Consider the following 57671-nt stretch of genomic DNA (forward strand, 5'->3'; position numbering starts at 1 on the left):
CACTCTAGGGGGTGTGGGAGAGTAAGACGCTGCCGCAATTCTTGTTGGGGGGTCTGCCTGTGTGGGTGGGCCCCCCTTTTTTTTGGTTTGTGTGTGGGTGTGTGGTGGGGGTTTCTGTCATTGGCCATCGTGGTGCTGGATGAGGGGGTAGGTCTGCCCCTTCGCCGCCTGCGACCTCGCGGGTGTTGTCCACAGCACGGATCAGCGGCAGCGGTAGTTCGCTATGATGGAGCCTCGTCCTGCCAGCCGACCGCGGCAGTGACAGCTTGAGAATCCAAACTTTATAGGGAGTGCCGTGACCGAGCCCGAATCCGACCGCCCGCGCGACCGCCGGGAGGACCGCGCCCCCGGAGCGCGTCGCCCGGGTGGCTCAGGCGGTTCTCCCGGACCGGTCGCGGTAACGCTGAGCAACGATACGGCCGTGATGCACCGCGTGACCGCGGCGACAGCTCGGCGCGCGGTGGTAACCGCCAAGCTCCGCGCGATCGCTGGGACGGCTCAACCCCTGACTCTCGTGCAGGCAACCGGGATGAATCGCGCGACCGGAGGGATGGAGCACCGCGAGACCGCGGTGGCAGTTCTTCCCGCGGTCCCCGCGACAGCCAGGGCCGACCGCAGCGTCGCAACGATGGCAATTCCTGGCAAGGGAAGCCCGCAGGCAAGGCCTGGGACCGCGACGGCGATCGTCCGCAGCGTGGGAACAGGGAGAACACCGGCCGTACCGGTGCCGGCTACGATCGGCGCGACGGTTCGTCTCGTGGTATTCGAGACGGCTACTCCGGCTACGATCGTGACGACCGCCGGGGCGATGGCCCCCGAGGCCGCTCGGATCGGGGAACCGGACAACAGCGTGAGTACCGCACCGGCGGGCCGGCCCGGGGGAGCGGCGGCGAAGCCGCGCCCCGTAGGGGCGAAGACCGTCGCGAGACGCGGGGGCGCTGGGACAGCGGTACGGGACGTCGCGACGACCAGAACCGGCGCGGCGGTAGCGACAACAACGGCCGGCAGGAAGGGCGACAGCCCTCGTCTCGCGGCGACCAGCGTTTCCGGGAGTCCGGTCCGGCGCGCGGTGGACGCCCGGCGTCCCGCGGCGACCAGTCGTTCCGGGGATCCGGCCAGGCACCCGACGGACGCTCCGGCGCGAGCCGCGGTGATCGACGCCCCGGCCAGGACCGCAGGGACTCCAGCCGGCAGAGCGGGCAAAGGCCAGTCGGCGGCTCCGGCGCGCCGCGGACGCCTCAGCCTGGCCGGCGACGGTACGAGCCGCCGGTGCCGGAAGACATCACCGGACGCGAGCTCAGCGGCGCTGTGAAAGCGGAACTCAGGGCGCTGTCCAAGGACAATGCGGAGCACGTCTCGCGCCACCTGGCCGCCGCGGGCCTGTTCATGGAATCCGATCCGGAACTGGCATTCGCCCACGCGGAGACCGCGGTGCGCTCGGCCGGCCGGGTAGGGGCCGTCCGCGAGGCGCTTGGCCTGACCGCCTACGCCCTGGAGCGCTACGAACTGGCCGGACGCGAGCTGCGCACGCATCGGCGGATCACCGGCAGAGACGACCACCTTCCGGTGATCGCCGACTGCGAGCGGGGACGCGGCCGCCCGGAAAAGGCCCTCGAACTCTACGAGGAAAGCCGCGAACTCCAGCTCACCCCCGCAGTGCGCACCGAGCTGACGATCGTCGCCGCCGGCGCGCACATGGACAGCGGCGACACCGCCTCCGCGCGGCGCCTGCTGGAGCGCGAGGATTTCCGTCAGCCCGCATCCCCGGCGCTCGTGCGGTTGCTCTCCGCCTACGCCGACGTACTGGAGGCTGAGGGAGACCCGGACGCCGGACGCTGGGAGGAACTGGCCCGTCGCACCGCCGGCGCCATCGGTACGCAGTACGGAGACGACGTCGACCCCAATGAGGACATCGAGTTCCTCGAGGTCGAGGAAGAGCTCCAGGAGAACGCGGAGGACGACGACGAAGCGGCAGGCGAGGCGGGGAGCGGCGATGCTCGCTGAGCGGTACGACGCGCTGCTTTTCGACCTCGACGGCGTCGTGTACACCGGACCGGATCCGGTACCCGGTGCGGTGAAATCGATCACTGCGCTGCGGGAGCTGCGGCCGGTGCGGTACGTCACCAACAACGCCTCCCGCACACCGGAGCAGGTCAGCGATCAGATCTCCGCCCTCGGCGTCCCCTGCACCTCTGCCGAGGTGACGAGCTCCGCGCACGCCGTCGCCGAGCTGCTGCGTACCCGCTACCCGGCCGGCACCCCTGTCCTCACGGTCGGCGGCAAAGGACTGCTCACTGCCCTGCGCGAGCGGGAGCTCGAACCGGTCGGCACCCTTGACGAGGGCCCTGCGGCGGCGGTACAGGGCTTCGACCCGGAGGTGAGCTGGCGCCGCCTGGCCGAGCTCGCCGCCGCGGTCCACTCCGGGATCCCCTGGTACGCCTCGAACCTGGACCTGACCATCCCCACCGACCGCGGCATCATGCCGGGCAACGGCTCCCTCGCCGCCGCGGTCACCAACGCCACCGGCCGGCAGCCGGAGTCCGCGGGAAAGCCGGAGCCGGCGATCTTCCGCACCGCCCTCCAGGACACCGGCGGCAGCACCGCACTCGTCATCGGAGACCGTCTCGACACGGACATCCTGGGCGGGAACCGCGCCGGAATGGACACCGCGCTCGTGCTCACCGGCGTGCACGGCCTGGCGGACGCGCTCTACGCGCCGGAGGCCCAGCGGCCCCGGTACATCCTGCGCTCGCTGCGGGATCTGCAGGAGGACCTGGACCAGCGCATCGACCAGGCGTACGCCGGAATGACGGTCGCAGACGGCGCACTGCGGATGCAGGACGCGGCCTCCGGTGCCGGTGCCGGTGCCGACGCAGCTCCGGCACCCGGCGGAACCCCCGGGGCAGTGGTGCCGGGCCATGCCCGCGAGGTTACCGCCGCCGTGGGGAACTCGGCCGGGACCACCGGCCGCGCAGCCGTCGCCGGCAGTTCCTCCGGGACGCTTGCCGGGAACGTCACCCCCGAGAGCGCCACCGGCGCTCCCGCCCTCGCGGACAGCCCCGGGCTCGCGGACCGTCCCGACGCCGCAGTCCTGACCGCCGCGCTGCGCCGGTGCTGGGAGGCACTGGACGCCGGTGTCGCGATCGACGAGAGCCCCCTGCCCGGGAGCTGGCCGCGATGAGCACCTCAGCCCCGAAGCCCGGACCCCGGCCAGGCGCGGCGGATCTCGACGAGGAGGCCTACGCCGCCCGGATCGCGCAGCTGCGCGCGATCCTGGACGAAGGCGAAGCCGATCCGGAGGCACTGGCTGCCGCCGCGGAGCAGCTGGCCGCGCTGCTGAGCGGACTCGACGCCGAACTGGGGGAGCAACCGGGATCGTGATGCGTCTGGACCGTGCCCTCGTCGACCGCAGACTCGCGGAATCCCGGACACGCGCGGCCCGGCTCATCGCGGACGGCCAGGTCAAGGTGGACGGCGTCACCGTCACCAAGACCGCTCATCCGGTCGGCACGGGCTCCCGCATCGAGCTCAGCGCCACCGACCGCTACGTCGCCCGCTCCGCCCACAAGCTCGCCGGCGCGCTACGGGATATGGGCCTGTTCTCGCGGATCGCCGGCCGTCGCTGCCTGGACGCCGGCGCCTCCACCGGAGGCTTCACCCAGGTGCTGCTGGAGCACGGCGCCGCCCGCGTCGAAGCCGTCGACGTCGGGCACGGCCAGCTCCACCCGCGCATCGCCGCCAGGCCCGAAGTGAGCAACCGCGAGGGCACCACCGTGCGCGGTCTCGCACCAGAAGACATCGGCGGCCCGGTCGACCTCACGGTCGCGGACCTGTCCTTCATCTCCCTGGAACTCGTGCTGCCCTCGCTGGCGGCCTGCACCCGGCCCGGCGGCTGGCTCCTGCTGATGGTCAAACCGCAGTTCGAACTCCAGCGCGCCGACCTCGACTCCCACGGCGTGGTGACCGACCCGGGCGCCCGTGCCCGCGCTCTCACCCGGGTGCTCCATGCCGCCGCCGGGAGCGGGCTCCAGGTCTCGGGCGCGGCGGCGTCGCGGCTGCCGGGACCGAGCGGGAACCTGGAGTACTTCCTGTTCTGTGACAGAGTGGAGGAGGACCGGGACCCCGATCCCCGGGTACGGTCCTTCATCGGGCAGATCGCCGCCGGGCACGGCGCCCCCGCGGTGGTGGAACCCGTGCGGCCCGCGGCCGCACCGCGCAGTGAGGAGGGTACATGAGCAGGCAGGTCATGGTCGTGCTGCACACCGGACGCGACGATGCCCTTGAGGCTGCGCTGTCGGTATGCCGTGCCCTCGCCCAGGACGGCATCGTGCCCGTCCTGCTGGAGCCCGATGCCGCCCGGTTGCGCGCGCACGCCTCCACCCGGCCGCTGCCGCCGCTGCGGGTGGTCGCCGATGCCGAACTCGCGCAGGTGCGGGACGGCATCGAGATCGCCATCGTGCTCGGCGGCGACGGGACGATCCTGCGCTCCGCCGAACTGTTCTACGGCACCGGCGTGCCCATCCTCGGTGTCAACCTCGGTCACGTCGGCTTCCTGGCCGAAAGCGAACGCGAGGACCTGGACCTCGCGGTGCACCGCGTCGCCGACCGCGACTACGACGTCGAGGAGCGCATGGCCATCGAGGTCACCGCCCACGCCGACGGCGAGGAGATCGGCCGCACCTGGGCGCTCAACGAGGCCACCGTGGAGAAGAGCGAGCGCGAGCGCATGATCGAGGTCGTGCTGGGCATCGACGACCGGCCGATCTCCGGCTTCGGCGGCGACGGCGTCATCCTGGCCACGCCGACCGGTTCGACCGCCTACGCCTTCTCGGCCGGGGGGCCCGTCGTCTGGCCGGAAGTGGAGGCCCTGCTCGTGGTGCCGCTGAGCGCGCACGCGCTCTTCGCCAGGCCCCTCGTGGTCTCGCCCGACTCGGTGCTCACCGTGGACGTGATCCACGCGCCCTCCGGCACCGGCGGAGTGCTGTGGTGCGATGGCCGCCGCGCCTTCGAAGTTCCCATCGGCACCCGCATCACCGCTCGCCGCTCCGCCACCCCGGTGCGGCTGGCCAGGCTGGCCCGAGGTCCGTTCGCGGACCGTCTCGTCGCGAAGTTCAAGCTGCCCGTGGCCGGGTGGCGCAGTCAGGCGGAGCAGGCATGATCGAACGACTCAAGATCGACGACCTGGGCGTCATCTCCTCCGCGGAGGTGGAGTTCGGGCCCGGGCTGAGCGTCGTCACCGGAGAGACCGGCGCCGGCAAGACGATGGTGGTGACCGCGCTGGGCCTCCTGCTGGGGGCCCGGGCCGACTCCGGGCGGGTACGCGCCGGAGCCGACCGCGCCGTGGTGGAGGGGGACTTCGCACTCCCGGAGCCGCTGGCCGCAAGACTCGGGGACCGCGTCCGCGAAGCAGGCGGGGACCTCGACGGCGAGGTGCTGACCCTGGCGCGGATCCTCTCGGAGAAGGGCCGTTCCCGTGCCGTCGCCGGCGGCCGCACCGTGCCCAACGGCGTCCTGGGGGAACTCGGGGAGCACCTGGTCAGCGTGCACGGCCAGACGGAACAGCTGACGCTTCGCCAGCCGGCCGCCCAGCGGGCGCTGCTGGACCGCTTCGGCGGGCAGCCGCTGGCGCGGGCGCTGGACCGCTACCAGGATGCCTACGCCGCATGGAAGGACAGCGCCGCGACCCTCGCCGAGCTGACCGCCTCGGAATCGGAGCGCCACGAGCGCATCGCGCAGCTGCGCCGTGCGCTGGAGGAGATCGCGGAGGTGCGCCCGGAACCTGGTGAGGACGTCGCGCTGGCGAACCTCTCCCAGCGGCTCGGCGCGCACGAGGAACTCCGGCAGGCCGCCCAGCTGGCCCATGACGCGCTGGCCGGCGGCGATGCCGAAGAGACCCCGTGCGCCGTCGACCTGGTCGAGCAGGCCCGCCGTGCCGTCGACGCGGCTGCCTCTTCCGACAGCACCCTGACCGCGCATCAGGAGACGCTGGCGGACCTGTCCTACCGGCTCGCCGACGCCGCCCAGGAACTCTCCGGGTACCTCAGCGACCTCGGTGAGGCGGGCGAGGCCGATATCGAGCAGATCGAGGGCCGGCGCGCGCGGCTGGCATCCCTGCGGGTCTACGGAGAGACCGCCGATGAGGTGCTCGCCTATGAGGAGCGTGCCGCCGCGGAACTGCTGCGGTTGGAGAACGACGACGCTTCCCTGGAAGGCCTGGCCGCCCGCACCGAGGAACTCGCCGCCGCGCTCGCCGAGGCCGGCGCGGTGCTGCGCGCGGAGCGGGAACGCGCCGCCGCCGCCCTGGAAGAGGACGTCGCGGTGGAGCTGGCCGCCCTGGCAATGCCCGGCGCTCGCCTGTCGGTGCAGCTCGACGAGCCCGGCGAACCGGGACCGCACGGCACCGAAGGCGTGCGCATCCGGCTGCAGCAGCACGCCGGCGCCCAGCCGCAGGACATCGCCAAGACCGCCTCCGGCGGCGAGCTGTCCCGCGTCATGCTCGCCCTCGAGGTCGTCATCGGCGAAGTGGACCCCGTCCCCACCTTCGTGTTCGACGAGGTCGACGCCGGTGTGGGGGGCCGCGCCGCGGTGGAGATCGGCCGCCGCCTGGCCCGGCTGGCCCGCCACTCCCAGGTACTCGTCGTCACGCATCTGCCTCAGGTCGCGGCCTGGGCGGACGCGCACATCAACGTGGTCAAAGCGACAGGGGAGGAAACCGGCCACAACGCGCCGATCTCCGGGGTCGAACGCCTCGACGACGCCCAGCGCGCAGCCGAGCTGGCCCGGATGCTCGCCGGACAGGACGAATCCGAGGTGGCCCTGGCACATGCTCGCGAGCTCATCGCCTCGGCCCGGGAGGAGATGTCGTCCTGGTGAAGGCCGTGCGAAGATAGGGCATTATGAAGCTGCGCAAGGCCCGTAAACCGGGGGACAGGAACTCCGCGATCCCGGAGACCTCCGACTCCCTCGCCCGCCTGGACCGGCGCACGAAGGACCTCACCAAGCGGCTGCAGCCCGGCGAGATCGCCATCATCGACCACGAGGACATCGACCGCGTCTCCGCCGAGGCCCTCGTCGAGTGCCGGCCGGCGGCCGTCGTCAACGCCGCCAAGTCCATCTCCGGCCGCTACCCGAACCTGGGCCCGGGGATCCTCCTGGACGGCGGCATCCCGCTGATCGACGATGCCGGGGGCCAGCTGTTCGAGCGGATCACCGAGGGCGACCGGATCCGCGTCGAAGGCGGCCGGGTGCTCCGCGGCGACGAGGAGATCGCCGCCGGGGTCCTGCAGACGAGGGAAAGCATCGACGCCGATATGGCCACCGCCGAGGCCGGCATGGACGATGCTCTGGTCTCCTTCGTGGAGAACACCATCGAGTACGTCCGCAAGGACTCCGACCTCCTGCTGGGCAAGGTGGGCGTGCCGCACGTCCGCACGGACTTCACCGGGCGCCAGGCGCTCATCGTGGTGCGCGGCTACCACTACAAAGAGGACCTGGCGATGCTCCGGCCGTATATCCGCGAGTACCGGCCCATCCTGATCGGCGTGGACGGCGGGGCCGATGCGATCCTGGAGGCCGGCTACCAGCCCGACATGATCGTCGGCGATATGGACTCCGTCTCCGACACCGCCCTGACCTCCGGCGCCGAGCTCGTCGTGCACGCCTACCGCGACGGCCGCGCCCCCGGCGTCGAGCGCCTGCACGATCTGGGGCTCGAATGCGTGCTCTTCCCGGCCTCAGGCACCAGCGAGGACATCGCGATGCTGCTCGCCGACGACAAGGGCGCCAGCCTGATCGTCGCGGTGGGCACCCACGACACCCTCATCGAGTTCCTCGACAAGGGCCGCAAGGGCATGGCGTCCACCTTCCTGACCCGGCTGCGCGTCGGCTCGAAGCTCGTGGACGCCAAGGGCGTGTCCCGGCTCTACCGCCAGCGGATCTCCAGCCTTCAGCTGGCCCTGCTGGTGGTAGCCGGATTCGTCGCGCTCTCCGCGGCCGTCACCGCGACCCCCGGCGGGCAGACCCTGCTGGGCCTCATCGGCGCGAACTTCGACGGCTTCTTCCAATGGCTCCGCGGCCTGTTCGACTCGACCCCGCCGACCGCCGCGGACCTCGGCATCGTCTCCCCGCTACTGAAGGACTCCCTCACGCCGTGATCGACTTCCGTTACCACCTGGTCTCCCTCATCTCCGTGTTCCTGGCGCTGGCGATCGGGATCATCCTGGGCGCCGGCCCCTTAAGGGAACCCATCGGGGAGTCGCTGACTCAGCAGGTCGAGTCGCTGCGCGAGGACCGGGACCAGCTCCGCCAGCAGGCGCAGGCCGCCGAAGCGCTCAGCGAAGCCCAGGGCGCCTTCGTCGAGCAGAGCGCGCCCCGGCTGCTGCGCGACTCCCTGAACGATGTGCCCGTCGTAGTGATCGGTCTGCCCAGCGCCGATGACGAGGTGCTCGCCGGTCTTCAGACCCGGCTGGGCGAGGCCGGCGCCGGACCAGTCACCACCGTGACGCTCGCCGAGGACTTCCTGGACGCCCAGGCGGACGACGCCCGCGCCGCGCTCGACGAGATCGACCCCGGTCTGCCACAGGACACCGCCGGCCTGCTGGAGGCACTCGCCCGCGGGGTCTCGCCGGCCGCGCAGAGCGGCTCCGGCAGCGACGGCGAGAACGCGGCAGAGGACGGCGACGGCGCGCCCGAATCCGGCGAGCCCGGTGCGCCGGAGGACTACCTGCAGGCGCTCGTCGACGCCGGGCTGATCGGGACCAGCGAGAACGCCGCACCCGACGCGCGGCTGGCCATCGTGGTCGGCCGGGACCACAGCGCGGTCCAGCCCGCGCCAGCGGAAGAGACGCAGACGGCCGGCCCCACAGAGGAGAGCGACCCCCTGCAGACCGTGGACAGCGGCGCGACCGAGGCGTTCACCGGTTTCGCCCACTCACTGGAGAACAGGATGGACGGCGTCGTCGTCGCCGGTGACGGGCTCTCCGCCACCGAGGGGCTGGTGGCCGCGCTGCGCGCCGAGGAACCGGCGCTGTCCACCGTTGACGGCATCGTCAGCCCCGCCGGCCAGGTCATCGCCGTGCTCGCCGGTGCCGAACAGCTCGACGGAGGCCGCGGCGACTACGGCTTCACCGCCGATGAGCTCCTCCCGCCCGAGCCCCGCACCGCGGGCGGGAACGACCAGCAGGACGACCAGGAAGGCTGATCATGCTCCGCTCCCTCGCCTCCATCGCCCTCGCGGCAGGTGCCGGATACGGCGTGGCGCGCACCGTCATGGTGCTGCGCGGCGCCCTGCCGGGAAGCGCCCGGCTCGAACGGCCCAACCACCGCGGTGACACCGTGACCCTCCTGGAGGGTCCCGCCTACGCCGCGGGTGCGCTGGCCGGGATTGCCGCCGGCACGGACGGCCGGGTGGCCGCGGCCGCCGCCACCGCCACGTCCTGCGCCGCGGTGCTCGGGGCGGTCGACGATCTGGCCGACCGCGGCGACTCCAAGGGCTTCCGCGGTCACCTGCGGGCCCTGTCCGAGGGCCGGGTGACCACGGGCCTGCTGAAGGTCGCCGGCATCGGCGCGGCCGGCCTGGGTGCCAGCGCCATCCTCCTGACCGGCGGCAGGCCTCCGGCGGCGCGCGCCTCCGGTGCGGTGGCCGGCGCGGCCGATGTGCTCGTCTCCGGTGCCCTGATCGCCGGCAGCGCGAACCTCGTGAACCTGCTCGATCTGCGGCCCGGACGGGCGCTGAAGGCCGGCTACCTGGCGATCCTCGCCTCCGGCGGAGGGCTGCGGCCCGCGCCACTGGTGGCCGCGGCAGCCGGCGCCGGGGCCGCCGTCCTGCCCGACGACCTCGCCGGCCGGTCCATGCTGGGCGACTGCGGCGCCAATGCGCTCGGCGCGCTGCTGGGCGTGCACGCCGTGCTGAGCCGCACACCGCGCAGCCGCGCCGTGCTCCTGGCGGGCATCGTCGCGGCGACCGCGGCCAGCGAGCGGATCAGCTTCACCCGCGTGATCGAATCCACTCCCGTCCTCCGCGAGCTCGACGCGCTCGGCCGGTGAACGCCCCCGCGGGCATCGGCGCGGCCCGGCTGGCCCGGCTGCTCGCCTCCACCGCCCTCCTGGTCTCGGCCATCACCCTGGCCAGCCGGATCTTCGGCTTCGGGCGCTGGCTGGTGTTCTCCCCGGCGGTCGGCGCCGGCGGCGTGGGCACCGCCTACCAGTCGGCGAATCAGCTGCCCAATGTCCTTTTCGAGGTGATCGCCGGCGGCGCGCTCAGCGGCGCCATAGTCCCGCTGCTCGCCGCGCCGCTGGCCGCCGCCGACCGCGCCACCGTCAGCCGGATCGCCTCGGCGCTGCTGACCTGGGCGCTCACCGTCACAGTGCCGCTGGCGCTGCTGGTGGCCGTGTTCCACCGGCCGCTGGCGGCCGTACTGCTGTCCACCTCCTCGGGAGCGCACGAGCCGGGCACCGTGGACCTGGCCGGGCGGCTGTTGCTGATGTTCGCCCCGCAACTGGTCTTCTACGCCCTGGGCGCCGTGCTGGTGGGGGTGCTGCAGGCGCACCGGAAGTTCCTGTGGCCGGCGTTCATGCCGCTGCTGTCCTCCGTCGTGGTGATGGGCAGCTACATCGCCTTCGCCGCGACCAAGGACGGCATCGGCCCGCGTGAGGCCGGGCTCACCGCCGAGCTGTGGCTGGGCCTGGGCACCACCGCCGGGGTGCTGGCCCTCTCCGTGCCGCTGCTGCTGCCCACCCGGAACGCCGGGGTGCGGCTGCGCCTGAGCTGGCGGTTCCCGCCGGGCGTGGCCCGCCGGGCGTTCCGGCTCGCTACCGCCGGTATGACCGCGCTCCTGGCGCAGCAGGCCTCGGTCGTGACCATCATGCTACTGGCCAACCGCGTCGGCGGCACGGGCGCGTATGTGGTGTTCACCTACGCCCAGGCGGTCTACCTGCTGCCCTATGCCGTGCTGGCGGTGCCGCTGGCGACGGTCGCGTTCCCGCGGCTGAGCGAACGGGCGCAGACCGGCAGCCGGGAGGAGTTCGCCGAGGCCGCCGCCAGGGGCCTGCGCACCATCCTGCTGGCCTCTGCCGCCGGCGTGGCGCTCCTGATCGCCGCGGCCGCACCGCTGCAGGAGTTCTTCCTGACCATCGACGCGGCGGGTGACCAGGACGGCGTCCCGCTGACGGGACTGGGCACCGCGGTGCTGCTGATGAGCCTGGGCCTGCCCGGGTGGGCGCTCGTGGCCTATGTCTCACGTGCCTGTTATGCGCAGGAGCGCTCGCGGTACGCCGCCGGCAGCACCGCGGCCGGCTGGGCCGCCGCCGTCGTGGCGTCCCTCGTGCTGGTCCCGGTGCTCATCCGCCTCTCACCGTCCTGGGGCACGGACGGACCCGCCACCACGGGGGAGGCGACGCTGTGGGCGCTGGCCCTGGGGAACTCCGCCGGCATGGTCGTCGCCGGTGTGCTGCTGCTGATCGCCCTGCGGCGGATCTCCGGAGCCGGGGCGCTGGCCGGAGTTCCCTCGACGCTCCTGGTCCTGGTGCCGGGCGCGGTGCTGGGCGCCTGGGCCGGCCGGACCGCGGGGGAGTGGCTGATGACGGTGCTGGAGTTCGGCCCGGCCGCCTCGGCGGTGCTGGCAGGCCTGGCCGCCGGCACGCTCGCCCTGGCCGTGGTCGGCGTGCTCGTGGCGGGGCTGCGACGCGGACTGGTGCACGATATCCGCGCCCTGTGACCTTTCGCTGTGCCCGGCGCGGGCACAGACGCGGCCGGGCACGCTGGGCGGGGCCCGAGCATCACGGGCAGGCAACGACTCTGCGACGACCGGCCCTGGAGGCGCCGGAGGGTGCGGCGCACGGCTAGTATGGCGGTAGAGGTTGTTCGCAGAGAGGAGTCCGGGTGTCCACCACGCGCATCGTCCTGGTGCTCGGTTCCTCCGCCGGGGGTGTGGGCGTGCACATCGCCGGGCTGGCCAGGGAATTCGCCGAGCGCGGACACCGCGTGGGCGTGATCGGCCCAGCCGAGACCGATGCCCTGTTCCGGTTCTCCTCAATCCCCGGTGTGAAGTTCGCCGCCGTGCCCATCCCCGCTCATCTGTCGCTCAAGGAGACCGCCGCCGTGAGCGCCGTGCGTGCCCTCGTCGCGGGATTCCACGCCGATGTCGTCCACGCCCACGGTTTCCGCGCCGGGCTGCTCAGCGCCCTGGCCATCCGCCGCATGCGGCGCTCGCGGCGGCCCCGGCTCGTCTCCACCTGGCACAACGCCATCCTGTCCACCGGGGCCCGGCGCCGGCTCGAACGCGGCGTGGCCCGGCTGATCGCGCGCAGCGCCGACGTCGTCCTGGGCGCCAGCACCGATCTGGTGGATCTGGCCCGCGAGCTGGGCGCCGAACATGCCGCTTTCGCTCCCGCCGCCGCGCCCACGCCGACGTTCGGCGAGGACGTCAACTACTCCCTGGCGCGCCGCCGGCTGCTCTCCGAGCTGGGCCTCTCGCCGGACGCCATCCTGGTGCTCACCGTCGGCCGCGTCGCCCGGCAGAAGGACCTGGGCACCCTTCTGGACGCCGCCGCACTCTGGCGGCAGACGCATCCGCGGATCCACTCCATCGTCGCCGGCGGCGCCGACGCCAAGGTGCTCGAGCCGCTCGAGGCGCGGGTGCGCGCCGAGCGGCTACCCGTGCGATTCCTCGGCCAGCGGCAGGACGTCGCGGCGCTCAACATCGCCGCCGACATGGTCGTCCTGACCAGCACCTGGGAGGCCCGCGCCCTGGTGATCCAGGAGGCCATGCTCACCGGCAAAGCCGTCATCGCCACGGCGGTGGGCGGTCTTCCCGAGCTCATCGGCGATGCCGGCATCCTGGTGCCCGCCGGAGACGCCGAGGCCGTCGCCGACGCGGTCCGTGCCCTCGCGGACGATCCGGTGCGCCGCAGCGAGCTCGGCCGCCAGGCCGCCATCCGCGCCCTCGATTTCCCCGATGAGGCGCACGTCGCCGACGTCATCGAGGAGTTCTACGCCAGCCGCCCCGCGAGCCCTGGCAACCCCGGCAATCCGAAGGAGAGCACGACGCCATGACGCATCCCGGCCCGCAGACCGCCCAGCTGGACGCGCCGCCCGCGGGGGCCCGCATCCTGCACGTGGTACAGGACACCGGGGATGCTCAAGGCTCCCTGAGCCCCGTCGCCGAGCTGGCCGGGATCGCGATCGGCGCCCAGCGCGAGGCGCGCCTGGCCGCCGGCGTCGCGGGCACCAGCCGCATCGTGGAAGCCGTACTCGCGCAGGCCGGCACCCCCGAGGAGGAGGTGCTCCGCCTGGAGGCGCCCATCGGCGGCCAGCCCTCCCCGGCCGATCCCCGTAGCGCCTTCACCCTGCACCGCGCCTACCCCTTCACGGACATCGTCCATGCCCACGGCCTGGGCGCCGGCGTGATCGCCGCCCTGGGCATGACGGGGCTGCCCAGGCGGCTCCGCCCGGCGCTGGTCGTCACCCTGGGCCGGGACTCCGGTGAGAGCGGCAGCTCCGTGCTGGACCGCTCCGGGCAGGCGCTGATCGCCAAGCACGCCGATGTGCTGCTTGGCTCCACCGCCGGGATCACCGAGGCTTTCGCGGACCAGGTGCCGATCACCCGCCGGGCGCCGCTGCTGCGGCCGGAGGACCCGCCGGCCCCGCTGGTACCCCGCAAGGACCGGTCCACCGTCCGGCGGGAACTCGGGCTGGGCGAGGACACCTGGCTGATCGCCGCGCCGATCGCGCTGCAGGACTCCACCGCGCTGACCACGATCGTCGACGCCAGCCGCCTGGTGGGCAAGGGGCGCGTGGGGCGCAGCGCCGTGCTCGCCCTGACGGGCACCGGATCCGAGCGCAGCACGATCGCCCGGGAGTTCGCCACCCGCCGCGACTTCTCCCTGGTGCTGCCCGAGCCAGCGGACCAGCCCAGCGTGCTGGCCGCCGCGGACGTGGTCATCGCCTCCGAGCGGATGTCCGGCGTGGATGGGGACGCGCTGCTCCAGCTCGGCCGCCCCGCCATCGGGATCGGCACCCGCAAGCTCGGCGCGCTGCTGGGCGACGAACTCGTCCTGGTCCCGGAGGACGACACCGATGCGCTCGTCAAGGCGGTCCACCTGCTGCTGGACGACCCCATCGCCCGCGGCCGCATGGGGCACGCGGCGAAACGCCGCGTCAGCGCCTCGAACCCCGCCGAAACCGCTGCCACGGAGCTGCTGGACGCCTATGCGGCGGCCCTGAGGAACCGCCGCGCCGGCCGCTGAGGACGCCGGTTCCGGACTGGTCCGCGATGGTATAGTGAAGGTCCGTGGATCAGCGAATCGCCCCGGGCGTCGGGGACAAAAAGACCCAGCACATCTTCGTCACCGGGGGCGTCGCGTCCTCGCTCGGCAAGGGCCTGACCGCGTCCAGCCTCGGCCACCTGCTCGCCCAGCGCGGCCTGAAGGTCGCCATGCAGAAGCTCGATCCCTACCTCAACGTGGATCCGGGCACCATGAACCCGTTCCAGCACGGTGAGGTCTTCGTCACCGACGACGGCGCGGAAACAGATCTGGACATCGGGCACTACGAGCGCTTCCTGGGCACCAACCTGGACGCCAGCGCGAACGTCACCACGGGCCAGATCTACTCCACCGTCATCGCCAAGGAGCGACGCGGCGCCTACCTCGGCGACACCGTCCAGGTGATCCCGCACATCACCGACGAGATCAAGAACCGGATGCGCGCCCAGGCCACGGGCGCCCGCGCCACCAGCGAGGACGGCGGCGCCCCGGACGTCATCATCACCGAGATCGGCGGCACCGTCGGCGATATCGAATCCCAGCCTTTCCTGGAGGCGGCCCGTCAGATCCGCCACGACATCGGCCGTGAGAACGTCTTCTTCGTGCACGTCTCCCTGGTGCCCTACCTGGGCCCCTCGGGCGAGCTGAAGACCAAGCCCACCCAGCACTCCGTGGCGACGCTGCGCTCGATCGGCATCCAGCCGGACGCCATCGTGCTGCGCTCCGACCGGCCGCTGCCGGACTCCATCCGCGCCAAGATCGGCTCCGCCTGTGACGTCGACTTCGAGGCGGTCGTGGCGTGCATCGACGCTCCCAGCATCTACGACATCCCCAAGGTCCTGCATAACGGCGGCCTGGACGTGTACGTCATCCGCCGCCTGAACCTGCCGTTCCGCGATGTCGACTGGACCCGCTGGGATCAGCTGCTCGACGTGGTCCACAACCCCGCGCACGAGGTCACGATCGGCCTGGTGGGCAAGTACATCGACCTCCCGGACGCCTATCTGTCCGTGACGGAGGCGCTGCGGGCCGGCGGTTTCGCCAACGACGCGAAGGTGAACATCCGCTGGATCCGCTCCGACGACTGCGAAACCGAGGCGGGCGCCCAGGAGGCACTCGGCGATGTGGACGCCATCTGCGTGCCCGGCGGCTTCGGCATCCGGGGGATCGAGGGCAAGGTCGGCGCGCTGCGGTACGCCCGCGAGCACGGCATCCCCACCCTGGGCCTGTGCCTGGGCCTGCAGTGCATGGTGATCGAGTACGCCCGGCACAAGGCCGGCATCGAGGGCGCCTCCTCCAGCGAGTTCGATCCTGACACCGCCCAGCCCGTCGTGGCGACGATGGCCGAGCAGGCCGAGTTCGTCGCCGGCGACGGCGACCTGGGCGGGACGATGCGGCTGGGTCTGTACGAGGCGCAGTTGCTCCCCGGCTCCGTGGTGGCATCGGTCTACGGTCAGGAGCGCGTGACGGAGCGGCACCGGCACCGCTACGAGGTGAACAATGCCTACCGCGATCAGCTGACCGAGGCCGGCCTGGTCGTCTCCGGCACCTCCCCTGAGGGCACGCTCGTGGAGTTCGTCGAACTCCCCCGCGAAGAGCACCCCTACTACGTCGCCACCCAGGCGCACCCGGAGCTGCGCAGCCGGCCCACCGAGCCGCATCCGCTGTTCTCCGGTCTCGTCGAGGCGGCGCTGGCCCGCCGCGGCGTCCATGCCTGAGCCCGCGGAGGGGACGCCTGCGCCCGAGCCCGGCCTGCCGACGGGCGCGCCGGGATCTGCGGGACGGGCCGGAGCGTCAGCAGTGGCCCGGACGGCGGCAGGGGCCGAGGCGGCAGGTGCCGGTGACCGGGAGACTCCCGAGTTCGTTCCCGCGCTCGCCGATGAGCTGGTCCCGCTGCCGGTGCTGCGCCGCGAGGTCGTCCATCGCAGCTACGTCTGGGACATCGTCGACGAGGAGATCCGCCTGCCCGGGCAGGACGAGTCCTTCCAGCGCGAATACGTGGACCACCCGGGGGCCGTCGCGGTCGTCGCCGTGAACGACCGGGACGAGGTACTGCTGATCCAGCAGTACCGGGTCCCGGCCCGGGCCCGGCTCTGGGAGCTCCCGGCGGGGCTGCTGGACATCGACGGCGAGGACCCGGCGGTCGCCGCGCGGCGCGAGCTGGAGGAGGAGACCGATGTCACCTGTGGCCGGCTCGACCACCTCGTCGACCTGTTCAACACGCCCGGCGGATCGAGCGAGACGCTCCGGATCTATCTGGCCCGCGATCTCTCGCCCGTCCCGGAAGACCGCCGTACCGAGCGGCAGCACGAGGAACGGGAGATCGTTCCCCGCTGGGTGCCGCTGGATGAGGCCCTGAACGCGATCATGGCGGGCACGCTGCACAATGCGCCGCTGCTCATCGGCCTGCTCACCGCGGAGCGCTACCGCGCGCAGGGCTGGCAGGGACTGCGCGGCGCCGATGTGCCCTGGCCGTCCCGGAGGCTGCGAGGCCAGTGACCGGCCCGACGCCCTCCGCTGGCTCCGCAGACGCCGCGACGGGCACTGCCCGGGACCTCGCCGTGCGCAGCCGGGACGAGGCCGCCGCAGACGGCACCGGCGAGGCCCGGGCGGGGAGCTCCGGCGGGAGCCGCGCCGGAACTCCCGGTCAGCAGGACCTGCCGGCGTCCATGGCGGAGCAGCTGCAAGGGTACCTGCAGCATCTGCGATTCGAACGGGGCCTCTCCGTCAACACCCTGAGCGCCTACCGCGCCGATCTGCGCCGCTACGGTGCCTGGCTGCATGCCCGCGGGGTGGACGATCTGGCCGAGGTGCACCCCAGCGACGTGGCCGCCTACGCTGCCGCGCTGGCACAGGGGCACGACGGCCTGCCGCGGCTGGCGACCCGATCGGTGAGCCGCAGCGTGACCTCCGTGCGGCGGCTGCACCGCTTCCTCGCCGAGGAAGGAATCACCGCCCAGGACCCCGCCGCCGACACCGCCCCGCCGCGTGAGGGCCTGCGCCTGCCGAAGGCGCTCGGCATCGACGAGACGATCCGGCTGGTGGAGGCCATCGGCGGTGAGGAACCCGCTCGGTTGCGGGGGCGAGCCCTGCTGGAGCTGCTCTATGCCTCCGGCGCGCGCATCTCCGAGGCGGTGGGCGCCGACGTCGATGATCTCGACCTGACCGAGGGCCTGGTGCGGCTTTACGGCAAGGGCGGCAAGGAACGGCTCGTGCCGGTCGGCGGGCAGGCGGTGGCGGCGCTCGACGCCTGGCTGGTCCGGGGAAGGCCGGCCTTCGCGGCCCGGCAGCGCGGAACCCAGCGCGCCGGGGCGCTGTTCCTCAACGCCCGCGGGGGGCGGCTGAGCCGGCAGAGCGCCTGGAAGCTGATCAAGGAGGCCGCCGGGCTGGCCGGCATCACCGCCGAGGTCTCCCCGCACACGTTGCGGCACTCCTTCGCCACGCATCTGCTCCAGGGCGGTGCGGACGTCCGCGTCGTGCAGGAACTCCTGGGCCACGCCTCGGTGACGACGACGCAGATCTACACCAAGGTCAGTCAGGATGCCTTGCTGGAGGTCTACGCCACGGCTCACCCGCGGGCGCGCTGACCGGCCACCACTCGCTGTCCAGACGCCCTCTCCGCTGAGCGGACCCGGGGGCGCGCACAGGCTTCCGCCGCCTCTGCCACTGCCGAAAGCCCGCGCACGGCGTACCCGCGCGGGCGGAGGCCTCGACTTCTCCGGTGGTGGGGTGCGTCAGCCGGGCGCGGTGTAGGAGGGGCGTGCGTCAACCGGGCGTGGTGCCGGAGAGTCACGTGACAGGACCACATCGTAGTGACGGGACACCACCGTCTACGGTGTCGTTTTGTCACTAGCGTGTGGTTCTGTCACTTGGGTGTGGTTTCGTCGCGCGCCGGCGTAGCCAGTGTTTCCCGGCCGCCTCCGGTGCCTTCGCCGGTATACGCTAGAGCGTGGAACGTCTACTGTGAGGAACGATCATTGACTCAGGAAGTGCGCCAGGGAAAGCAGGAGGAACTGGGTCTCGGTGAGGTCGAGCGCACCGGTCCCACCGGGCGCCCGCTGCGGGACTTCCCGGAGCCGCCGCCCCTCGACGGGCACGGCCCGGCGCGCATCATCGCGATGGTCAATCAGAAGGGCGGGGTCGGCAAGACCACCTCCACCATCAACCTGGGCGCCGCGCTGGCCGGGTACGGCCGCCGCGTCCTGCTGGTCGATTTCGACCCCCAGGGCGCACTCTCCGTGGGCCTGGGCATCAACCCGCATGAGATCGAGCTGAGCGTGTACAACGTGCTCATGAGCTCCCGCGTGGCCGCCAGCGACGTGATCGTGCCCAGCGGCATCGAGGACATCGACATCCTCCCGGCGAACATCGACCTCTCCGCGGCGGAGGTGCAGCTGGTCGGCGAGGTGGCCCGCGAGCAGGTGCTGCTGCGGGCGCTGCAGCCGGTCAGCGACGACTACGACGTGATCCTGATCGACTGCCAGCCCTCACTGGGACTGCTCACCGTGAACGCCCTGACCGCCGCCCACGGCGTGATCATCCCCCTGGAGACCGAGTTCTTCGCGCTGCGCGGCGTGGCGCTGCTGGTGGAGACCATCGAGAAGGTCCAGGACCGGCTCAACCCGGCCCTGGAGATCGACGGCATCCTGGCCACCATGTTCGACTCCCGCACGCTGCATTCCCGCGAGGTCATCGACCGGGTGATCGAAGCCTTCGGCGAACGTGTCTTCGACACGGTCATCTCCCGCACCGTCAAGTTCCCGGACGCCTCCGTCGCCGCCGAGCCGATCACCTCCTTCGCCCCGCGGCACGCCGGTGCCGAGGCCTATCGCCAGCTGGCGCGCGAGCTCATCGCGCGCGGCGGGGCGCCCTGAGCCCGGAGACCTCTGTGGCCGCCATGGAGTCAGGCACTCCCGCGCCCGCATCGGCGCCTGCTCCTGTGCCCGAGCCGGGCGCCACGGTACCCGAGCGCGGGAACACCGGCGTGGGGAGCGGGCAGGCGGCGCCGGATGGGACGGCGGACACCCCGGAGGGCAAGACAGACACCCCGGAGGAGAGCGGCTTCCACGTCGCCCTGGAGAACTTCAACGGCCCGTTCGACCTGCTGCTCACCCTGATCGGCCGGCGGAAGCTCGACATCACCGAGGTGGCGCTGGCCGAGGTCACCGACGAGTTCATCGGCTATGTGCGGTGGCTGCACGAACGGTACGGCGAGGATCCCAAGGCGGGCGTGCGCGCCCTCGACGAGATCAGTGAATTCCTGCTGGTCGCCGCCACGTTGCTGGACCTGAAGGCGGCCCGGCTGCTGCCCTCCGGGGAGGTCGAGGACGAGGAGGACATCGCGCTGCTGGAGGCGCGGGACCTGCTCTTCGCCCGGCTGCTGCAGTACCGCGCCTACAAGAGCGTCTCGGCGGTGCTGTTCGAACGCTGGGAGCAGGCGCAGCTGGCAGTGCCGCGGCGTGTACCGCCGGATCCGGCGGTGGCACGCGCGCTGCCGGAACTGGTATTCACCGCGACCCCGGCCCTGCTCGCCGCCCTGGCCGCGGGACTGTTCTCCCGCCCTCCGGCGCCGGAGCCGGAGGTGGGGGTGAGCCATCTGCACGGCTCGCCGGTCTCGGTGCGGGAGGAGTCCCTGGAGATCTCGCGCCGGCTGGCCTTCGCCCCCTCCGAGGGACTGGACTTCCGCGAGCTGATCGCCGATGCGGGTGATCGCCTGACGGTGGTGGTGAGGTTCCTGGCGCTGCTGGAGCTGTACCGTGCCTCGGTGATCGCCTTCGAGCAGGACTCGCCGCTGGGCTCGCTGCGGGTGCGGCGCGTGGGCGAGCTGACGCAGGAGCAGGCGGACCGGATGGAGGAGTTCGAGGCCGATGAGTGAGCAGGCGCTGGAGAATCCCCGTGCCGCGCTCGAGGCGATCCTGATGATCGCCGAGGAGCCAGTGCAGATGGAGCAGCTGGAACTGGCTCTCGTCCAGCCGCGCGAGCGCCTGGAGCAGTTGCTGCAGGAACTGGCGGAGGACTACGACGGCACGGCGCCGGGCGCCCGCCGGCGCGGATTCATGCTGCAGCGCGCCGCCGGGGGCTGGCGGATCGCCGCCCGGCCGGAACACCACGAGCTGCTGGGCCGCTTCCTCAACGCCGGGCAGACCTCCACCCTGTCCCAGGCAGCGATGGAAACCCTCGCGATCGTCGCCTACCGGCAGCCGGTCTCCCGTGCGCGGATCGCCGCCGTACGCGGGGTGAGCGTCGACGCGGTGGTCCGTACGCTGCTGCTGCGCGGGCTCATCGCCGAGGTCGACACCGACCCCGCGACCGGCGCGCGGCTGCTGGGCACCACCCGGCTGTTCCTGGAACAGCTCGGCCTGGAGAGCATCGACGAGCTGCCTGACCTGGCGCCGTTCCTGCCCGATGACGAGGACCAGCCCGAAGGCCTGTAGGTACCGGCGGCGTTCATGGGCGATAATGGAGGCCATGCCCCGAAGCCAGCCCTCCCGCCAGAACCGCACGCCCGACGCGCCGCGGCCCAGCCGCCGCGATCGCGCCCGCAAGACCCCTCCGCCGCCGGCGGACCTGCACAAGCCCGAAGGGGTCCGGCTGCAGAAGGTGCTCGCCGGTGCCGGGTTCGGATCCCGGCGCTCCTGTGAGCAGCTGATCCTCGACGGCCGGGTCGCGGTGGACGGCCACACGGTACGCGAACTCGGGATCCGCATCGACCCGGCCCGCCAGACCGTCCACGTCGACGGGCTGCGCGCGACGCTGGACGAGGCGCTCGTGTACCTCGCTTTCAACAAGCCGGCCGGCGTCGTGACGGCTCTGGAGGACCCGGATGGCCGTCCCACGCTCGCGGAGTACCTCACCGACCGCGACGAGCGGCTGTTCCACGTCGGCCGCCTGGACATCGAGACCGAGGGACTGCTGCTGGTCACCAACGACGGCGATCTGACCCATCGCCTCACCCATCCCTCGTGGGAGGTGCCCAAGGTCTACCTGGCGGAGGTCCGCGGCCCCGTGCCCCGGGACGTGGGCCGGCGCCTGAAAGACGGCATCGAGCTGGACGACGGCCTTGCGCGGGTGGACGATTTCAAGCTGGTCGATTCCACGCCCGGCTACGCGCTCGTGCAGATCACCCTGCACTCGGGGCGCAACCGGATCGTCCGCCGCCTGATGGAGGCGGTCGGGCACCCGGTGCTGCGCCTGGTGCGCACGGAGTTCGGGCCGATCCGGCTGGGCGAGCAGCGGCAGGGCACGCTCCGCACCCTCGGGCAGACCGAGGTGGGTGCGCTGATGAAAGCCGTGGGCCTGTAGTGGGCTCTCTGCCGAACGCCGGAGCGAGCAGGGGAGAGAACACCGGAGAGGTCGCGGCGGCGAGTCCGGTGAACACCGTCAAGATTGTCGGCACCGGCCTGCTGGGCACCTCGATCGGGCTGCGGCTGCGCACCCGCGGTGTGCGGGTCCTGCTGGCCGATGCCTCACCCACGATGGCCGCCCTGGCGCGGGACATGGGCGCCGGGGAACCCGATGACGGCAGCGCCTGCGACCTCATCGTCGTCGCGGTGCCGCCCGATGTGGCCGGTCAGGTGATCGCTGCCGAGCTGCGCCGCGACCCGGGCGCCACAGTCACTGACGTCGCCAGCATCAAAGGCCTGCTCCTTCAGCAGGTGCGCGGCCTCGCCACCAAAGCCGAGCTGGACCGCTATATCGGTTCGCATCCCATGGCCGGCCGGGAGAAGTCCGGGGCCGTGGCCGCGCGGCACGACCTGTTCATCGGCCGCCCCTGGGTGGTGTGCTCCGATGAGGACACCCCGCCGGGGCGTCTGCGGCAGGTGCTGGCGCTCATCGAGACGATGGGGGCCACTCCGGTCCACCTGGAGCCGGACTTCCACGATGCCGCCGTCGCCCGGGTCTCCCACGCCCCGCAGGTGATCGCCTCGCTGATGGCCGCCCAGCTCGTGGACGCGCCGCCGGAGGGCGTGGGCCTGGCCGGGCAGGGGCTGCGCGACGTCACCCGCATCGCCGCCTCCGAGCCCGGTCTGTGGGCCAGGATCCTCAGCGGGAACGCGGCTGAGGTGCGACGCGTGCTGCTGGGCGTCCGGGACGGGCTGGACCGGGTCATCGACGCCCTCGACACTGGCGAGGGTGCTGGTGCTGACGCCGGTGCTGGTGTTGACGCTGGTGCCGGCAGCCGGACGCTCAAACCGGGCGCGGTCGCGGAACTGGCCGGCGTCATCGCCGCCGGCAACGAGGGCTACGACCGGATTCCCGGCAAGCACGGGCAGGCGCAGCGGCGCTTCGAGCCGGTCACCGTGCTGGTGGACGACTCGCCGGGCAGCCTGGGGCGCCTGTTCGCGGCCATCGGCGAGATCGGCGTCAACATCGAGGACGTACGGATCGAGCACGCCGCCGGGCAGCCGCTCGGCATCGTAGAGGTGTTCGTGGAGCCGCGGGTGGCACACGAGCTTGCGGAAGCGCTCCGCCGGCGCGGCTGGCGGGTGCCCGTGGAACGACTGACGGAGGAGAACACATGACGATCATCGCCATCGACGGCCCCTCGGGCGTCGGCAAGTCCAGCGTCTCGCGTGAGGTGGCGCGCCGGCTGGGCTACGCCTACCTGGACACGGGCGCGATGTACCGGGCGATGGCATGGCTGGCGCTGGAACGCGGCGTGAGCGATCCGCACGATGTGGTCGAGCTGGTCCGCGGGGCGTACCTGGAGATCAGCACGGATCCGGACGTCAGCAGCGTGGAGATCGATGGGCACGACGTCACCGAGGCGATCCGCGAGGAGCGGGTCAGCACCTCCGTCGTCCTGGTCTCCGGCAATCAGGAGGCCCGGGCCGAGCTGATCGAACAGCAGCAGGACCTGATCGGCGCGTACGCCGAGCCGGGCATCGTGGCAGAGGGCCGGGACATCACGACGGTGGTCGCCCCGCAGGCCGAGGTCAGGGTCCTGATGACCGCCCGCGAGGAGGTGCGTCTGGCCCGCCGCGCCAAGGAACTGCACGGCGAGGCGGACGAGGCGGCGCTCGCGGCCACGCGCGCTCAGGTGATCGACCGGGACAAGCGCGACTCCGAGACGACGAGCTTCCTCACCGCCGCGGACGGCGTCCACACGCTGGACACGAGCGACATCGACTTCGCCACGGCGGTCGCCGCCGTGCTGGAGCTGGCCGAACGGGCCGGGGGAACGAGCGCGGCCGAGTGAACGTGATCGCCGGTTCGAGCGGTACGCCCGTGATGGCCGGTACGGGGAACGGGTCTCGGACGCGTGCCTGCGCGCCGGAGCCGGCTGGCGCGTACGGCGTGCCCGGTACCCGGTTGCGCGCGCATCGTGGACCGCGCGTGCGGGCCAGAGGGCGTGAGCAGCGGCCTGTGCGGCACGAGGAGCAGATGTGAACGCCGTCGCGCGCCCCGGCACCCCCGCCGCCCGGCGATGGATGGGCACCGTGTTCTCCAGTCCGTGGCGAGTCCGGGCGCACGGGCTGGAGCGCCTTCCCGCCGAGGGCGGGGCGCTGCTGGTGGCCAACCACATGACGCTGGTGGACGGTCCGCTGGTGTACACGGTGGTCCGCCGCGGTCTGCACATGCTGGTCAAGAAAGAGATGTTCAGCGGCGTGGTGGGTCGTCTGCTGCTGGACGCCGGTCAGATCCCGATCGACCGCACCGGCAACGACCGTACCGCCTTGAGCACCGCGACCGAGGTGCTGCGCCGCGGTGACCTGGTGGGAATGTTCCCGGAGGGGACCCGAGGGGGAGGGATGCCGGCTGCAGTACGCGGCGGTGCGGCCTTCCTGGCGGTGGGCGCCGACGTTCCCGTGGTGCCGGTGGCGGTCCTGGGCACGAGGCGCCCGGGTGACCGTTCGCGCTTCGCCCCGCCTCCGGGCCGTAGAATCGATGTGGTCTTCGGCGCGCCCGTGCGCCTGGCCGATCAGGAGGGGCTCAGCGGACGCGAGCGCAGGCAGTTGGCCAGCGATGAGCTTCAAGCACTTCTGGCCGGGCACATCGAGGCCGCCTGCCGGCTCACCGGCCAGCGGCTGCCGTGACCTGAAGAACCGACGAGGAGCATGATGACCGAGCAGGGCGAGGAATACCAGCCGGATCCGGAGTTCGCCGCGCGCGTGGCCGGGATCGACGAGGCCGAGGCCGAACAGCGGGCCCAGTCCCTGCGTGCAGGGCTGGAGAGCTACGAGCTCGACGCGGAGGACCTCGCGCTGCTGGACGGCGGGGAGAGCGCCGGGGACACGGACGAGGTCAAAGGACCCGCGCCGGTGCTGGCGATCGTCGGCCGGCCGAACGTGGGCAAGTCCACGATGGTCAACCGCATCCTGGGCCGCCGGGAGGCGGTCGTGGAGGACACGCCCGGCGTGACGCGCGACCGGGTCAGCTACCGGGCTGAATGGAACGGCCGGCCGTTCACGCTGGTGGACACCGGCGGCTGGGACAGCCAGCTCAAGGGCATGGGCAACCGGATCACGGAGCAGGCGGAGATCGCCGTGGAGCTGGCCGATGCGGTGGTCTTCGTGGTGGACGCCACCACCGGCCCGACCGCCACCGACGAGGGCATGGTGGCGATGCTCAGGAAGACGAGGAAGCCCGTCCTGCTGGCCGCCAACAAGGTGGATGACGAGCGCGGTGAGCTGCAGGCAGCGGAGCTGTGGTCCTTGGGTCTTGGGGAGCCGTACCCGGTGTCAGCCATGCACGGCCGGGGAATCGCCGATCTGCTGGATCTGGTGATGGAGAAGCTGCCGGAGGTCTCCGGCGTTCCTGGTGAGGTCGAGACCGGCGGGCCCCGGCGGGTGGCCCTCGTCGGCCGCCCGAATGTGGGCAAGTCCAGCCTGCTCAACAAGCTGCACGGTTCCGAGCGCGTGATCGTGGACAATGTGGCGGGCACGACGCGGGACCCGGTGGACGAGCTGATCGAACTGGGCGGCAAGCAGTGGCGCTTCGTCGACACCGCCGGTATCCGCCGCCGGGCGCATCAGGCCTCGGGCGCAGACTTCTACGCGGCGCTGCGCACCCAGACGGCCTTGGAGAAGGCTGAGGTCGCGATCGTCCTGATGGAGGCCAACGAGCCGCTGAGCGAGCAGGACATCCGGATCGTCAAGAACGTCCTGGACACGGGGAAAGCGCTCGTGCTGGCCTTCAACAAGTGGGACATGCTGGACGAGGAGCGCCGGTACTACCTGGAACGGGAGATCGAACTCGATTTGGCGCATGTGAGCTGGGCGCCGAGGGTGAACATCTCCGCGCGTACCGGACGTCATGCGGAGAAACTGGTCCCGGCGATGGAGACCGCGCTGGAGTCCTGGGAGACGCGCATCCCGACCGGCCGGCTGAACGCCTTCCTGGGCGAGCTGGTGGCGGCCCACCCGCATCCGGTGCGCGGCGGGAAGCAGCCGAGGATCCTCTTCGGCACGCAGGCCTCCACCCGGCCGCCGAAGTTCGTGCTGTTCACCACCGGGTTCCTGGATCCGGGCTACCGCCGGTTCATCCAGCGGCGCCTGAGGGAGACGTTCGGTTTCGAGGGGACCCCGATCGAGATCGCCATGCGGATCCGGGAGAAGCGCAAGAAGCGCTGAGGCGCTGGTCCGCCGGGCTGGCGAGGCGCTGTTCCGCCCGGCTCAGCCGTGCAAGCGCTGTCCCTCACGCCTGGCTCAGCCTATCGCCGGGTTCCACCGCGCAAGCGCTGGACGTCATGCCGGCCTTAGCCTCACCCTGGGCTGCGCCGCGCAGGCCCACCCGCGCAAGCGCCGGACTGGTGTCGTGTTAGCCGCGCAGGCCCAGCGCGAACGGAAGTATCAGCTCGGCTCCGGCACGGCGCAGCTCCCGCGCGATTACCGTCAGGGTCCAGCGGGAGACGATCTCGTCGTCCACCAGGAGCACCGCGCCGCCCAGCAGATGGGCCGCCATCTCCTGCGGCACGGCGAAACGGTCCAGGAGGCCCGCCAGCCGGAATGCGCTGTTCGACTCCGGAGAGCTGCGAGGGCCTCCGTTCGCCCAGGCCAGCTCTCCGCCGTAGGGCAGCCGCCCGGCTTCGGCGAGACCGCGGGCCAGGCTGCGCACGAGTTCCGGGTGCCGCCGCGAGGGCACTGACACGATCACATCGGGGCGGCGCGGCCAGGGCCACTCGGCCAGTACCCTGACGGCGGCGCGCACCAGGTGCTCGGGCACGGGGCCGTCCGGCCCATGGAGAGCCTCCCGTACCGGTGCGCCCCAGCCCAGGTCGCTCAGTCGTGCCAGCGCGCGTCCCTCTGCGGCCAGTTCTGCCGAGGCGATCTTGCCCTTCAGCTCGATGCCCAGGGCGGGAAGCCCGGTAGGCCATTGCCGGCGGGCAGGGATCTCCACGCCGACCCGGTCCAGGCTCGCCCTCGCCTCGTCGAGCGCGGTGTCGTCGATGCGCGTCGGATACCAGGGCCCGGCGCAGGTGTCGCAGCGACCGCACGGACGGGCGCCGGCATCGTCGAGGGCCGAGGCGAGGAACGCCATACGGCACTGCCCCTGCCCGAGCCGTTCATAATCCAGCATCGCCTGCTGTTCCTCGCGGCGTAACCGGAGAATGTGCTCATAGCGGTCCGCGTCGTAGTGCCACGGCTGCCCGGTCCCGCGCCAGCCGCCGCGCACGCGCTCGACCGCGCCGTCCACTTCCAGGACCTTCAGGAGGAGTTCCAGCGGGCCGCGGCGGACTTCGACGAGCGCTTCGAGGCGTGCCACGGACAGGGGTTCCTCTGCGGCTGCAAGGGCGGTCAGCACCGCATCGGCGCGTTCCTGCGTCGGCATGGAGGCCTGCGCGAAGTACTCCCAGATCCGGACGTCCTCGGGCCCTGGCAGCAGAAGGACATCGGCGTGCTCGACCGCGCGTCCGGCACGGCCGATCTGCTGGTAGTACGACACCGGCGAGGACGGCGCCCCCAGATGCACCACAAACCCCAGATCCGGCTTGTCGAAGCCCATGCCCAGGGCGCTCGTGGCGATGAGCGCCTTCACCTCGTTGTCCTTGAGCTCCTGTTCCAGCCGCTCGCGGTCATCGGCGTCCGTGCGGCCCGTGTACGCCGCGACCCGGTACCCCCGGCCGGCCAGATGATGCGCCAGATCCTCCGCCTGGGAGATGGTCAGCGCATAGACGATGCCGCTCCCGGGGAGATCGGCTAGGTGCTCGGCCAGCCACGCCATTCTCTGCTGCGGCTCTTCCAGCATGAGCACTCCGAGGCGGAGCGAGTCCCGGCTGAGCGAGCCCCGCAACACGAGAACTTCCTGTGCCGCAGAACGCTGCGCGCCGGCAGCGTCCGCGGTGCCGGTGACTGCCGCATGCTGCGCGCCGGCAGCGTGGTCGGACTCGGCGGGTTCCGCATCGCGCTCTGCCGCGGCCCCGGCAGCAGGGCGGAACGGATCCGGGGCCGTTGTGTCCGAATCCGGGTTTGCCCCGTTGGGTGTGCCCCTTGTCCTGGTCGAAGTCGGCGTTGCGCTGCCCAGATCCGGTCTTGTCGTTCCCGGTGTTGTCCCGCCGGGGTTGCGGGTCGTGCTGTCCCAGTCCGGCGCTGCGCCATCCGGACGCGGGGTGGCGCGGTCGGGATATGGGGTTGCCCTGGCCCGATCCGGGGGTGTCCTGCCTGAATCCGATGTTGCGCTGTGCTGGTCGCTGCGCGGAGCCTCCCGTGCACCTCGTCCCGCCTGGATCGCGGAAAAGCCGCCGCCCGGGACCAGCTGGGCGGCGACGTCATCGACGACGCGGGAGTTTGCGGTGGCCGTCGTCGCCAGCACGGGCACTTCTGCCGGCAATCCCGCCACGATCTCGCCGATGCGCCGGTAATCGGGACGGAAATCATGCCCCCAGTCGGAGATGCAGTGCGCTTCATCCACGACCAGCATGCCGAGCCGTGCGAGCACGCCGGGCAGAACTTCGTCCCGGAACCGCGGGTTGGCCAGCCGCTCGGGGGAGACGAGGAGCACATCGAGTTCATCGGCGGCCAGCAGGCGCAGTACCTCGTCCCATTCATGTGCGTTCGCGGAGTTGAGGGCTTGCGCCCGTACGCCCGCCCGTGAGGCCGCAGCGATCTGGTCCCGCATGAGTGCCAGCAGCGGAGAGACGATCAGGCTGACGCCGCGCCCGCGCCGGCGGAGCAGATGAGCCGCCAGGAAGTACACGGCGGACTTTCCCCAGCCGGTCTTCTGCACCACGAGGACGCGTCTCCGGTCTTCCACGAGCGCCGAGATCGCCTCGAACTGGCCCGGGCGGAACTCCGCCCGGCCGCCAGTCAGCGCAGCGAGGCGCTCGGACGCCTCAGCGTGGAAGGAGGAGTCTCGCGGGGGAGCTGTGGTGGTCATGGTGCCACCCTAGCGGCGGCCACGGACAGCACCGCCGGGCCGCGAGCCCCGTCGCCCGGTCTTGGTAGGCGTCGAGCGGCCCCATTCCGCATCGAACCCGAGACTGGCCAGGTCGCCCGGTCCCGGTACGCGTTGACCGGCCAGGGGCAGCGCTGCCGGGTCGTGGGACCGCCGCGGGGTCTCCTCCGGTATGCGTGGGCGGCCATGTCGTCCGGGGCGAACAGGGATACCCTCCCACGGGGACTCCTGTACGCGCCGGCCGACCGCGGCTTTGCAGGCGATGCCGGCCCGTGGAAGCGGCCCGGAATCCACTTCTTCCTCAGGGGTCTTCCATTCCGGATTAATAGAACATATGATCGATTACATGACGGATGGCCGAGTTGTTGAGCAGGTGGGGGGGCAGCAGCGTGGTGCTGCCGTCCGTCGCGCGCGCCGCGGATGCTCTTCGCTTGGACCAGGAGCGCGTGTTCGGCGCCGGCGCGATGGAGGGGCTCGCCGACGAGGAACTGCTGACGCTCGTGTCATCCGTGGCTGAACTCGGCCGCCGGATCGACGCCATGCTCATCGCCGCTGCGGATCAGGTGGACATGCGGACCCGGATGCGTCCGGGCGGTGAGACGATCACCGCGCGCACGGGCACACGCAGCGCACACGAGCTTCTCCGCCGGGTGACGCGGCTTTCCGGCGCTACCGTGGGCCGGCTGCTGAAGGCAGCTCGCATGGTCCGGCGTTCGCCATCCAGCACGGGACTGGAACCCGCTCGCTATCCCGCGGTGCGCGAGGCGCTCGCGGACGGCGCCATCGGCGTGGACGGCGTTCTGGCCGTCGCGGGTCCCCTGGAAGCCGCTCGGGTGAGAGCGAATCCGGAGGCCGTCCGTCACGCGGAGGCGGCCATCGCGGAGACGGCACGCGGGACGGGTGCGGGAGCAGAACCGCCAGCAGGAGCGGATGCCTTGCGTACCATGGCGGACACCTGGGCGGAGTTCCTCGATCCCGATGGTGCGGAGCCCAGCGAGGAGGTCGCCATGCGTGGCCGCGGCCTGACGCTGGGGAAGCTGCGGCACGGGCTCGTCCCCGTCCAGGGGCGCATCCTGCCGGAAGTCGCCAGCGGTCTGAGCCGGATGATGGACTCGATCCTCAATCCCCGGCTGCAAGCGGCTGCAGAACGTTCACAGACAGACGCGATAGGAGCGGCGGCTTCCGCCACCGCTCGTCCGGGTGGAGCTGCTGCATGTCATCTGGGCGAGGACGCGGCTCCGGAACCGGGAGCGCCTGCCGCCAGCGGGCGGCAGGCCGCTGACGACGGCTGGGACACGCCGGTCTCGGACGATTTCCGTTCGCAGGAACAGCGTCTCCATGATGCCTTCGCCACCATCGTCAAAGCGGCCGCCGGCTCCGGCGCGCTGCCGCTGCTCGGCGGTGCGCCGCCCACACTGGTGGTGACCGTGCGCGAGGAGGACCTGCGGGCCCGGCGAGGCTGGGCGCACACTGGTGATGCGGAGTCCGGACGCATAAGCGTACGGGCAGCCGAGCACACCGCCTGCGACGGGGCGGTAGAGCGCGTGATCCACGATGACGCTGGGCGGGTGGTGTCGGTCGAGACGATGGGCCGTGTGTTCACGGCCGTGCAGCGCCGGGCGATCGCTGCCCGGGATGGCGGCTGCGTGATTCCTGGCTGCGGTGTCAGGCCCGAATGGTGCGAGGTGCACCATGTGCGCGCCTGGGCCGATGGCGGCCAGACCCACACAGACAATGGTGTGCTGCTGTGCTGGCGGCATCACAGGACTCTGGGAACCAGCGGCTGGGAGATCAGGATGCGCGGGGGAGTGCCGCACGTGCGTGCTCCCGGCTGGTGGGACAGGGAACGTCGATGGCGCCCGGTCACCTCCTCGCCTGTGCGGCTGATCAACCGACTGGAAGGGAAGATCGCGGCGCGGTCTGGGCCTGATCCCGCGAAGGCGGGCGTCGACGCGGCCAATGGGAAGGCCGGGACATGGTCTGATCCCGCTGCGGTGAGCGCAGACGGAGCCGGCGAAAGGACCGGGGCGCGGTCCGGTCCTGTTACGGCGAGTGCCGGTGGAACCAAGGCGGGGGCGGTGGCATGGTCTCATGCCGCGATAGCGACCGCCGGAGGAAGCGGGACGATGACCCGCCCGCCCTCTGATCCCGCAACGATGAGCGCCGTTGGAACCATGGTGGGAGCCAGAAAGCGGTCCGGCCCTGCAAAGGTGAATGCTGGAGGATCCGCGAAAGCCCGGGCGGGGTCCGCTCCAGAACCAGGGGGTTGCGCGGCGGCGCCGACGAACGTCAGAGCGCGTGAGTGCCCCGGTGCCGGCGCTGATCGTTCACGGGTGGTGAGTTCGCGCTCCGGTCCGATCAGCGCGGAAGGGCCGTGAGCGTCCGCCCCCGTAAGGCTGCGTGCCGGCGCCGATGGCCCCGTCCGGGGACACGCGTAGCATGGGCGCATGGCCACGTACCTCGAGATCCATCCCGAGAACCCGCAAGTCAGGCTGCTCCGACGGGCCGCCGGCATCCTTCGCGAGGGCGGCCTGATCGCCTATCCCACGGATTCCTGCCATGCCATCGGATGCTCTCTGGACAACAAGGAGGGCATTGAGCGGATCATCCGGCTCAGGCAGCTGGACTCCAAACACCACTTCACCCTCATGTGCCGTGACTTCGCGCAGCTCGGTCAGTTCGTCGAAGTCGACAACGCCGCGTTCCGCACCATCAAATCCCTCACCCCCGGCCCGTACACATTCATCCTGCGGGCCACCAAAGAGGTGCCGCGGCGCATGATGCACCCGAAGAAGCTCTCCGTCGGCGCGCGCATCCCCGACCACCGGGTCGCGCAAGGCCTCGTGGAGGAGATGGGCGAGCCGATCCTCTCCTCCACCCTGCTGCTCCCCGGCGAGGAGGAGCCGCTCACGGAGGGCTGGCGGATCCAGGAGGAAATCGGCTCGCAGCTGGACGGGATCATCGACGCCGATGTCCCCGGCACTGAGCCGACCACCGTCATCGACTACCTGGACGGGCGCGCCCCCGTGGTCGTCCGCCGAGGAGCAGGAGACACCAGCAGATTTGAGTAGACGTTCCCTCGACCGGGACATCGCCAGGCTCGCGATCCCGGCGCTCGGCGCGCTCGTCGCCGAACCCATCTTCCTCCTGACCGACACCGCCATGGTCGGGCACCTGGGAGCCGAACCCCAAGCCGGGCTCGCCATCGCCTCCACCGTGCTGCAGACGGTCCTGGGTCTCATGATCTTCCTCGCCTACGCCACCACGCCGCGCGTAGCGCGCATGATGGGCTCGGGCGATATGCGAGGCGCCGTGTCCGCCGGAATCGACGGACTCTGGCTGGCCGCCCTGACGGGAGTCGTCCTGGCCGGAGCCGGCGTGCTCGCCGCCGCGCCCGTGGTGGCCGCGTTCGGGCCGCCCACCGACGGCGTCGCCGAGGCAGGCACCACTTACCTATTGATCTCCCTCGCGGGGCTGCCGGCGATGCTGATGGTCATCGCCGGCACCGGCCTTTTGCGCGGCCTGCAGGACACCAAGACGCCCCTGTGGGTGGCCAGCGCCGGGTGCCTCGTCAACGTCGGCCTGAACGCGGTGCTCATCTACGGCGCGGGACTGGGCATCGCCGGTTCGGCTCTGGGCACGGTGCTCACGCAGTGGGCGATGCTGGCCGTGTACCTGATCATCGCTGCCCGGGCCGCCGCCCGGTACGGTTCCCCGCTGCGGCCGGACTTCAGAGGCGTCGGCAGGGCCGCCGCCACGAGTGGATGGCTGCTGGTCCGCAATGCCGCACTGCGTGTGGCGATGCTGGCCACCGTGGCCGCCGGCACGGCCATGGGGGTCGCCGAACTGGCTGCGCTGCAGATCACTCTCACGATCTTCGCGACGATCGCGCTGGCCCTGGACTCGCTGGCCATCGCGGGGCAGGCACTCATCGGCCACGGGCTGGGCGCCGGGAACCGGGCTCAGGTCCACGCTGTGACCAGGCGGTTGCTGGCGTGGGGACTGTGGTGCGGCGTCGGTGCGGGAATCCTGCTGGCGGCATTGGCGCCGTTCCTCGGCCCCGTATTCTCCCCGGACGCCGGAGTGCGGGAAATCCTTCCCGCCGCATTGTGGGCGATGGCCATCGGGCTGCCGGTCGCCGGGTACGTCTTCGTGCTGGACGGGGTCCTGCTGGGCGCCGGCGACGCCCGGTTCCTCGCGTTCGCGGGACTGGGCAGCACCGCCGCATATCTGCCGATGCTCTGGGCTGCCACCCTCCTGGAGGCATCCCCCGCGTGGAGCATGGCCGCGCTCTGGGTGGCCTTCGGCGTCGGGTACATGGTGGCCAGGGCCTTGCCGCTGGGGTTGCGTGCCCGTGGCGAGCGCTGGATGATCACCGGCGCCACCAGGTGAGTCTCGCCGGTGCCTGCGGGATGGAGCTGACCGATGCGCCGTGTCGCCGGTGAACTGGGCTCGCCCGGAGCCCTCACGGAACCGGTGAGATCGGGCGGGGCTGGTGTGCCGGGAAGTTCACCGGCGGGCCCGCCGGAATCCCAGCAGCCCGTCCGGCCGGGCCGTGCTGGCTGCGCCAGCGGGCGGCCTGAGCCCGAAGCCAGTCCGCCCCGCGGATTAAACCGCATCGGCGGGAGAATTAGGATGTTACGCGTGATGGACGATTTCGCTCCCGTGACCCTGCGTCCCCTTCCCGCGGACACCGGAACCGAGGCGTTCCTGCGCCCCTTCCTCGGCCTCGTGGTCAACTGGCTCGACCTCCGGCCGGCCCTCAGCGAAGAGGCCATCGCCACCGACGACATCCTGAACGGCTATGTCGCCGGATGGGGGCGCGAGGGCGATCTGGCGCTCGGTGCCTGGGCTGCGGGCGACGAGGAGCTCATCGGCGCGGCCTGGCTCAGGCTGCCCACCGAAGACTGGCACGGTCACGGCTACGTGGCCAGGGACATCCCGGAACTGGCGATGGCGGTCATGCCCGAATACCGGGGCGGGGGGACCGGGCGCCGCCTTCTCACCGCGCTCATCTCGATGGCCCGCATGGCCGGGCACCCCAGCCTCAGTGTCTCGGTCGAGGACGGCAACGACGCCGCCACCCTCTACGCCTCGCTCGGGTTCACCGTGGTCGGCCGTTCCGGTACGGCGGACACGCTGCTGCTGAGCCTGTAGCCCCCGGCGACGCGGCAGGCGCCCCGCAGCATGTCCCCGCCGGGCTGCCGTGTCGGATTCCCGCCAGACAATCGCCGTCTGCGGTGCCAGACTGGAACGCATGAACTTCGACGAGTGCTACGCAGTGATCGCCGCACGCGATCCGCGCTTCGACGGGCGCTTCGTCACGGCCGTGCGCACCACCGGGATCTACTGCCGTCCCAGCTGCCCGGCCCGGACACCGCGCCGGGAGAACGTCGAGTTCTACCCCGTCGCCGCTGCCGCGCACCAGGCCGGCTACCGCGCCTGCCGCCGATGCCTGCCCGAGGCCGTTCCCGGTTCCAGCGAATGGAACACCCGGGAAGACACCGCGGCCCGCGCGATGCGGATGATCGCCGACGGCGCAGTCGACCGCATCGGCGTCGCCGGTCTCGCGGCCGCACTCGGATACTCGTCCCGGCAGCTCGAACGCGTCATGCGGGCCGAGCTCGGCGCGGGACCGCTCGCGCTCGCCCGCGCGCACCGGGCACAGTGCGCTCGCCAGCTGCTGGTCGGCACCGGCCTGTCGATGCCCGATGTCGCGCATGCCGCGGGGTTCGGGAGCCTCAGGCAGTTCAATGACACCATCCGGGACGTCTTCGGTCTCACCCCGAAGCAGATACGCGCCCGCGCCCGCACCGCCGAACGTGGTGCGCGCTGCCACGACGCATCGGCCGATGACGACCAGGCCCGTGACCATCAGATCGCGGCGACCATCGACGTGGCACTGAGCCATCGGGCGCCGGCCGACCACGCCGGCACCTTCCGCTGGCTGGCCGAACGCGCCCTCGACGGGATGGAGGACGCCGGCCCGGCGCATTACGGGCGAACCCTGCGTGCCCCCGGCGGACCGGCGGCGCTGCGGGTGGAACTCCAGCCGGACGGCACCCTGCGGGCACGCGTCACCGTCCGCCGGATCGCCGATCTGGGCTATGTCCTGGCCCGGGCCCGCCGGCTGTTCGACCTCGACGCCGATCCGCAGGGAATCGACGCGGCATTGCGCCGCGAGCCGCGCCTTACGGCTCTGGTCGATTCGGTTCCGGGCATCCGCCTCCCCGGTGCCGTCGACGGTGCCGAGATGCTGGTCCGCGCCATCGTGGGACAGCAGATCTCCGTCGCCGCCATGCGCACCACCCTCAGCAGACTCACCGAGCGGGCTGGGAGCGCAACCGGGCTGGGCCACGGTCCCGCTCTGCTCTTCCCGGAGCCGGAAGCCATCATCGACGCCGGCGGCGTGCCGGGGCCGGAAAGCAAGCGCCGCACGCTGCTGCGTGCCTGCCAGGCACTGCTGAGCGGTGACATCGCCATTCACCCCGGCGTGTCCCGCGAGGAACTGACCACGCAGCTGACGGCGCTCAAGGGCATCGGGCCGTGGACCGCGGACTACGTGTGCCTGCGCGCTCTGGGCAGCAGCGATGTCCTCGTCCGCGGAGACCTGGTCCTGCGCTCGGCCGCGGCGGCAGCTGGTTTCCCCGCCGATGAACGGGAGCTGGATCGTCAGACCGCGGCCCTGGCGCCGTGGCGCAGTTACGCGAGCATCCACCTGTGGCGGAGCGCGGCTGCCGCGGGAACACGTCCCCGGGCGGACAGCGAAGTCGGTAGGGCAGGTACGACACAGGGACGCCGCGCTGCCGGGACGCCAAGTGCGGCAGGCATCGCCGTCGCGGGGAGACCAGATAGCGCCGCCGTTGACAGACCCAGCGCACCGAGGCGACGCACTGCGGGGACACGCAGCGCATCGCGCAGTGGCACCGCGGGGACGTCTGCCGCAGCGGAGCGGCCCGACGCCTCATACATCGACACGGACGAGAGAAGGACTGCCAGATGAACCGCTACCCTTACGCGACCGTCGAAACCCCCGACGGCCCGTTCACCGTGATCGCCGACGCCGACGGCGCCGTGCTGGGTTCCGGCTGGAGTGCCGACGCGGTTCTGCTCGGCGCCCGCGCCAAGCTCGGCGCGGGCCAGCTCGCCGAACACCCCGAACCCGGCGTCGAAGAACTGCGCGCGGCCCTTCACGCGGTTGAGCGCTATTACGCCGGCGAGGTGCAGTCCGTCGTGACGGTGCCACGGGCAGCCAGCGTCGGCACGGCGTTCCAGCAGCAGGTCTGGAACGCCCTGACCGTTATCCCGCCCGGCGCGCCGCTCAGCTACGGCGTACTGGCCCAGACCCTGGGAGCCCCGCGCGCCGTCCGCGCCGTGGCGGCGGCGTGCGGGCGCAATCCCGCCGCGCTGTTCGCGCCGTGCCACCGCGTCGTCGGCAAGGACGGCAGCCTCACCGGCTTCGCCTTCGGCATCGACATCAAGCGCAGCCTCCTGCGCCGCGAGTCCGAGGCGGCGTTGCACCCCTCCGGGCAGCGCGTGGCAGGCGTGTTGAACTCGTCACACGGCACCCCGTAGGGTCGGCGGCATGAACCTCTACCTGCGGATGCTCCTGCTCATGCTGCGTGCCCGCCGGGCGCCGGAACTGGGCCTCTGGGACACCGCCATGACACCGTTCCGGGTAGTGCCGAGCGACCTCGACCCGCTGCTGCACATGAACAACGGCAAGTATCTGTCGCTGATGGACCTGGGCCGGCTGGATCTCATGCTGCGCTCCGGTTTCTGGGACAAGCTCACAGCCCGCGGCTGGTATCCGGTGGTGGCCGCCCAGACCATCACCTACAAGCGGTCGCTCGGCCCGGGCCGGAGGTTCGTGCTCTGGACCCGCATCCTCGGGATCGACGAGCGCTCCGTCTACCTGGAGCAGACCTTCCGCATCGGCGACACGGTGTATGCCTCCGCGGTGGTGCGCGCCCGACTGCTCAAACGGTCCGGCGGCGCGGTCTCCTACGCGGAGCTCGAGGAACTCTCCGGCGGATTCCCCGATCACCTGGAGGTCCCCGCCTGGGTGCGGCGCTGGGCCGAGGACACCCGGATCTCCGGCAGCGGCTTCGTCGGTTCGCCCAGCGACTCGGGCAGCAGCGATTCGGACGGCGACCCATCACCTGTGACACATGCCGTGAATCCGGACAGCAGTGACCCAGGCAGCAGCGCCCCGGACGGCAGTGACTCACCAGCGGCGCATCACGTGTGACACATGCCCTGAAACCTGACAGCCGCGCGTCAGGTACCTCGGTGAATTCGCTGCATCGGCGAATCTGCGTAGCCCGTTCAGGTCCTCCCGGATGAGGGTCCCGCCGCTCAGGGCACTGTTCCTCAGGACCCTGGTGATGAGTACCCCATCGTCGGCCGGGCGGGGGCGGACCGGCTGCCGCTCCCGCGGCCAGGCGCTCTGCCGCCCAGGGGGCGCTCGACCTTCTCTGAACGCTGGTTGTTCTCGTCCGGCGACCGGCTGTCCCCGGCCGGGGGAGTCCCCGTCGCCAGCACCCACAGCAGGCCGCCGATGATCGCCAGCGCCGGTGCTGCCACCAGGATGTGATTGAGCGCCTCCGCCGTGCGTACGGGTGCGCCGTCGACGATCCGCAGAACCGCCACCACGCAGGCGCTGGCGGCCAGCGCAAGGGCGCCCAGCGCGAACAGCGCCAGGCCAAGACCGGAGAGCGTCCTGCGCAGCGCTCCCTCGGCCGCGAGCCCGGCGACCCGGGGTACCGCGCAGACCAGCGCGGCCACGGCGCCGACCAGCAGGATGCCGCCGACCACGTCACTGGGACGGTGCCAGCCATTGGCGACGATCAGTGCCCCCGCGTAGGAAAGCACGCCGGTCATCGGCAGCGCGGTGACCAGCCTGGCCCACGGCGGCAGTACGATCAGCAGCGCCACGAACGTCGAGGCGAAGGCGATGGTGTGCCCGCTGGGGAAGGTGTTAGGCCCCTCGGCGATGAGCGCCGGCCGCTCCAGCAGCTGATACTTCAGCACCTGCCCGAGGGCGTTGCTGAGCGCCATCACCGTCAGCGCACCCAGCCCCGCCATCCACTGCCGCCGCAACGCCGCGATGAGCGCCATCACGGCGCAGGCGACGACGAGATTCGGCACCGACACCAGATGCAGCAACGGCTCGCTCGTGTCATAGCCCGCCACGGCGTTCATGTACCGGGTCTCCCACCGCTGCCCGCGCGCGGTGAGGGTGCTCGCCGCGTAGACGCCGATGAATCCGGCCGCGCCGAGCAGCCCCGTCCACAGGGCACGCCACTGCAGAGTCGTCATTCTCATCACGGCGCCTCACTCTACAAAGCGGGCCTCGGCGGACGCTGGACCCACGCCGCATCCTCCCTCAACCGCGCCGCATGACGGCTGCGCGGTAGAGCGCTGGTGACACGGCACGCGGTCACAGGCCCAGGACCAGGATAGCGACGGAGAAGTACACCAGCAGGCCGCTGGCGTCGCAGAACGTGGCGATGAACGGCGTCGAGAAGACCGCCGGGTCCACCTTGCAGGCCCGGGCCACGAGCGGGACCACGCCGCCGACGGTCGCGGCGATGGGACAGTTGAAGATGAGCGTCAGGGCGATCACCGCGCCGATGTCGGTGCCGTAGAAGAGCGAGGCGATCAGGAACGCCAGGCACGCCAGCAGCCCGCCGAGCAGCAGCCCGGTCCGGATCTCCTTGAACGCCACCTTCCAGCCGTCCCTGATCTCGATCTCCCCGAGTGCCAGGGCGCGGGTGACGGTCGTCGCCGCCTGGGATCCCGTGTTCCCGCCGATGCCGATCAGCAGGGGGATGAACAGCGCCAGCGCCACCTGCTGCGCCAGGGTCGCCTCGAACAGATCCAGCACCTGCACCGTGAGCACCGCCGAGATCGCCAGCACCAGCAGCCAGACGATCCGCGCCCGGGCCACCTGGCGGATCGGGGTGAGCAGGTACGAGCGCCGCAGCGGCTCGGTGCCGCCGGCGCGAGCCTGGTCCTCGGCGACGGCGTCGCGGTCGATGCGTGCGGCATCGGCGATCGGCAGGATCCCCACCAGCCTGTCCTCGCGATCCACCACCGGCAGCAGCAGGATGCCCTCGTCCAGCGCGTGCCGGGCCACCTGCTCCCCGTCGTCGTCCGTGCGGGCGAACTCCGGCTCGGAGACCATGACGGTCCCGACCTCGGTGTCATCGGAGTGGCGCATCAGTTCCAGCAGGTCGACCTGGCCGACGAGGGTGCGGTCGCGTTCCAGCACCGGGATGGTGCACAGCATGTCCATGCCGTCCTCATGGCCCCTGACCCGCGCCAGCAGCTCGCCGACGGTCTCCGCGGGCGAGGTGTGGATCACCTCCGGGGACATCCGCCGGCCCGCCGAGCCCGGCGCATAGCCGAGCAGGTTCATCGCCGCTTCGATCTCCGCCCGGTCGAGGGAGGAGACGAGCCGCCGGGCGACCGCGGCGGGCACCTCGTCGAGCAGCCACGCCTGCTCCTCGGGGTCCAGCGCGGCGAAGACATCGGCGATCTCACTGTGGCCCAGCTCGGAGATGAGGTCCGCCTGCGTCCCGGAGTCGAGGTCGTCGAACACCTCCACCGACTGGTCCTTCCCGAGCATCCGGAACACGACCGCGGCGTCGTCGATGGTCAGGGAATCCAGGACGGCGACGACGGCCGGGACCGGCAGGGAGCGGACCTTGGCCGCGAGCGGGGCCAGATCGCGGGACTGGATCAGCTCACGGATCTTCTCGACATCCAGGGCAGCGTGCATGGCAGAGACCTTCCTCGGCGCTGGGAACAGGCGCGCATGTGACTACGGGAACGGGGCTGCGCATGTCCCAGGGTCACGGGCGCGCGACCGGGTCCTGGGGGCGCTGGCAAGATCGACTGCATGGGTCTGCCATCATGCTCACCCCTTCCAGGTCCGCGCTGAGTCTCCGCTGGAGAAAGGCCTGTGGTGTGCGCGGCTGCCTCGTCCCTCGGACAGGACGTGCCGCGTCAACCGGCCGTTCCAAGGATAGACGAGATTTGGTCCGGTGGTGTCACCGGGGTGGCGGCATACAGAGAACGACGCCGTTGCGGTGCAGCTCAGGAGTGTGCCGCCGCAGTACGTCTCCTGCCCCGACAGCGCCACGCCCCGACCGTGCCTCACCTCGACCGGTGCCTCGCCCCGGCAGCGTCCCAACTCGCCCGGGACCCCGGCCGTGCCGTCAGCCTCACGGCGCGCGCGGTGATCGCCACCGCGGAAGCGCGGCGCGATCCCGGCACCAGCGCCGGTACCATGAGCCGGTGACCGTCCGGAGAACCCAAGCCCTGCCCGCGCCCGCCGTCACGTGTCTCGCGGTGATCCTCGGCGTGCTGTTGGGCGGATGCCAGGTGCCTGGCGGGGCCGGGGAGCGTCCCTCCGCCGTGCCCGTGGTGGCCATCGTCGACGGCGATACCATCCGGGTGGACCTCGGCGGGGAGACCGAACGGGTCCGGCTCCTGGGAATCGACACACCCGAACTCGGCAGAGGCGGAACCGCTGACGAGCCCTGCGCCGTGGAGGCGCGCGAACGCCTCGCCGAGCTGATCGGCGACCAGATCGTCCTGGTCCCCGACCCCGCCCAGGGCGACCGGGATCGCTACGGGCGCCTGCTCCGCTATGCCGACACGCCCGAGGGCGTCGATGCCGGCCTGGTCCTGGTCGCCGAAGGCCTCGCCGATCTGTACTGGGCGGCCGACGACATCACGCGCTGGGACGACTACCTCCGCGCCTATGACGAGGCCCCGGCACCGGCCTGCGCCGGATGACGAGGCCCCGGTCTGCGCCGGATGAGGAGGCCCCGACCTGCGCCGGATGACGAGGCCCCGGTCTGCGCCGGATGAGGAACGTCCCGTAAGTCGCTGAGGCGGGGGCGTCCGGGAAGTCACGCCGGAGCGAACGCAGCGCCCGCCGTCGCGGTCCGCTATCAGCGGCGAGCGCGGTCCCGGTCCGAGGGAACGAGCCTCCGGGCCGTCGTCGCGTCGATGATCAGATCGGTGATCAACCCGGCCTGAAGCGCCCCCTCAAGAGCGGCGAGCTTCGCTTCCCCCGCCAGCACGCAGATGCGGCGCGGCGCCCGCCGCAGCGTCTCCAGGTCCGGGCCGGAAGAACGCTGATTGAGCGCGATGCCATCGTCGGTCCCATCGGCGCGGAAGAAGACAGTCGCCACATCGCCCACCACCCCGGCCTCGGCCAGCGCCCGGAAATCCTCCTCGTCCAGGTATCCGCCGCTGTACACGTGACTGGGCACCCCGGAGAACGGCGAACCCAGCCCGAACAGGGCCACATCGAGCGCCTGCTGCATCTCCAGGACCCGCCGGATGCTGCGCTCGCGCCACAGCGCCTCCTTCGTGGCCGGATCGTCGAAGATGGCCGGGACCGGGAACTGCTGCACCGACATCCCGAACGCCCGCCCGAAGCGATCCAGGATCTCCGAGGCGTACAGCAGGCCGGTCGTGTGGGGGTTCGCCGCGCCGTTGAGCTGGACGATCTTGGAGTTGTGGGTCGGATGCGAGCGCAGATGCCGGCTGATGGCCGTCATCGTCGACCCCCAGGCGATGCCGATGTTCATATTCGAGTCGAAGAAGCTGCCGAGAATCCGTGCAGCGGTCAGCGCCACCCGTTCCAGCCGGTCGCTTTCGTTCATCCGGTCCGGCGTGGGGACGACGTGGGCCGTCACCCCGAAGCGCCGCCGCACCTCCGATTCGATCCGGCGCGGCTCCTCCAGCGGGGAATGCACCGTGATCTCCACCAGGCCGGTGTCCCTGGCATGGCTGAGAAGCCGGGAGACGGTGGAGCGCGAGGTCCCCAGCTCCCGGGCAATGGTGTCCATGGTCAGATCCTGCAAGTAGTACATCTGCGCGGCGAGCAACGCGTCCCGGGTGCGGCGGGGCAGGGAGCTCGCCGAGTTCGTAGCGGCCATTGCACATCCGTTCATTTGTCTTGCTCTCTTCGTGAATCTAGCTGAATGATCGATCACACGACACCGGACCGTAAGCGGATCCGGCTCATGTCGGCGGGTACACAGATAAAGGAGTCTCCACGTGACCAGCTCAGGGCACCCCGGCGATGCCACCGTCCCAGCGCTGACCGGACAGTCGATTGCGCGCCTGACCGAACGTCCGAACGCCGAGGTCCTCATCATCGGCGGCGGCATCAACGGAATCTCCACCTTCCGCGACCTGGCGTTGCAGGGCGTCGATGTCGCCCTCGTCGAACGGGCCGATTTCTGCTCCGGCGCCTCGGCCGCCTCCAGCCACATGATCCACGGCGGGATCCGGTACCTGGAGAACGGCGAGTTCCGGCTGGTGCGGGAATCGGTCATGGAGCGCAACGCCCTCATCTCGCTGGCGCCGCACTACGTCAAGCCACTGCGCACCACGGTGCCGATCTTCACCACGTTCTCCGGGCTGCTCAACGCCCCCATGCGGTTCCTGACGCACCGCCAGGGCAAGCCCAGCGAGCGCGGCGCCGTGCTGATCAAGGCCGGCCTCGTGCTGTACGACTTCTTCTCCCGCGGCGGCCGCGCCGTACCCCGGCACCGGTTCCAGGGCCGGAAGGCCTCGCTGGCCGAACTACCCCGGCTCAACCCCTCGATCAAGTACACCGCCACCTACTACGACGCCTCCATGCACGACCCCGAGCGGCTCGCCCTCGACGTGCTGCGCGACGGGCTGGAAGCCGGCGGGGACCGCGCCCGCGCGGTGAACTACGTGGAGGCGGTCGGCGCCGAGGACGGTGGCGTGCTGCTGCGGGACCACCGCACCGGCGAGGAGTTCGCCTTCGACGCCGATCTGGTGGTCAACGCCTCCGGGCCGTGGACCGATCTGACCAACCGCGCCCTCGGTGAGGACACCTCCTATATGGGCGGCACCAAGGGCTCGCACATCGTCCTGGACAACCCCGAGCTGCTGGAGGCCACCGACGGCCGGGAACTCTTCTTCGAGCACTCAGACGGCCGCATCGTACTGATCTACCCGCTCAAGGGCCGCGTGATGGTGGGCACCACCGACATCGACGCCGACCCGGCCGAACCGGCGCTGTGCACCGAGGAGGAGGTCGACTACTTCTTCGACCTGATCGCGCACGTCTTCCCGGACATCCCCGTGGACCGCTCCCAGATCGTCTACCGGTTCTCCGGGATCCGGCCGCTGCCCGGCCACGGCGACACCCAGCCCGGCTTCGTATCCCGCGACTACCGGATCGTCCCCTCGGCCGTCGACGGCGTGAAGACCCTGTCCCTGGTGGGCGGCAAGTGGACGACGTTCCGCGCCCTCGGCGAGCAGCTGTCCGATGAGGTCCTGGCCCGGTTGCGCCGGCCCAGGCGGCAGCGCACCGCCGAGCGGCCCATCGGCGGCGGCGACGGTTACCCGCGCAGCGAGCGCGAGCGGGAGAACTGGCTTGCCGAGCATCCCGGTGTGGAGCGCGCGCGGGCGCTCACGCTGCTGGAGCGCTACGGCACCTACGCCGCCCGGCTGATCGAGGCGATCGCCCGCGAGGGGGAGAAGCCGCTGACCTCGGCGCCGGACTACACCGACACCGAGCTGCGCTATCTGGCCCGGCACGAGTCCGTCGTGCAGCTGGCCGATCTGGTGCAGCGGCGCACCTCCCTGGCCTTCACCGGCCGGGCGGACGCGGCCGTCCTCGCTGAGGTCGCCGACGTCGTCGCGCCGGTCCTCGGCTGGGACGCCGAGCGCCGCGACGAGGAGGTCCACCGGCTGGCGGTACTGCTCGCGCAGCGGCACGGCGTGGCCTCGGCGCTCGGCTCCGGGACCGCGGCGGACCCGGCCCACGGCACCGGGGAGGCCCAGCTCCAGGAAAACCAGGAAGACCGGGCACACCGGGTGTCCTGAGACGACGGCCGCCCGCGCCTACCCGCGGGCACGGGCGGCCGGCACTGCCGGGAGGCAGCGCGCCCGCGACGGCACAGAGCGGTGCCGTCGGAGAAGAGGAAAGAAGGTCAACGTGGACATCACCGTAGGAACAGTGTTCCTCTCCGAGGTCGTGGGCACGGCGATGCTGCTCCTGCTCGGCGGAGGCGTCGTCGCCAATGTGGTCCTCGCCAAGAACAAGGGCGAAGGCGGCGGCTGGCTGCTGATCAACTTCGGCTGGGGCCTGGCTGTCTTCGCCGGCGTCACGGTCGCCTACGCCTCCGGCGCCCACCTCAACCCGGCCGTCACCTTGGGCATCGTCACCAGCGGCGCCACCGAATTCGCCCCCGGCGTGCCGGTCGACGCCTTCTCCATCCTGGCCTACATCGGCGCGCAGATGATCGGCGCGATCCTCGGCGCCGGCCTGGTCTACCTGGCCTACAAGAAGCATTTCGACGCGACCGCCGATCCCGCGCTCAAGCTCGCGGTCTTCTCCACCGGCCCGGAGATCCGCAGTTACGGCTGGAACCTCGTCACCGAGATCATCGGCACCTTCGTCCTCGTCTTCGTGGTCCTCGGCTTCGGCCGCGCCGGCGACGGAGAGCTGGAGTCCCCGGCCGGGCTCGCCGCGCTGGGCGCCCTGCCGGTGGCCTTGCTCGTCGTGGCGATCGGTGCCTCCCTCGGCGGCCCCACCGGCTACGCCATCAACCCGGCACGCGATCTGGGCCCGCGCATCGCCCACGCTCTGCTGCCCATCCGCGGCAAGGGCAGCAGCGACTGGTCCTATTCCTGGGTTCCCGTCGCCGGACCGCTGATCGGAGGCGGCCTCGCCGGGCTGGCCTCCACGGCGCTGCTGCCGATCGTCTGAACCAGCGACACCCGCACCGTCTACGACAGAACCAGCGACACCCGCACCGTCTACGACAAAGGAGTGAGACACATGGCGGACTACGTCATCGCAATCGACCAGGGCACCACCTCCACGCGTGCCATCGTCTTCGACAAGCAGGGCAACATCGTCTCCGTCGGCCAGCTGGAGCACGAGCAGATCTTCCCCCGGGCCGGCTGGGTGGAGCACGACCCGATGGAGATCTGGCGCAACACCCGTGAGGTCATCGGCCTGGCCCTGGCGAAGGCCGATATCACCAGGCACAGCATCGAGGCCATCGGCATCACCAACCAGCGCGAGACCGCCGTGGTGTGGGACCGCACCACGGGGCGGCCCGTCTACAACGCCATCGTCTGGCAGGACACCCGCACCCAGGACATCGTGGACAGGCTGGCCGCCGACGGCGGGGTGGAACGCTTCAAGGACACTGTTGGCCTGCCCCTGGCGACCTATTTCTCCGGCACCAAGATCGCGTGGATCCTGGAGAATGTCGATGGCGCCCGCGAGAAGGCCGAGGCCGGCGACCTGATCTTCGGCACCACCGACACCTGGGTGCTGTGGAACCTCACCGGCGGCGCGAACGGTGGCGTGCACGTCACCGATGTGACGAACGCCAGCCGCACGCTGTTCCTGAACCTGGAGACGCTGGAATGGGACGAGGAGATCCTGGCCGCCTTCGGCGTGCCCCGGTCGATGCTCCCCGAGGTCAAGAGCTCCTCCGAGATCTACGGGCACGCCGCGCCGGCGAGCCTGCTGCGGGAAGTGCCCATCGCCGGCATCCTGGGCGATCAGCAGGCGGCGACCTTCGGCCAGGCCGCGTTCGGCAAGGGCGAGGCGAAGAACACCTACGGCACCGGTAACTTCCTCATCTTCAACACCGGCGAGGAGATCATCCGCTCCGAGAACGGGCTGCTGACCACCATCGGCTACAAGCTCGGCGATCAGCCCACCCACTATGCCCTGGAGGGCTCCATCGCGGTGACCGGCTCGCTGGTGCAGTGGCTGCGGGACAATCTGGGCATCATCTCCAGCGCCCCGGAGGTGGAGACCCTCGCCACGCAGGTGGAGGACAACGGCGGGGCGTACATCGTGCCCGCCTTCTCCGGCCTGTTCGCGCCGCACTGGCGGCCGGACGCCCGCGGGGCGATCGTCGGGCTGACCCGCTACGTCGACAAGCGCCACCTGGCCAGGGCGGCACTGGAATCCACCGCGTTCCAGTCCGCGGAGGTCCTCCAGGCGGTCAATGCGGACGCCCAGGTGCCGCTGAGCGAGCTGAAGGTCGACGGCGGCATGACCGCGAACGACACCCTGATGCAGTTCCAGGCCGATGTGCTGGGCGTTCCCGTGGTGCGGCCGGTCGTCGCCGAGACCACGGCGCTGGGCGCGGCCTATGCGGCCGGGCTCGCGGTGGGATTCTGGAAGGACCTCGACGAGCTGCGGGCCAACTGGCAGGAGGACACCCGCTGGGAGCCGCGCATGGACGAGTCCGAGCGGGCCCGCCGGCTCCGGCTGTGGGGCAAGGCCGTCACCCGGACCTTCGACTGGGTGGACGAGGACGTCTGAGCACCAGGACGCGACCCGGCGTCGATGAGACACGACGGCGGCTGCGGCACCCCTCCTCGGAAGGGGACCGCAGCCGCCTGTCGTTTCAGCCCCAGAGGCCGATGATGTACGCGATGAAGACCAGCAGGGCGATCGCGACCACCACCGAGATGAGGATCACCGGGATCCGCGAGCTGGGCGGCCCCTCGGCGGTCGGATGCGGTGAGGACGCCGTGGCCGAGTTGGACTCCGGCGGGGTCTCGCCGGGCGGTACGCCGCCCCCGCTTTCCAGTCCCGTCGTGCCGGCGGGCGAAGGGTCGATGTTCGGATTGCGCCCCTGGCTCTGCTCCGGTGCGGAGTCGTCGTCGCCGGGCCCGACGTTCCCGGCGTGGCCGGCATTCGTCGGGTGCGTGGGGTCGTTGAACGCGTTCGGTCCTGAGTTCTTGTCCTGAGCCATTGCGGCATCATCCTTTCGGGTCGAGGACCACTTTGATGCAGCCGTCGGTCTTCTTCTGGAACATCTCGTAGGCGTCCGGTCCCTGCGTCAGCGGGAGCCGGTGCGTGACGAAGTCGTCCACCCCGAGAGGATCCGCCGGATCCTCCACCAGTGGCAGCAGCTCGTCCACCCACCGGCGGACGTTCGCCTGGCCCATCCGCAGCTCGATCTGCTTGTCGAACAGCGTCAGCATCGGCAGCGGGCTGGCCTGACCGCCGTAAACGCCGGAAAGCGAGATCGTGCCGCCGCGGCGCACCAGCTCGATCGCGGTCTGCAATGCGGCGAGCCGGTCCACCCCGGCGGTCTCCATGGCCTTCTGCGCCACCGCGTCGGGAAGCAGACCCGTGGCCAGCTGGGTGGCTTTCGCCACCGGCGATCCGTGCGCCTCCATCCCGACGGCGTCGATGACGGCGTCGGGACCGCGGCCCCCGGTGGCCTCGCGGATGGTGCCGATGGCCTCCTCGCCCATGTCATGCACGGTCACGCCGTGCCGGGCGGCCATCTGGCGCCGCTCGGGTACCGGGTCGATGGCGTGTACACGCATCCCCAGGTGGACGCCGATGCGGGCGCAGAACTGGCCGATGGGCCCCAGTCCGAGGACGGCGAGGTCGGCATCGCCGGACAGCCCGGTGTAGGCCACCGCCTGCCACGCCGTCGGCAGCACATCGGAGAGGAACAGGTAGCGGTGGTCCGGGAGCTCGGCACCCACCTTGACGGGCCCGTAGCCGGCGTGCGGAACCCGCAGGAACTCCGCCTGACCGCCCGGGACGGAGCCGTAGAGCTCCGAGTAGCCGAACAGCGCCGCGCCCATGCCCTGCGCCCGCACCTGGGTGGTCTCGCACTGGGTCTGCAATCCCCGGCGGCACATGTAGCAGTCGCCGCAGGCGATCTGGAAGGGGACGACCACGCGGTCGCCGGGGGAGAGGCCTGATTCGGGACCGGCATCGACGACGACGCCCATCGGCTCGTGGCCGATCACGTCGCCCTTGTTCATGAACGGTCCCAGCACCTCGTAGAGATGGAGATCGGAGCCGCAGATCGCGGTGGAGGTGACCTCGATGATCGCGTCATCGGGCTGCTGGAGGATCGGATCGGGCACGGTGTCCACGGTGACGGAGCGGATTCCCTGCCAGGTGAGTGCCTTCATGCTGGTGCTCCTCTCTATTCGTGCTGTGCCTGCGACGTTACGTGGGTACGGCCTGTCGTGTCGATGGCCGTCCGCCCACTATGCGCGAATGCTCATGCATCACCCCGTGCGCCGGTCGTCCTCCCCGGTCACGCGCGCGATCCGGCTTTCGAGTTCCGAGACCGCGCGGCGCAGGTCGATCTCAGGACTGATCACGTGCACCGCGATGCGGTTCCCCTCCAGCTGCGCCGAGAGGGTGCCTGGCATGAGATTGAGGACGAAAGCGAGGGCCACCCGTCCGCCCGTGGTGCCCAGCCGGGTGGTGTGGCTGGTCCAGTACGGGTCGATGTCCGCGGCTGGTAAGGCCAGGGCGCGCCGTGCGACGTCGAGCCCGCCGGCGATGGAGCGCCACAGCACCCATCCGGATAGTCCGGCCACCGCGCCGGCCGACCGGAGGGCGCGGGCGCCGAGGCTGCGCCGGGCCGCGCTGCCAGCGCCATCCCTCCTGCCGGGAGCACCTGTGATGGCGTAGCTGGCCGCCGCGCAGAGCGGCACCGCGACGGCGCCGTAGCCGAATGCGGACGGACTGCCCTCAGTGATGGCCAGCCAGAGCACCGCGCCGGCGAGCAGCCGTGCCAGCAGGGACGCCGCCCATCGTGCCGGGCGCGCAGACGTGCCGGCCATATCAGCCGCCCCCTCTCGTCGTCGTCCACCAGGCGGCCGCCGCCAGCACCAGCAGCAGGAGCACGCCCGAACCGGTCCAGGCGCCCAGCCGCTCCTGCACCCTGCCGATCCCGGCCAGCGGCGACGGCGCCGCGGCCACCCGCTCCCTGACGTCGCCGGCGACGCCTCGCGCCGCAGTCATGCCACGGCGCAGCAGACGCAGCAGCGCGGCCGCGGCGCGTTCCTCCACGGCGATCAGGTCTCCCGGCGGCACGGTGTCCCCGCGTGGATGCGCCAATCGGTTGTCCTCCAGTTCACGGCGGCGCGCGAGGGCGGCGGCCGCCACGGCGAGGAGGGCGCCCAGCAGCAGCGGCCAGCTCTGCCCCCACAGCGCGGCCGGGTCGGTCCAGCCGGGCATGGTGAACGCCGGCCGGGCAGCGGCCACCAAGGCCACTGGGACCGCCGTGAACAGCGCCAGGCACGCCCAGGCGGCCCCGCGCAGTGCCGGCGCGGGCTCCCGCCGCCGGTCGCGCCGCCAGAGCACCACCGCGAAACGGGCGAGCAGAAGAGTCGATCCCAGCCCGACCCACGGCAGCACCTCGGTGAGCTCGAGGCCACCGGCGGCGGGGACGGTCGCGTCGCCCACGGCCTCCTTGGCCCCGTACTTCGCCACGTAACCGCCGGTCAGCGGCGCGCCGATCACGGACAGGCCCGCCATGACGAGGCCCAGGACGACCACGGCCCGCGGCAGACGCTCCCGGTCCCAGGCCTGGACACCCAGGAACAGGGCACCTTTGGCGAGGCCGTGGTGGACCGCGTACACGGTCGCGGCGACGATGCACGCGCCGGCCAGCTCCGGTACCGCCAGGGCGGCCCCGACCAGGGCGGCGAGGAATCCCATCTGGCTGATGCTGCTATAGGCCAGGATCACTTTCGGATTGTCCTGCAGGAGGCCGACCGGCACCGCCAGGAACCCGCCGGCCAGGGCCAGCACCATGAACGCGGTGCCCCACCCCGTCAGCGGCTCGGATTCGCCGAGCGGGAGGAACCGCAGCCAGCCAGCCAGGCCCGCCTTGACCATCGCGCCGGAGAGCACGGCGCTCGCGGGCGTCGGCGCGGCCGGGTGGGCCAGCGGAAGCCAGACGTGCAGCGGTACCGTGCCGGCCTTCACGCCGAAGCCGATCAGCAGCAGGGCGATGATGGCGTCCCGGTGCGGTGAGTCCGCGACCGCCGCCGGGGCCTCGGCCAGCACGGTGATGCCGGTGCGGGCCACCAGGAGCAGGCCGGCGAGCACGGCGCACTCGCCCAGCACCGTCATCACCAGGTAGATGCGGCCCGCTCTGCGTGACTCACGGGATCTGCTGTGCACGACGAGCAGATAGCCGGTGAAGCTCATCACCGTGAAGGACAGATAGAAGGTCACGATGTCCGCGGCCAGGAACACCCCGGCGTTGCCGGCGAAGCAGAGCAGGAGGAACGCCGTCAGAGCGGGCCCGCGATCCACCCCGGAACGCGGGATGAAGGCCAGCGCCAGACCGTACAGCACTGCCGTCATCCCGAGCAGCGGCCGGGCCAGGGCGTCCATCTGCACCGAGGTGCCCAGCACCATCCAGTCCACCCGGGACAGCTCTGCCGGCCCGGCCAGCGCCGCCACGCCCGCCGGGACCGTCGCCAGCCAGCCGAACCGGCACAGCAGGCGGCTGAGCAGCTCGGGCAGCGGTTCGGCGCCGTCGTCGCGCGGGCGGCTCTCGGCCGGACCGCCGTCCGGGGCCGGACCGCCCGGCGCCGGCGTGAGGCGGGCCGCACGTCCGGCCGCGGCGAGTGACTCCATCCGGAGCAGGGCGCAGGCGCCGATCACCGCGGCCACCGTCAGCGGCAGGCCGAAGACGAGGATCCAGATCATCCGCCCTCACCTCCGTAGCCGGTCTCGGCGATCATCCGCGCCAAGGTCCAGGGGGAGTAGTCCCACCCCGCCGCGATGCCGAGCAGGAGCACGAGCGCGCCGGTGACGAGCGCCGGCAGCAGCAGGGCGGCGGGCGCTTCCAGCCGGCGTGCCGGTGTCCTCCCGTGCGGGGCGGCCGGCGCGCCGGCTGCCGCGGAGCCCTCCGCCGAGGTCCCAGCGTCAGGCGCGCCCGCGGTGTGACCGGTCGCCTCTTCAGCACCGTCGGCCGTCGCTCCTGCGCCGCCGTCACCGATCGCCTCTCCCGGATCATCGGCCGCTGCATCTCCCGTGTCTCCGGCGTGGTCCCTCTCCGGCAGCCAGATCCGGTAGATCACGGGCAGGAAGTAGGCGGCATTGAGCGCCGTGCTCATCAGCAGCACGCCGAGCACCCAGGGCTGGCCGGCGTCGAGCGCCCCCGCGCCGAGCGCCCACTTGGAGAGGAAGCCGGCCGTCGGAGGCAGGCCGATCATGCCCAGGGCGGCGATCGTGAACACCAGAGCGGTCAGGGGCATCCGCCGGGCGGCCCCGTCCAGCTCACTGATCCGATGCCGCCCCAGGACCTCCGCGAAGAGGCCGGCGCAGAAGAACAGGGTGATCTTCATGATGCCCTGATGGACGATGTGCACGAGCGCCCCGGTGGTGGCCATGGGCGCCACGAGTGCCGCCCCCAGCGCCACATAGGACAGCTGCGAGACGGTGGAGAACGCCAGCCGCTTCTTCAGGTCGTCCTGCGTGAGCGCCCGCACCGAGCCGTAGACGATCGTGAATCCCGCCACGCCGGCCAGTGCCGGCAGCAGACCCAGGGAGGCGCTGAGCTCGGGCCCGTAGGTGTCGTGCACCACCCGCACGATGCCGAAGGCGCCCGCCTTGACCACGGCCACCGCGTGCAGCAGCGCGCTCACCGGGGCCGGGGCCACCATCGCGATGGGCAGCCAGCCGTGCAGCGGGAAGAGCGCCGCCTTGACTCCCATGCCGGCCAGCAGCAGGGCGCCGATGGCGGTGGCGGTCCCCGGCCTTTCGGCGGCCAGCTCCGCGACCGCGTCCACGCCGCCGGCCGTGAACTCCACCGGCCCGACCAGGAGGGTCAGCCACACCACGCCCAGCAGCAGTATCACGCCGCCACTGAGGGTGTAGGCCAGATAGGTCCGGGCGCCGCGCAGCGCCTTCGTGGTGCCGCGGTGGGCCACCAGCGGATACGTCGCCAGCGTGAGGAGCTCGTAGAAGATCAGGAAGGTCAGGAGATTGCCCGCCAGCGCGATGCCGACGGTGGCGGTGACGCACAGGCTGAAGAAGCCGAAGAACCGGCTCCGGTTGGGCGAGTCCTCCAGATAGCCGATGGCGTAGATCGTGGTCAGCAGCCACAGACCGGAGGACAGCGCCACGAAGAACAGCGAGAACGGGTCGGTGGTGAACACGATGTCCAGTCCCGGCGCCCAGGAGAAGGAGGCGCGCAGGGTGGAGCCGGCCACGACCGGCGGGATGAGCAGCACGACGAGCACGATCTTCGCCAGCGCCCCGGCCAGGTTGAGGCCGATCCGGAGCCGGTGCTGCTCCTCCCGGAGGGTGAAGATCAGCAGGCCGGGGAGCAGGGACGTCAGCAGCATGACGTAGGGGATGACGCTGTACTCCACCGAGGATCCGGTTCCGGTCATGAGCCGTCACCTCCCGCGGCACCGCTCGGCGGCACGTCACCGGCGGCGCCCGGCGCGTCCCCGGCGCCGGCCGTCACATCCCCGGTGCCGGAACCGAGGAACTCCAGGAGGCCGGCCGGGGCGACGCCCAGCAGAACCGAGCCGGCGGCCAGCACGAACGGGCCGAGGACGAGGGTACGCGGCAGCCGCCGGGCCGGCGGCTCCGCATCGGGCCCGCCCGGCTGGTTGAAGGTGGCCCGCACCATCAGCGCCGTATAGGCCACCGTGAGCAGACCGCCCAGGAGCAGCACCGGCACCCACCACCACTGCCCGCCGGCGAGGGCGGACGTCAGGAGCTGCCACTTGGCCGCGAAACCGAGCGAGGGCGGCAGCCCCGCCAGGCTGACCCCGGCCAGCCCGATGGTGGCCACGGTCAGCGGCATATGGGTCACGGCGCCGCCCAGGCCCCTCAGCCGGTCACCGCGATAGGCGAGCGCGAGGTTCCCGGCGGCGAGGAACATGCCGGCCTTGGCCAGGCCGTGCGCGAGCACGAGCACCACCCCGCCGGTCCAGCCCGGCCCGCTGCCCTCACCGGCACCGAACGCATCGGCGCCGACCGGCCCGGCGGTCAGCGGCAGCAGCAGTACCAGGTAGCCGACCTGCGCGACCGTGGAATACGCGATGATCGGCTTGAGCCGTCGTCGCCGCAGCGCCATGAACGAGCCCCAGAGCACGGCGATCGAACCGGCTGCGCCGGCCGCCAGGCCCAGTCCCTGCAGGACCACGGGTTCGGCGACGGGACCGAGGATGCCCCACAGCCGCCACAGCAGGAACAGCGCCGCCTTGATGACCAGACCGGAGAGCAGTGCGCTGACCGCGGCGGGGGCCGCGGGGTGGGCCACCGGGAGCCAGGAGTGCAGCGGGAAGAGCGCGAACTTGGCTGCCAGGCCGACGAGGGCCAGCGCGAGCGCGACGTGGAGCAGCGGGCCGGGGCCGATGCGCTCGGCAGCCAGCGGCAGATCGAGTGTGCCCGCCTCGGCGTAGACCAGGGCGACCGCCATCAGGAACAGCAGCGAACCCACCACCGCGACGAAGAGGTAGCGCAACGCCGCCGCCGCGGCACCGTTGCCAGCACGGCCGCCGAGGGCCACCAGCGAGACCGCCGCCAGGGTCAGCAGCTCCAGCATCACATAGGCGTTGAACAGGTCGCCGGTCACGTAGACGCCGTTCAGGGCGGCGAACAGCGCCAGCCACAGCGGCCAGAACGCCGGACCGCCGTACAGGGAGGACATCGACGGGAGCGCATCGGCGTCCCGGCCGGCCGCGAGGGCGTGCACGGACACCACCAGTCCCACCACGGAGGTGAGGAGGAGCAGCACGGCGCTGAGCGCATCGGCCCGCAGCACGATGCCCACCGGGGCCTCCCATCCGGCCAGCGCCAGGGAGAGGGCATCCTCGCCGGACCCTCTGCCGGGCAGCCCCGCGACGCCGGCGGTGATCGCCGTGACGACGACGGCGGTGCAGGCGACCGTGGCCAGGCCGAGCCAGGCCCGGGCTCTGGCCGGCAGCAGGGCGGCGAGGGCCGCGGCGATCAGCGGCAGGAAGACCGGCACGGGAAGCAGCCCGGGAAGCAGCCCTGGAACCAGCCCGCTCATGGGGTCTCCTCGTCCCGGTCGTCCTCGTCCGCGGGGTCCTCCACGCGCCGGGCCAGAGCCAGGGCCAGGCCGGTCACCGCGGCCATGATGACGATGCCGGTCAGGACGAGGGCCTGCGGCACCGGGTCGGGGTCCTGATCGCCGGGACCGCGGACGGCCAGGACCAGCAGCAGCATCATCACGCCGCCGGAGGCGACGTTGAGCGAGATGATGCGGCGGAAGAGGTCTGCGACGAGCAGATGCGCGCTCAGCCCAATGACCAGGACGGCGCAGGCCAGCACGGTCATCAGCTCGGGCAGCCCGGACACGGTCATGACGGCGCTCCCGCAGGCGGCTCCGCCTCGGCGGCACGTCCGGGTTCCCCGGCCGGACCGTTCTGCTGCAGCGAAGCGCTGTTGCTGAGGAAGATCAGCGCCAGTCCGGCGCCGATGCTGACCGCGAGGATCGCCTCGATGGCCAGGATCGCCCCGGGCGCCCAGGCGGGATCCAGGACCAGCCAGCCGGCGCCGAACACGGCGGTGCCGGCAGCCAGGGCCAGGAAGGACAGCAGCCCCGCCAGGGTCCAGGCCAGTCCCGCGAGGCCCTGCGGCCGGGCGAGGCCGATGCCCGCGAGATGCGCGATGACGAGCGCGGCCCCCAGCAGGGCGCCGGCCTGGAACGCGCCGCCGGGCTGGCTCGTCCCGGCCACCAGCAGCCAGGCGGCCAGCAGCAGGAGCACCGGCAGCAGCACGAGCGCCAGTCCCCGCACCGCCGGCCGGGACCGGACGACCGGCCGGTGTCCCTGGGCCAGCGCGGCCGCGCCGAGGGCGGCGACGGCGAGGACCGCGATCTCCAGCAGGGTGTCATAGCTGCGGTAGTTGAGCAGGACCGCGGTCACGGGGTGCTCCACGCCGGAGACCGGGATGCGGGCGTAGGCCTCCTCCGCCAGGGGCGCACGCGCCTGCGGGACCGCCCGGACGCCGATCAGCAGGGCTGCCAGCAAGGCCGCCCCGGCGGCCGCTCCGGTGATCCGCGCAGCCCACGATGAGGCGGCCTGTGGCTGCGGGGGACGGCGTGAGTGCAGCGCGTCGACCAGCAGTGCTCCGGCCACGCCTCCGCCGAGGGCCGCCTCGGCCAGCGCGATATCGGGCGCTTCCAGCCGGGCCCACAGCAGCGCCAGCAGCACCCCGAAGATCAGGAACGCGGAAGCCGCGGCGTCCCGCCTGGGCGCGAGCACCGCCAGCACGGCGGTGACCAGCACGGTGCCGGCGAGGATGAGGTCGAGGAGGGGCATCATCGGCGGCCGCCCTCTCCGCGCTCTTTCCCCTTCCCGTCCGTCTTGCCCGGTGGAGGCACCGCGAGGAGGTGGCTGTTGGCGGCGGTGCCGAGCAGCGCCAGCAGCCAGATCAGCAGCAGCTTCAGCGCGACGCCCCAGCCGGCGGGATCGTCCGGGGCGGAGGCTTCGCGCAGGACATGGACGACGAGGGCGGCGACGATCAGCCCGAGACCGAGGTTGTCGGCCTTGGCGACGGCGTGCAGCCGGGTGGCGAGGTCGGGGAAGCGCAGCAGCCCGACGGTCCCGACGGCGACGAATGCGGTGCCGGCCGCCAGCAGGGCGATGATGACGATGTCCAGGGCGATGTCCAGCGCGATCACCGCCCGGCTCCGCTGCGCAGGACCAGGGTGACGACGGTGGCCAGGGCCACGACGGTGATGGCTGCGTCCCGCAGAGCCGGCGCGCCGGTGGCGGCGGCGAGGACCACGAGGAGCGCCGCGCCGGTGGTGCCCAGGAGGACGAACGCGGTGATGCGATCACCCGTCCCCGGTCCCGCGGCGGCGCGCCACAGACCCGCCACCACGCACAGCAGGAGGACGGCGGCGGCTGCGACGAGCGCGATATCGACCGGGCTGATGGCGGACACCTCCCTTACAAGACCATCGTATGGAAGACGTTCTCCCAGATGACGGCCGGGGGTGCGGCTTTCAGAACCGGGAGGAACTGCCTGAGCCGCGGAATCCGCCGCCGGAGGATCCGAAGCCCCGGGTCACCGATCCGCCCGAGGACGAGGAACGCTGCTGCGACTGACGGTACTGACGCATGCCCAGCCGGTGCCCGGCGATCAGGGCGGCGGGCATCATCGGCGAGCGGCCGTAGTAGCCGGTGATGGTGGCCGGCCGGTGGCTGCGCAGCTGTTTCGCGGTCGCCTTCTCCACGTACCGGCCCTGGGTGCCTTCGAACAGCCGGGACTCGTCCAGGAACGCCTGGGTGCGCGCCCCGAGGTCCCCCTGCAGCGCTTCCAGTTGCGCCAAGGCGATATCGGTCGTCTCCGCGGTGCGGTCGCCGGCGGCGCCGCGCACCTCGGAGTCGAGCCGGTCGAGCTCGCGCTCGGCCTCGTCCGCGTACGCCACTAGCGCGTCCCGGGCGGCGCCGCGCTGATTCGTGAACAGAGGAGCGGAACGCACCTGGCGCAGCTCCTCCCGGATGCCCTGGAGCTGCGCGCCCCACACCTGTTCCCAGCCGGGGGCGTGCTCGTACAGGGTGAGGGAGTCCCGCACCACCTTCAGGTCGGCGGTGAAGTCGTCCACCCGCCGGGAGAACCGGCCGGCTGCGGCGACGGTGCCGGGGAGGGCTAGACGGAACCAGGAGAGGGACCGGAGCCGGTCGCGTTCGGCGAGCAGATCCGTGTACTCCCGCAGCGAGGAGTGCGCGGTGCCGCGGATCTTCTGTGCGTATTCGCCGATGATGATGTGCTCCACGCGGTCCATCAGATCGTCGATGCCCGTCGTGGCCTCGCCCAGGCGACCGGCGGCGGCGTCGATGCGGCCGCGGGTCCAGCCGATGGTGATCCCGGCGGCCAGCAGCAGGACGACGATGATCCCGGGCGCCACCATGGTCACGGCGGGGGAGGCGTACCAGGGCCGGTCCATCAGCCGTGCCGCGGCACCGGCGACCTGGACGATGCCATCGTTCCAGTTGTTGCTCTGGAAGGCGTCCCGGCCAGCCTGCTGGATGCGGGTCTCGGCACTCTCACCGGGGGCCAGGTCCTCGCCGAAGTAAGTGCCGATCTGACCCTGTCCGCGGGCCGCGTCCTCCACTGAGAGCGTGATCAGCAGCAGCCCGTCGCGCCAGTAGGGATGATCGATCAGCTCGGGGTGCTGCTCGCGGGCGAACGTGAGCGTTTCCTCGTTGACATTGTCCGCGTACTGTCCTTCGCGGACGTAGACGACGACATCGACGTCGGTGTGGAAGCGCTGTGCCGCGAGGTCTTCCTCAAGGAGGACGGGATCGACGAGGCCCGCCGTGTCCTCGACGAGGACGTCCCCGGGCGGCGCGGAGGGGCGCGTGAGGGTGTGCAGGACCGCGGCCGCGGCGATCACCAGCACAGCCAGGAGTGACAGGACCAGGACTTCGGGCTTCTTCACGGTGCCTCCTCGTCCCTCATCCTATGCGGCGCCCCGGCCGGGGGGTGAAGCTTGTGCCAGCGCGGGTCAAGGCGAGACCGCGGCGACCCCCGGCAGGTCACCGAACCGTGCGGTGGGATCCCGGCTGAGTACGGTCCGGCCGGTCTGCGCGGCGTGCGCGGCGATGATCAGATCGTGTGCCCCGCGCTGTCTGCCTGAGCAGCGGGCGTGCGCGATCATGCGTGCGTGATGCGTGATGCGTGATGCGTGATGCGTGATGCGTGATGCGTGATGCGTGGCGGTGGCTGTGGTGTACTCCAGGACCTCGACCGCGTCACACCTGTGGCACCGGCACGTCCTGGCCGGCGACAGCGATGCGCACGGCGTCGTCCTCGACGGTGACATCGGTGAGCTGTACACCTTCGGGCAGGGCCTCCATGCCGATCCGCAGATCCTGCACGAGGTCGCCCAGGAATCCCGGCAGCGAATCCACCTGCACCGTCACGCCGCCCATCCGCACGGCGAGCACATCGACGGCGATCTCCCGTCCCTGCGCCCGCGGCACCATATCGGCTTCCAGAGCGAAACCGAGGTACCGCGCGGTCACGACGAGCTGGCCGTCCTGCGCCGCGACCTCGACGTTCTCCGGGATGGCGGGGTCCTCCTGGGCGGCACGGGTGAGCGTCTCGCCCGGAATCAGGGCGCTCATCCGGGCCTCGTCGATGGTGCCCTCGCCGCTGGCGGGCACTCCTCGTGCGGTGACATCGACATCGGTGTAGTCCAGCCCCGCATAGGCGACCGAGTCGGCCTGCAGGCGCACCTCCCGCAGGGACCCGGTGG

Annotated in this window: 50 protein-coding genes (1 of these 50 running past the window's edge); 34 read left to right on the forward strand and 16 right to left on the reverse strand. The window is 71.7% G+C overall.

From position 1 onward, the window contains the following. Positions 1 to 1269 precede the first annotated feature (1269 nt). The 23 genes from IEW13_RS14390 to der all read left to right on the forward strand — a co-directional run bounded on the left by IEW13_RS14390 (position 1270) and on the right by der (position 25835). Positions 1270 to 2004, forward strand: coding sequence for a tetratricopeptide repeat protein (locus IEW13_RS14390; RefSeq protein WP_188551629.1), 735 nt, complete (start codon positions 1270 to 1272; stop codon positions 2002 to 2004). Next, entirely contained in the window at positions 1994 to 3181 is a 1188-nt protein-coding gene (locus IEW13_RS14395) for an HAD-IIA family hydrolase (RefSeq protein WP_188551630.1), read from the forward strand. The genes IEW13_RS14390 and IEW13_RS14395 overlap by 11 nt, the downstream gene beginning before the upstream one ends. Continuing rightward, complete coding sequence (locus tag IEW13_RS14400; RefSeq protein ID WP_188551631.1) at positions 3178 to 3381, forward strand: hypothetical protein; 204 nt, start codon at positions 3178 to 3180, stop codon at positions 3379 to 3381. Before IEW13_RS14395 ends, IEW13_RS14400 begins: the two co-directional genes overlap by 4 nt. Continuing rightward, a complete protein-coding gene (locus tag IEW13_RS14405; protein WP_373283588.1) occupies positions 3375 to 4235 on the forward strand; it encodes a TlyA family RNA methyltransferase in 861 nt (286 codons plus the stop codon). The genes IEW13_RS14400 and IEW13_RS14405 overlap by 7 nt, the downstream gene beginning before the upstream one ends. Then, entirely contained in the window at positions 4232 to 5158 is a 927-nt protein-coding gene (locus tag IEW13_RS14410) for an NAD kinase (protein ID WP_188551632.1), read from the forward strand. Before IEW13_RS14405 ends, IEW13_RS14410 begins: the two co-directional genes overlap by 4 nt. Continuing rightward, a complete protein-coding gene (recN, locus tag IEW13_RS14415) occupies positions 5155 to 6873 on the forward strand; it encodes a DNA repair protein RecN (protein ID WP_188551633.1) in 1719 nt (572 codons plus the stop codon). Before IEW13_RS14410 ends, recN begins: the two co-directional genes overlap by 4 nt. 23 nt (positions 6874 to 6896) lie before the next feature. Continuing rightward, a complete protein-coding gene (gene steA / locus IEW13_RS14420; protein WP_188551634.1) occupies positions 6897 to 8153 on the forward strand; it encodes a putative cytokinetic ring protein SteA in 1257 nt (418 codons plus the stop codon). Further along, positions 8150 to 9199, forward strand: a complete 1050-nt coding sequence (locus tag IEW13_RS14425) for a copper transporter (RefSeq protein WP_188551635.1) — start codon at positions 8150 to 8152, stop codon at positions 9197 to 9199. The genes steA and IEW13_RS14425 overlap by 4 nt, the downstream gene beginning before the upstream one ends. Positions 9200 to 9201: 2 nt before the next feature. After that, positions 9202 to 10044, forward strand: a complete 843-nt coding sequence (locus IEW13_RS14430) for a hypothetical protein (protein WP_188551636.1) — start codon at positions 9202 to 9204, stop codon at positions 10042 to 10044. Continuing rightward, positions 10041 to 11714: a murein biosynthesis integral membrane protein MurJ gene (gene murJ / locus IEW13_RS14435; RefSeq protein ID WP_188551637.1), complete on the forward strand. Its 1674-nt coding sequence runs from the start codon at positions 10041 to 10043 to the stop codon at positions 11712 to 11714. Before IEW13_RS14430 ends, murJ begins: the two co-directional genes overlap by 4 nt. A gap of 164 nt (positions 11715 to 11878) precedes the next feature. After that, a complete protein-coding gene (locus IEW13_RS14440; RefSeq protein ID WP_188551638.1) occupies positions 11879 to 13051 on the forward strand; it encodes a glycosyltransferase family 4 protein in 1173 nt (390 codons plus the stop codon). After that, positions 13048 to 14244: a glycosyltransferase family protein gene (locus tag IEW13_RS14445; protein WP_188551639.1), complete on the forward strand. Its 1197-nt coding sequence runs from the start codon at positions 13048 to 13050 to the stop codon at positions 14242 to 14244. Before IEW13_RS14440 ends, IEW13_RS14445 begins: the two co-directional genes overlap by 4 nt. 44 nt (positions 14245 to 14288) lie before the next feature. After that, entirely contained in the window at positions 14289 to 15980 is a 1692-nt protein-coding gene (gene pyrG / locus IEW13_RS14450) for a CTP synthase (RefSeq protein ID WP_229745198.1), read from the forward strand. Then, positions 15973 to 16761, forward strand: a complete 789-nt coding sequence (locus tag IEW13_RS14455) for an NUDIX domain-containing protein (protein ID WP_188551640.1) — start codon at positions 15973 to 15975, stop codon at positions 16759 to 16761. Before pyrG ends, IEW13_RS14455 begins: the two co-directional genes overlap by 8 nt. A gap of 170 nt (positions 16762 to 16931) precedes the next feature. Next, the gene (gene xerD / locus IEW13_RS14460; RefSeq protein WP_188551706.1) at positions 16932 to 17849 is read left to right on the forward strand and encodes a site-specific tyrosine recombinase XerD; all 918 of its coding nucleotides are present in this window, start codon (positions 16932 to 16934) and stop codon (positions 17847 to 17849) included. Between the two features lie 426 nt (positions 17850 to 18275). After that, positions 18276 to 19136, forward strand: coding sequence for a ParA family protein (locus IEW13_RS14465; protein ID WP_229745213.1), 861 nt, complete (start codon positions 18276 to 18278; stop codon positions 19134 to 19136). 65 nt (positions 19137 to 19201) lie between these two features. Beyond that, the gene (locus IEW13_RS14470; RefSeq protein ID WP_229745199.1) at positions 19202 to 20137 is read left to right on the forward strand and encodes a segregation and condensation protein A; all 936 of its coding nucleotides are present in this window, start codon (positions 19202 to 19204) and stop codon (positions 20135 to 20137) included. Further along, a complete protein-coding gene (gene scpB, locus IEW13_RS14475) occupies positions 20130 to 20696 on the forward strand; it encodes an SMC-Scp complex subunit ScpB (protein WP_188551643.1) in 567 nt (188 codons plus the stop codon). The genes IEW13_RS14470 and scpB overlap by 8 nt, the downstream gene beginning before the upstream one ends. Before the next feature lie 34 nt (positions 20697 to 20730). Beyond that, on the forward strand, positions 20731 to 21564 hold the full coding sequence (locus IEW13_RS14480) for a pseudouridine synthase (RefSeq protein WP_308420835.1): 834 nt from the start codon (positions 20731 to 20733) through the stop codon (positions 21562 to 21564). Positions 21565 to 21632: 68 nt separating this feature from the next. Further along, complete coding sequence (locus IEW13_RS14485) at positions 21633 to 22784, forward strand: prephenate dehydrogenase (RefSeq protein WP_188551645.1); 1152 nt, start codon at positions 21633 to 21635, stop codon at positions 22782 to 22784. Next, a complete protein-coding gene (gene cmk / locus IEW13_RS14490) occupies positions 22781 to 23461 on the forward strand; it encodes a (d)CMP kinase (protein WP_188551646.1) in 681 nt (226 codons plus the stop codon). Before IEW13_RS14485 ends, cmk begins: the two co-directional genes overlap by 4 nt. A gap of 187 nt (positions 23462 to 23648) precedes the next feature. Next, positions 23649 to 24299 carry a lysophospholipid acyltransferase family protein gene (locus tag IEW13_RS14495; protein ID WP_229745200.1) on the forward strand — a complete coding sequence of 217 codons (651 nt, stop codon included), beginning with the start codon at positions 23649 to 23651 and terminating at the stop codon, positions 24297 to 24299. A 24-nt stretch (positions 24300 to 24323) separates the two neighbouring features. Then, the gene (gene der / locus IEW13_RS14500; protein WP_188551708.1) at positions 24324 to 25835 is read left to right on the forward strand and encodes a ribosome biogenesis GTPase Der; all 1512 of its coding nucleotides are present in this window, start codon (positions 24324 to 24326) and stop codon (positions 25833 to 25835) included. A gap of 187 nt (positions 25836 to 26022) precedes the next feature. On the opposite strand, the gene IEW13_RS17555 is transcribed toward der, so the two are convergent. Then, positions 26023 to 28578, reverse strand: a complete 2556-nt coding sequence (locus IEW13_RS17555; RefSeq protein ID WP_229745201.1) for a RecQ family ATP-dependent DNA helicase — start codon at positions 28576 to 28578, stop codon at positions 26023 to 26025. A 449-nt stretch (positions 28579 to 29027) separates the two neighbouring features. Here IEW13_RS17555 and IEW13_RS14515 point away from each other — a divergent pair, with 449 nt between their 5' ends. From IEW13_RS14515 to IEW13_RS14545, 7 genes are all read left to right on the forward strand, one after another. Beyond that, positions 29028 to 30974: an HNH endonuclease signature motif containing protein gene (locus IEW13_RS14515; protein ID WP_188551647.1), complete on the forward strand. Its 1947-nt coding sequence runs from the start codon at positions 29028 to 29030 to the stop codon at positions 30972 to 30974. Between the two features lie 69 nt (positions 30975 to 31043). Further along, a complete protein-coding gene (locus IEW13_RS14520; RefSeq protein WP_188551648.1) occupies positions 31044 to 31667 on the forward strand; it encodes an L-threonylcarbamoyladenylate synthase in 624 nt (207 codons plus the stop codon). Further along, entirely contained in the window at positions 31660 to 32988 is a 1329-nt protein-coding gene (locus IEW13_RS14525; protein ID WP_229745202.1) for an MATE family efflux transporter, read from the forward strand. The genes IEW13_RS14520 and IEW13_RS14525 overlap by 8 nt, the downstream gene beginning before the upstream one ends. Positions 32989 to 33243: 255 nt before the next feature. Continuing rightward, positions 33244 to 33753, forward strand: a complete 510-nt coding sequence (locus tag IEW13_RS14530; RefSeq protein WP_229745214.1) for a GNAT family N-acetyltransferase — start codon at positions 33244 to 33246, stop codon at positions 33751 to 33753. A gap of 100 nt (positions 33754 to 33853) precedes the next feature. Next, the gene (locus tag IEW13_RS14535) at positions 33854 to 35599 is read left to right on the forward strand and encodes an Ada metal-binding domain-containing protein (protein ID WP_188551651.1); all 1746 of its coding nucleotides are present in this window, start codon (positions 33854 to 33856) and stop codon (positions 35597 to 35599) included. Further along, positions 35596 to 36171 carry a methylated-DNA--[protein]-cysteine S-methyltransferase gene (locus tag IEW13_RS14540; RefSeq protein WP_188551652.1) on the forward strand — a complete coding sequence of 192 codons (576 nt, stop codon included), beginning with the start codon at positions 35596 to 35598 and terminating at the stop codon, positions 36169 to 36171. The genes IEW13_RS14535 and IEW13_RS14540 overlap by 4 nt, the downstream gene beginning before the upstream one ends. Positions 36172 to 36181: 10 nt before the next feature. Continuing rightward, entirely contained in the window at positions 36182 to 36847 is a 666-nt protein-coding gene (locus tag IEW13_RS14545) for an acyl-CoA thioesterase (protein ID WP_188551653.1), read from the forward strand. A gap of 122 nt (positions 36848 to 36969) precedes the next feature. On the opposite strand, the gene IEW13_RS14550 is transcribed toward IEW13_RS14545, so the two are convergent. Together IEW13_RS14550 and mgtE are read right to left on the reverse strand one after the other, a co-directional pair. After that, positions 36970 to 37923, reverse strand: a complete 954-nt coding sequence (locus IEW13_RS14550; RefSeq protein ID WP_188551654.1) for a phosphatase PAP2 family protein — start codon at positions 37921 to 37923, stop codon at positions 36970 to 36972. 115 nt (positions 37924 to 38038) lie between these two features. Next, a complete protein-coding gene (gene mgtE / locus IEW13_RS14555; RefSeq protein ID WP_188551655.1) occupies positions 38039 to 39382 on the reverse strand; it encodes a magnesium transporter in 1344 nt (447 codons plus the stop codon). A 518-nt stretch (positions 39383 to 39900) separates the two neighbouring features. Here mgtE and IEW13_RS17560 point away from each other — a divergent pair. After that, positions 39901 to 40404 (forward strand): thermonuclease family protein, encoded by a 504-nt coding sequence (locus IEW13_RS17560; RefSeq protein WP_229745203.1) that lies wholly within the window; start codon positions 39901 to 39903, stop codon positions 40402 to 40404. Positions 40405 to 40562: 158 nt separating this feature from the next. On the opposite strand, the gene IEW13_RS14565 is transcribed toward IEW13_RS17560, so the two are convergent. After that, positions 40563 to 41558, reverse strand: coding sequence for a sugar-binding transcriptional regulator (locus tag IEW13_RS14565; protein WP_188551657.1), 996 nt, complete (start codon positions 41556 to 41558; stop codon positions 40563 to 40565). 121 nt (positions 41559 to 41679) lie between these two features. Here IEW13_RS14565 and IEW13_RS14570 point away from each other — a divergent pair, with 121 nt between their 5' ends. The 3 genes from IEW13_RS14570 to glpK all read left to right on the forward strand — a co-directional run bounded on the left by IEW13_RS14570 (position 41680) and on the right by glpK (position 45958). Further along, the gene (locus IEW13_RS14570; RefSeq protein ID WP_373283585.1) at positions 41680 to 43488 is read left to right on the forward strand and encodes a glycerol-3-phosphate dehydrogenase/oxidase; all 1809 of its coding nucleotides are present in this window, start codon (positions 41680 to 41682) and stop codon (positions 43486 to 43488) included. A 163-nt stretch (positions 43489 to 43651) separates the two neighbouring features. Continuing rightward, positions 43652 to 44374 (forward strand): MIP/aquaporin family protein, encoded by a 723-nt coding sequence (locus tag IEW13_RS14575; RefSeq protein ID WP_229745215.1) that lies wholly within the window; start codon positions 43652 to 43654, stop codon positions 44372 to 44374. A gap of 72 nt (positions 44375 to 44446) precedes the next feature. Then, positions 44447 to 45958, forward strand: coding sequence for a glycerol kinase GlpK (gene glpK / locus IEW13_RS14580; RefSeq protein ID WP_188551658.1), 1512 nt, complete (start codon positions 44447 to 44449; stop codon positions 45956 to 45958). An 85-nt stretch (positions 45959 to 46043) separates the two neighbouring features. On the opposite strand, the gene IEW13_RS17565 is transcribed toward glpK, so the two are convergent. The 12 genes from IEW13_RS17565 to IEW13_RS14640 form a co-directional block, all read right to left on the reverse strand. Beyond that, on the reverse strand, positions 46044 to 46394 hold the full coding sequence (locus IEW13_RS17565; protein WP_229745204.1) for a DUF6480 family protein: 351 nt from the start codon (positions 46392 to 46394) through the stop codon (positions 46044 to 46046). Positions 46395 to 46401: 7 nt separating this feature from the next. Next, positions 46402 to 47580, reverse strand: a complete 1179-nt coding sequence (locus IEW13_RS14590) for an alcohol dehydrogenase catalytic domain-containing protein (RefSeq protein WP_188551659.1) — start codon at positions 47578 to 47580, stop codon at positions 46402 to 46404. 99 nt (positions 47581 to 47679) lie between these two features. Beyond that, on the reverse strand, positions 47680 to 48243 hold the full coding sequence (locus IEW13_RS14595; protein ID WP_188551660.1) for a Na+/H+ antiporter subunit E: 564 nt from the start codon (positions 48241 to 48243) through the stop codon (positions 47680 to 47682). Position 48244: 1 nt separating this feature from the next. Further along, complete coding sequence (locus IEW13_RS14600) at positions 48245 to 50125, reverse strand: complex I subunit 5 family protein (RefSeq protein WP_188551661.1); 1881 nt, start codon at positions 50123 to 50125, stop codon at positions 48245 to 48247. Continuing rightward, positions 50122 to 51816, reverse strand: coding sequence for a complex I subunit 5 family protein (locus IEW13_RS14605; protein ID WP_188551662.1), 1695 nt, complete (start codon positions 51814 to 51816; stop codon positions 50122 to 50124). Before IEW13_RS14605 ends, IEW13_RS14600 begins: the two co-directional genes overlap by 4 nt. After that, positions 51813 to 53450, reverse strand: coding sequence for a complex I subunit 5 family protein (locus IEW13_RS14610; RefSeq protein ID WP_188551663.1), 1638 nt, complete (start codon positions 53448 to 53450; stop codon positions 51813 to 51815). Before IEW13_RS14610 ends, IEW13_RS14605 begins: the two co-directional genes overlap by 4 nt. Then, the gene (locus IEW13_RS14615; RefSeq protein ID WP_188551664.1) at positions 53447 to 53764 is read right to left on the reverse strand and encodes an NADH-quinone oxidoreductase subunit K; all 318 of its coding nucleotides are present in this window, start codon (positions 53762 to 53764) and stop codon (positions 53447 to 53449) included. The genes IEW13_RS14610 and IEW13_RS14615 overlap by 4 nt, the downstream gene beginning before the upstream one ends. Further along, a complete protein-coding gene (locus IEW13_RS14620) occupies positions 53761 to 54726 on the reverse strand; it encodes a hydrogenase subunit MbhD domain-containing protein (protein WP_188551665.1) in 966 nt (321 codons plus the stop codon). The genes IEW13_RS14615 and IEW13_RS14620 overlap by 4 nt, the downstream gene beginning before the upstream one ends. Then, positions 54723 to 55085 carry a cation:proton antiporter gene (locus tag IEW13_RS14625; RefSeq protein ID WP_229745205.1) on the reverse strand — a complete coding sequence of 121 codons (363 nt, stop codon included), beginning with the start codon at positions 55083 to 55085 and terminating at the stop codon, positions 54723 to 54725. Before IEW13_RS14625 ends, IEW13_RS14620 begins: the two co-directional genes overlap by 4 nt. Beyond that, on the reverse strand, positions 55082 to 55351 hold the full coding sequence (locus IEW13_RS14630) for a monovalent cation/H+ antiporter complex subunit F (protein ID WP_229745206.1): 270 nt from the start codon (positions 55349 to 55351) through the stop codon (positions 55082 to 55084). The genes IEW13_RS14625 and IEW13_RS14630 overlap by 4 nt, the downstream gene beginning before the upstream one ends. Before the next feature lie 61 nt (positions 55352 to 55412). Continuing rightward, the gene (locus IEW13_RS14635; protein WP_188551666.1) at positions 55413 to 56852 is read right to left on the reverse strand and encodes a DUF5129 domain-containing protein; all 1440 of its coding nucleotides are present in this window, start codon (positions 56850 to 56852) and stop codon (positions 55413 to 55415) included. A 313-nt stretch (positions 56853 to 57165) separates the two neighbouring features. Continuing rightward, positions 57166 to 57671, reverse strand: partial view of an LmeA family phospholipid-binding protein gene (locus IEW13_RS14640; RefSeq protein ID WP_188551667.1) — the 3' portion only. It continues 235 nt past the right edge of the window; 506 of the gene's 741 nt are visible here — the last part of the coding sequence; its start codon lies off the right edge, out of view; it ends in the stop codon at positions 57166 to 57168.

This window comes from Sediminivirga luteola, assembly GCF_014639315.1.
Lineage (GTDB): Bacteria > Actinomycetota > Actinomycetes > Actinomycetales > Brevibacteriaceae > Sediminivirga > Sediminivirga luteola.

Coding starts and splice junctions, on each gene's coding strand:
- IEW13_RS14395 (WP_188551630.1), top strand. CDS start 1,994: ATGCTCGCTGAGCGGTACGACGCGCTGCTTTTCGACCTCGACGGCGTC.
- IEW13_RS14400 (WP_188551631.1), top strand. CDS start 3,178: ATGAGCACCTCAGCCCCGAAGCCCGGACCCCGGCCAGGCGCGGCGGAT.
- IEW13_RS14410 (WP_188551632.1), top strand. CDS start 4,232: ATGAGCAGGCAGGTCATGGTCGTGCTGCACACCGGACGCGACGATGCC.
- recN (WP_188551633.1), top strand. CDS start 5,155: ATGATCGAACGACTCAAGATCGACGACCTGGGCGTCATCTCCTCCGCG.
- steA (WP_188551634.1), top strand. CDS start 6,897: ATGAAGCTGCGCAAGGCCCGTAAACCGGGGGACAGGAACTCCGCGATC.
- IEW13_RS14430 (WP_188551636.1), top strand. CDS start 9,202: ATGCTCCGCTCCCTCGCCTCCATCGCCCTCGCGGCAGGTGCCGGATAC.
- IEW13_RS14445 (WP_188551639.1), top strand. CDS start 13,048: ATGACGCATCCCGGCCCGCAGACCGCCCAGCTGGACGCGCCGCCCGCG.
- IEW13_RS14455 (WP_188551640.1), top strand. CDS start 15,973: ATGCCTGAGCCCGCGGAGGGGACGCCTGCGCCCGAGCCCGGCCTGCCG.
- xerD (WP_188551706.1), top strand. CDS start 16,932: ATGGCGGAGCAGCTGCAAGGGTACCTGCAGCATCTGCGATTCGAACGG.
- scpB (WP_188551643.1), top strand. CDS start 20,130: ATGAGTGAGCAGGCGCTGGAGAATCCCCGTGCCGCGCTCGAGGCGATC.
- IEW13_RS14480 (WP_308420835.1), top strand. CDS start 20,731: ATGCCCCGAAGCCAGCCCTCCCGCCAGAACCGCACGCCCGACGCGCCG.
- cmk (WP_188551646.1), top strand. CDS start 22,781: ATGACGATCATCGCCATCGACGGCCCCTCGGGCGTCGGCAAGTCCAGC.
- der (WP_188551708.1), top strand. CDS start 24,324: ATGACCGAGCAGGGCGAGGAATACCAGCCGGATCCGGAGTTCGCCGCG.
- IEW13_RS17555 (WP_229745201.1), bottom strand. CDS start 28,578: ATGACCACCACAGCTCCCCCGCGAGACTCCTCCTTCCACGCTGAGGCG.
- IEW13_RS14520 (WP_188551648.1), top strand. CDS start 31,044: ATGGCCACGTACCTCGAGATCCATCCCGAGAACCCGCAAGTCAGGCTG.
- IEW13_RS14530 (WP_229745214.1), top strand. CDS start 33,244: ATGGACGATTTCGCTCCCGTGACCCTGCGTCCCCTTCCCGCGGACACC.
- IEW13_RS14535 (WP_188551651.1), top strand. CDS start 33,854: ATGAACTTCGACGAGTGCTACGCAGTGATCGCCGCACGCGATCCGCGC.
- IEW13_RS14540 (WP_188551652.1), top strand. CDS start 35,596: ATGAACCGCTACCCTTACGCGACCGTCGAAACCCCCGACGGCCCGTTC.
- IEW13_RS14545 (WP_188551653.1), top strand. CDS start 36,182: ATGAACCTCTACCTGCGGATGCTCCTGCTCATGCTGCGTGCCCGCCGG.
- IEW13_RS14550 (WP_188551654.1), bottom strand. CDS start 37,923: ATGAGAATGACGACTCTGCAGTGGCGTGCCCTGTGGACGGGGCTGCTC.
- mgtE (WP_188551655.1), bottom strand. CDS start 39,382: ATGCACGCTGCCCTGGATGTCGAGAAGATCCGTGAGCTGATCCAGTCC.
- IEW13_RS14565 (WP_188551657.1), bottom strand. CDS start 41,558: ATGGCCGCTACGAACTCGGCGAGCTCCCTGCCCCGCCGCACCCGGGAC.
- IEW13_RS14575 (WP_229745215.1), top strand. CDS start 43,652: ATGCTGCTCCTGCTCGGCGGAGGCGTCGTCGCCAATGTGGTCCTCGCC.
- glpK (WP_188551658.1), top strand. CDS start 44,447: ATGGCGGACTACGTCATCGCAATCGACCAGGGCACCACCTCCACGCGT.
- IEW13_RS17565 (WP_229745204.1), bottom strand. CDS start 46,394: ATGGCTCAGGACAAGAACTCAGGACCGAACGCGTTCAACGACCCCACG.
- IEW13_RS14590 (WP_188551659.1), bottom strand. CDS start 47,580: ATGAAGGCACTCACCTGGCAGGGAATCCGCTCCGTCACCGTGGACACC.
- IEW13_RS14595 (WP_188551660.1), bottom strand. CDS start 48,243: ATGGCCGGCACGTCTGCGCGCCCGGCACGATGGGCGGCGTCCCTGCTG.
- IEW13_RS14600 (WP_188551661.1), bottom strand. CDS start 50,125: ATGATCTGGATCCTCGTCTTCGGCCTGCCGCTGACGGTGGCCGCGGTG.
- IEW13_RS14605 (WP_188551662.1), bottom strand. CDS start 51,816: ATGACCGGAACCGGATCCTCGGTGGAGTACAGCGTCATCCCCTACGTC.
- IEW13_RS14610 (WP_188551663.1), bottom strand. CDS start 53,450: ATGAGCGGGCTGGTTCCAGGGCTGCTTCCCGGGCTGCTTCCCGTGCCG.
- IEW13_RS14615 (WP_188551664.1), bottom strand. CDS start 53,764: ATGACCGTGTCCGGGCTGCCCGAGCTGATGACCGTGCTGGCCTGCGCC.
- IEW13_RS14620 (WP_188551665.1), bottom strand. CDS start 54,726: ATGATGCCCCTCCTCGACCTCATCCTCGCCGGCACCGTGCTGGTCACC.